General features: G+C 74.9%; 23 protein-coding genes (1 of these 23 running past the window's edge). 18 read left to right on the forward strand and 5 right to left on the reverse strand.

Features of this window, described 5'->3' with window-relative positions; genetic code table 11:
- Positions 1 to 668 precede the first annotated feature (668 nt).
- From ACIQ9P_RS21190 to ACIQ9P_RS21225, 8 genes are all read left to right on the forward strand, one after another.
- Entirely contained in the window at positions 669 to 914 is a 246-nt protein-coding gene (locus ACIQ9P_RS21190) for a phosphopantetheine-binding protein (protein ID WP_402358070.1), read from the forward strand.
- Positions 915 to 948: 34 nt separating this feature from the next.
- Positions 949 to 2,472 carry a tryptophan 7-halogenase gene (locus ACIQ9P_RS21195; protein ID WP_402358073.1) on the forward strand — a complete coding sequence of 508 codons (1,524 nt, stop codon included), beginning with the start codon at positions 949 to 951 and terminating at the stop codon, positions 2,470 to 2,472.
- Positions 2,473 to 2,654: 182 nt separating this feature from the next.
- Complete coding sequence (locus ACIQ9P_RS21200) at positions 2,655 to 4,037, forward strand: cation:proton antiporter (RefSeq protein ID WP_402358076.1); 1,383 nt, start codon at positions 2,655 to 2,657, stop codon at positions 4,035 to 4,037.
- Positions 4,038 to 4,213: 176 nt separating this feature from the next.
- On the forward strand, positions 4,214 to 5,587 hold the full coding sequence (locus ACIQ9P_RS21205; protein WP_402358079.1) for an MFS transporter: 1,374 nt from the start codon (positions 4,214 to 4,216) through the stop codon (positions 5,585 to 5,587).
- 122 nt (positions 5,588 to 5,709) lie between these two features.
- Positions 5,710 to 6,735 carry an ABC transporter substrate-binding protein gene (locus tag ACIQ9P_RS21210; protein WP_402358082.1) on the forward strand — a complete coding sequence of 342 codons (1,026 nt, stop codon included), beginning with the start codon at positions 5,710 to 5,712 and terminating at the stop codon, positions 6,733 to 6,735.
- A 77-nt stretch (positions 6,736 to 6,812) separates the two neighbouring features.
- Positions 6,813 to 21,068: an amino acid adenylation domain-containing protein gene (locus tag ACIQ9P_RS21215; protein WP_402358085.1), complete on the forward strand. Its 14,256-nt coding sequence runs from the start codon at positions 6,813 to 6,815 to the stop codon at positions 21,066 to 21,068.
- The gene (locus tag ACIQ9P_RS21220; protein WP_402358088.1) at positions 21,065 to 28,243 is read left to right on the forward strand and encodes an amino acid adenylation domain-containing protein; all 7,179 of its coding nucleotides are present in this window, start codon (positions 21,065 to 21,067) and stop codon (positions 28,241 to 28,243) included. Before ACIQ9P_RS21215 ends, ACIQ9P_RS21220 begins: the two co-directional genes overlap by 4 nt.
- A gap of 123 nt (positions 28,244 to 28,366) precedes the next feature.
- Positions 28,367 to 29,215, forward strand: coding sequence for a siderophore-interacting protein (locus ACIQ9P_RS21225; protein WP_402358091.1), 849 nt, complete (start codon positions 28,367 to 28,369; stop codon positions 29,213 to 29,215).
- 95 nt (positions 29,216 to 29,310) lie between these two features.
- Here ACIQ9P_RS21225 and ACIQ9P_RS21230 read toward each other — a convergent pair whose 3' ends face one another.
- Positions 29,311 to 30,426 carry a FecCD family ABC transporter permease gene (locus ACIQ9P_RS21230; protein WP_402358094.1) on the reverse strand — a complete coding sequence of 372 codons (1,116 nt, stop codon included), beginning with the start codon at positions 30,424 to 30,426 and terminating at the stop codon, positions 29,311 to 29,313.
- Positions 30,423 to 31,517 carry a FecCD family ABC transporter permease gene (locus ACIQ9P_RS21235; protein ID WP_402358097.1) on the reverse strand — a complete coding sequence of 365 codons (1,095 nt, stop codon included), beginning with the start codon at positions 31,515 to 31,517 and terminating at the stop codon, positions 30,423 to 30,425. The genes ACIQ9P_RS21230 and ACIQ9P_RS21235 overlap by 4 nt, the downstream gene beginning before the upstream one ends.
- 158 nt (positions 31,518 to 31,675) lie before the next feature.
- On the opposite strand from ACIQ9P_RS21235, the gene ACIQ9P_RS21240 reads away from it, so the two are divergent.
- On the forward strand, positions 31,676 to 32,275 hold the full coding sequence (locus tag ACIQ9P_RS21240) for a MarR family winged helix-turn-helix transcriptional regulator (protein WP_402358100.1): 600 nt from the start codon (positions 31,676 to 31,678) through the stop codon (positions 32,273 to 32,275).
- Between the two features lie 104 nt (positions 32,276 to 32,379).
- Here the strand turns inward: ACIQ9P_RS21240 and ACIQ9P_RS21245 are convergent, their stop codons facing one another.
- Positions 32,380 to 33,327 carry a methionyl-tRNA formyltransferase gene (locus tag ACIQ9P_RS21245; RefSeq protein WP_402358103.1) on the reverse strand — a complete coding sequence of 316 codons (948 nt, stop codon included), beginning with the start codon at positions 33,325 to 33,327 and terminating at the stop codon, positions 32,380 to 32,382.
- A gap of 185 nt (positions 33,328 to 33,512) precedes the next feature.
- On the opposite strand from ACIQ9P_RS21245, the gene ACIQ9P_RS21250 reads away from it, so the two are divergent.
- The 8 genes from ACIQ9P_RS21250 to ACIQ9P_RS21285 all read left to right on the forward strand — a co-directional run bounded on the left by ACIQ9P_RS21250 (position 33,513) and on the right by ACIQ9P_RS21285 (position 54,004).
- Positions 33,513 to 34,877: a lysine N(6)-hydroxylase/L-ornithine N(5)-oxygenase family protein gene (locus tag ACIQ9P_RS21250; RefSeq protein ID WP_402358106.1), complete on the forward strand. Its 1,365-nt coding sequence runs from the start codon at positions 33,513 to 33,515 to the stop codon at positions 34,875 to 34,877.
- A 276-nt stretch (positions 34,878 to 35,153) separates the two neighbouring features.
- Positions 35,154 to 36,149, forward strand: coding sequence for a FecCD family ABC transporter permease (locus ACIQ9P_RS21255; RefSeq protein WP_402358861.1), 996 nt, complete (start codon positions 35,154 to 35,156; stop codon positions 36,147 to 36,149).
- Positions 36,146 to 37,207 (forward strand): FecCD family ABC transporter permease, encoded by a 1,062-nt coding sequence (locus ACIQ9P_RS21260; protein WP_402358109.1) that lies wholly within the window; start codon positions 36,146 to 36,148, stop codon positions 37,205 to 37,207. Before ACIQ9P_RS21255 ends, ACIQ9P_RS21260 begins: the two co-directional genes overlap by 4 nt.
- Positions 37,208 to 37,247: 40 nt before the next feature.
- Complete coding sequence (locus ACIQ9P_RS21265; protein WP_402358112.1) at positions 37,248 to 38,180, forward strand: ABC transporter ATP-binding protein; 933 nt, start codon at positions 37,248 to 37,250, stop codon at positions 38,178 to 38,180.
- Positions 38,181 to 38,267: 87 nt separating this feature from the next.
- Complete coding sequence (locus tag ACIQ9P_RS21270; protein WP_402358115.1) at positions 38,268 to 39,320, forward strand: iron-siderophore ABC transporter substrate-binding protein; 1,053 nt, start codon at positions 38,268 to 38,270, stop codon at positions 39,318 to 39,320.
- A 79-nt stretch (positions 39,321 to 39,399) separates the two neighbouring features.
- Complete coding sequence (locus ACIQ9P_RS21275) at positions 39,400 to 41,211, forward strand: ABC transporter ATP-binding protein (protein ID WP_402358118.1); 1,812 nt, start codon at positions 39,400 to 39,402, stop codon at positions 41,209 to 41,211.
- A 39-nt stretch (positions 41,212 to 41,250) separates the two neighbouring features.
- Positions 41,251 to 52,314, forward strand: coding sequence for an amino acid adenylation domain-containing protein (locus ACIQ9P_RS21280; RefSeq protein WP_402358120.1), 11,064 nt, complete (start codon positions 41,251 to 41,253; stop codon positions 52,312 to 52,314).
- A complete protein-coding gene (locus ACIQ9P_RS21285) occupies positions 52,301 to 54,004 on the forward strand; it encodes an ABC transporter ATP-binding protein (protein WP_402358123.1) in 1,704 nt (567 codons plus the stop codon). The genes ACIQ9P_RS21280 and ACIQ9P_RS21285 overlap by 14 nt, the downstream gene beginning before the upstream one ends.
- A gap of 55 nt (positions 54,005 to 54,059) precedes the next feature.
- On the opposite strand, the gene ACIQ9P_RS21290 is transcribed toward ACIQ9P_RS21285, so the two are convergent.
- Positions 54,060 to 55,172 carry an alpha/beta hydrolase-fold protein gene (locus ACIQ9P_RS21290; protein ID WP_402358125.1) on the reverse strand — a complete coding sequence of 371 codons (1,113 nt, stop codon included), beginning with the start codon at positions 55,170 to 55,172 and terminating at the stop codon, positions 54,060 to 54,062.
- A 148-nt stretch (positions 55,173 to 55,320) separates the two neighbouring features.
- On the opposite strand from ACIQ9P_RS21290, the gene ACIQ9P_RS21295 reads away from it, so the two are divergent.
- The gene (locus ACIQ9P_RS21295; RefSeq protein ID WP_402358128.1) at positions 55,321 to 55,542 is read left to right on the forward strand and encodes an MbtH family protein; all 222 of its coding nucleotides are present in this window, start codon (positions 55,321 to 55,323) and stop codon (positions 55,540 to 55,542) included.
- A 60-nt stretch (positions 55,543 to 55,602) separates the two neighbouring features.
- Here ACIQ9P_RS21295 and ACIQ9P_RS21300 read toward each other — a convergent pair whose 3' ends face one another.
- A protein-coding gene (locus ACIQ9P_RS21300) for a polymorphic toxin-type HINT domain-containing protein (RefSeq protein WP_402358131.1) crosses the window boundary here: on the reverse strand, positions 55,603 to 57,671 show its final stretch. Its footprint extends 2,515 nt past the window's final position; the window shows 2,069 of its 4,584 coding nt (coding positions 2,516-4,584); the start codon falls outside the window, past its right edge — the gene reads right to left on this strand; its stop codon occupies positions 55,603 to 55,605.

Raw genomic sequence — 57,671 nt, forward strand, 5'->3', positions numbered from 1 at the left:
CGCCGTGGGGGGACCACCACCCGCAAAGGCACTCCGGGGGGGGCCGCTGGAGGGGCGCCCGGGGGGGGGGGGGGCCGGGCCGGGGGCCGGGGGGGGGCCCCCCCCCCCCCCGCGGGGGGGCCCGGGCCCCGGCCTGCCCCGGGCGTCCTGACCTGTTCCCGCCCGCCGTCCCGCCCGCCGCCGCGTCCTGTGGCCCGGTCGCGGGGGGCGTCGAGAGATCCTGAGAGCCGCCGGGCGCGCGGCGGAGTGACTGCCGCGCGCCCGGCGGCTTCGCCGTGCCCGCCGCCGGGCGGGTCGCGCCGTGCTGCTCGTTCGTGTGTCCGTCCGCGGTCCGCCTGTGGCGTCCGTCACGGATCCGCTCCTCCCGTCGGCCGGGCGCGGCCCGACGGCCCGCGGCCCGCGTGGCCCCTGTCGGGTCGGAATCCCGGCCTTCGCCCCGCTGCCACCACCTTCGGCGGTCACCGCGGACCGAGTTGACGGCCCGTCCGGAGTCGGCCCGGCCTGCCGATTCCCGCCGGGAGGGGGCTTGACGGGAGGGTCGCAAACCAACTTAGGTAAGCCTAACCTTACTGACATCGGGAAAGTCGGGCCGCGCCGGACGTGCCGTGATCACCGGACCGCCGCCGTGCCCCGAAGTCGCTCGCAGACCGAAGAGAGGACGGCTGTCGATGGCCGAGAATCCCGCCCCGAGGCTGAGCCTGGACCGCATACGGCAGGACGTGGCCGATGTCCTGCGGGTCGACCCCGGCGACCTGGAGGACGACGAACTCCTGCTCGAACAGGGCATGGACTCCATCCGGCTGATGACCCTGGTCCAGCAGTGGCGCGACGAGACGGGGACCGAGATCACCTTCGTCGACCTGGCCGGCCGCGCCACCCTCACCCGCTGGTGGGAACTGCTCCGCGACAAGTGACCGCCCCCGTCCCACCGCCCAGAAGGAAACACTCTTGAGTACTGCCGAACAGCCCACGCTGCACGAGGAGTTCGACGTCGTCGTGGTCGGCGGCGGCCCCGGTGGCTCGACCGCCGCCACCCTCGTCGCCAAGCACGGACACCGGGTCCTCCTGCTGGAGAAGGAGACCTTCCCGCGCTACCAGATCGGGGAATCGCTGCTTCCCGCCACGGTGCACGGCATCTGTCGCCTGCTCGACGTCCAGGACGAGATGGAGCGGGCCGGATTCATGGTCAAGCGGGGCGGCAGCTTCCGCTGGGGCACCAACCCCGTGCCGTGGAACTTCCTCTTCGCACTCGCCCCGGAACTCTCCGGGCCCACCTCGTACGCGTACCAGGTCGAGCGGATGAAGTTCGACGACATCCTGCTGCGCAACGCCGCCAAGCACGGCGTCGACGTGCGCGAGAACTGCGCGGTCGGGGAGGTGCTGGAGGACGGGGACCGGGTGAGCGGGGTGCGCTGGACGGGCCCGGACGGCCGCCGCCACGAGGCCACGGCGCGCTATGTCATCGACGCCTCGGGGAACAGGACTCGGATCAGCAGGCACGCCGGAGGGGAGCGGGTCTACTCCGAGTTCTTCAAGAACCTTGCGCTGTTCGGTTACTTCGAGGGAGGCAAGCGACTGCCGGGGGCCGACCGGGGCAACATCCTCTGCGCCGCCTTCGACGAGGGCTGGATCTGGTACATCCCGCTGAGTGACACGCTCACCAGCGTCGGCGCCGTCGTGAGCCGGACGAGGGCCTCCGAGATCCAGGGCACGCAGGAGGAGCAGGAGAAGGCGCTGCTCGGTTTCGTCGATCGCTGCGACATCGTCCGTGACTACCTCTCCGAGGCCACCAGGGTCACCGAGGGCACCTACGGCGAACTGCGGGTCCGCAAGGACTACTCGTACGCCAACACCCGTTTCTGGCGGCCGGGCATGGCCCTGGTCGGCGACGCGGCCTGCTTCATCGACCCGGTCTTCTCCACCGGTGTCCACCTGGCAACCTACGCCGGTCTGCTGGCCGCGCGCTCGATCAACAGCGTGCTGGCGGGCGAGCTGACGGAGCAGCGGGCCTTCGAGGAGTTCGAGGGCCGCTACCGGCGCGAGTACGCGGTGTTCTACGAGTTCCTGAGTGCCTTCTACGACATGCAGGGCAATGAGGAGAACTACTTCTGGAAGGCCAAGAAGGTGACCGCCTTCGACTCCTCGGACCTGGAGGCGTTCGTCACCCTGGTCGGCGGGGTCGCCTCCCGCGAGCGCGCGCTGACCGGTCCGGCCGAGCTGGCCGAACAGTTCGCCTCCTCCTCGAAGTCGCTCGCCGACGCCGTCGCCGCCACCGGCTCCATGCAGACCGAGTCGGGCGAGCGGATGGACCACCTGTTCGGCGCCAAGGTCGTCGGTGACGTCATGCAGGAGATGAACGAGATCCAGCGGCGCGGTGTGCTCGGCACCGGGACCAAGGAGTCCCCGCTGCTGGAAGGCGGTCTGGTGCCCGGCCCGGACGGCCTGTCCTGGGCCGAGCCGGCCACCGGCTGATCGGAGGGCCCGGACCGACTGCACGGCCCGGACGGCCGCGCCACCCCGGCCGATCGCACGGCCCGGCTGCCGGGCGGTTCCGCGCCCGGCAGCCGGACGGCAGCCGGACGGCAGCCCCCAAGGACCCCGCCCCGCAGGCGGGGTCCGCCCCACGAGAACGAGAAAGGCAGGTCGGCGGACCGGTGGGCTTCCCCTCACTCGGCGAACACGCCCAATGGGCGCTGCTGGTGCAGCTGTTGGCCATCACGGCGACGGCGCACGCGGCCGGGGCCGCCGTCCGGCGGCTCGGCCAGCCCGCCGTGATCGGACAACTGCTCGCGGGCGTTCTGCTCGGCCCGTCCGTCCTCGGCCTGCTCTGGTCGGACGCTGCCCGACTGATGATCCCTCAGGAGCGTTTGCTCGGCGCCCCGTTGAACGCGGTCGCCTGGCTCGGGGCGGCGTTCCTGCTGCTGCTCACCGGCCTGGACACCGACCTGAACGCGGTGCGGCGGCTCGGTCGACCCACGCTGCTGATCGGTGCCGGGGCGGTGCTGCTGCCCTTCGCGGCGGGCCTCGCCCTGGCGCTCGCGCTGCCCGCCTCGTTCGCCGGCGCGCGGGCCGGCGACGTGGCCTTCGTCCTGCTGGTCGCCGTCTCGCTGAGCATCTCCTCGATCCCGGTCGTGGCCCGGATCCTCGCCGAACTCGGCTTCACCCAGGCGGACTTCGGCCGGATGATCCTCGCCGTCGCGCTGGCCTCCGACGCGCTGGGCTGGCTGGCGCTGGCCGCTGTCACCGTCGTCTCCGGGCCCTCCGCCGGGATCGGGGCGCTGGTCGCCCCGCTGGCCGGACTGGTCCTGCTGACCGCCGCCGTCCTGCTGGTCGGCCCCCGGCTGGTCGACGCGGTCCTGACCAGGCTGCCGCGCAAGGAGAATCCGGCCGGGGGCGGCGGTACGGGGGCCACAGGTGCCACCGGGCCCGGCGGACACGGCGAGCTGCTCACCGCCGTCGTCCTGGTGCTGCTGCTCGCCGTCGCGGCCCAGGTGGCCGGGTCGGACGGACTGCTCGGCGCCTTCGCCGCCGGACTGCTGATCGGCCGATCGCCCTACCACCGGGAGCGGCTGCGCGCCCAACTGGAGCCGGTCACCCTGACCGTGCTGGCCCCCGTGTTCTTCGCGGTCGCCGGACTCCGGATGGACCTCACCGCGCTCGGCGGCCCGGGCACCCTGCTCTGGGCGGCCGGCTATCTCGCCGTCGCCGTCGGCTGCAAGATCGCCGGCGCGTACGGCGGCGCCCGGCTCGCCGGTCTCCCGTCCCGGCAGGGGCTGGCCGTGGCCGTCGGGCTGAACTGCCGCGGTGCGATCGAGGTGGTCGTCGCCTCGGTGGGCCTCTCGGCGGGTGTGCTGAGCGAGCGCGGCTACACCGTGATCGTGCTGATGGCCCTGATCACCACCGTGATGACCGGGCCGCTGCTGCGGGCCGTCGTGCCGCGCGCCGCCGGTGCGGGCCGCGGCGTCGGGCCCGGCGACAGCGCGGCGGCCCCCGGGGTCGGACCACCGGAGGTGGCGGCCCGTCCGCCGGGCCGGTAGCACCCGGCCCCGCCGTCCGGGGCCGGACCGCCCCGCCCGTTCCCCGTCCCCCGTTCCCTTCCTGCCCCTGTTCCCCACTCGCTTCCCGCCCCCGCTCCCTTCCCGCCCCCGGCCGGGAACGCCCGCCCCGCCCGGCGCACCCGCGACCGGCACCCTTCCTCCCCAGGAGCCTTCGAGTGTCCCTGCGCGATCTGTTGATCGACATCGAGCCGCTGCGCGCGAGCCGCGACTTCCGGGCCGTGTTCATCGCCCGCACCGTCTCCCTGTTCGGGCTCGGCGTCGCGACCGTCGCCCTGGCCTCGCAGGTCTACGACCTCAGCGGTTCGACCCTCACGGTGGCCGCCGTCGGCATGGTGATGAGCGTCAGTGTGCTCATCGGCTCCCTCGTCGGCGGTGTGCTCGCCGACCGGCACGACCGCCGCATACTGATCGTGTCGGCCCGAGCCGCCGCCACGCTCGCCTTCGCGGGTCTCGCCGTCAACGCCTACCAGGACTCCCCGAAGCTCTGGGCGGTCTTCCCCTGGGTGGCCTGGGACGGCCTCGCCTCCGGAGTCAGCATCACCGCCCTGATGGCGGTCGCCCCGACCCTGGTTCGGCGGGACCAACTGCCCGCCGCCGGCGCGCTGCTCTCCCTGACCACCGAGATCGGCTCCGTGGTGGCACCCTTCCTGGGCGGCATGCTGCTCGCCGCGGCCGGGCCGGGTACGGCGTTCGCGGTCACCGCGGCCACCACCGCGGTCACCACCCTGCTGGTCACCCGGCTCCGTCCGCTGCCGCCGGTCTTCGAGGAGGACGACGAGGACGAGCCCGCCGGGGCCGGGAGTGACGGGGCCGGGGCCGACGCGGGCGGGACCGGCGGCCGTCGCCCCGGGCCCGACAACTCCCTGCTGGGAGCCGTCCGGTACGCGCTGCGCCACCGGGTGGTGGGCGGTCTGCTGCTGCTCGGCAGCGCCACCTCGCTGTTCGGGGTCCCGGTGGTGCTGCTTCCCGAACTCGTCGACGTCCGCTACGGCGGTGGCACGGTCATGCTCGGCCTGCTCTACAGCGCCCCGGCCGTGGGCGCGGTGCTGACCTCGGCGACCAGCGGCTGGATCGGCCGCAGCCGGCGGCCCGGCGCGGTGCTGATCGGCGCGGTGCTGGTGTCGGGCCTCGCGATCGTCGGCTTCGGCCTCAGCCCCTCCGTGGTCCCGGCCTTCCTCGCCCTGGCGGTCGCGGGTGCGGCCGGCACGGTGGCGGCCATCCTCGACTACGCGCTGCTCCAGCACCACACCCCGGACCGGCTGCGCGGGCGGATGTCCGGCTTCATGACCGCCCAGGGGACCACCGGGGAGATCGGCGGCGAGGCCGAAGTCGCCCTGCTCGCCCGCTGGTTCAACCCCGGGGGCGCGGCGGTGATCAACGGTGTGGTCTGCGCCCTGGCCGCCGTCGCCGTGGCGCTGACCGTCCCGGGCCTGCGCAACGCCACCCTGCCCGACGACGACGACGAGGACGAGGACGAGGGCGACGGCGAGGACCGGGTCGCCGACGCGGTCGCACCCGCGACCCCCTGATCCCACCCCCGATCTCCCGACCCGGCCGCACCGTCGGCCGTCCGGTCGGGACCCGGGCCGCGGCCCGCCTCCCCGCAGGCCGCGGCCCGTCGAAGAAACCGAAGAACCGAAAGGCACCCCAGGTGACCAGTCACACCACAGCCGCGCAGCGAGGACCGGCCGGCGCCGGAGCACGGACGGGCCGCTCGCGCGGCGCGCTCGCCGCGTTCCTCGCCGCCGCGCTCATCGCCCTCACCGCCGCCTGCTCCACCACCTCCGAGGGCGGCAGCGGCGCCGCGGCCCCGGCCGGGGGCACCGCGGGTACCACGCGCGTGGTGACGACCCCGGACGGCGACATCACCGTGCCGGCCAGTCCGAAGCGGATCGTCGGGCTCTCCTACGCCGCCGCCTGGCTCCTGGACGCGGGCATCCCGATGGTCGGCGTCACCTCGATCGACGACGCGGCGCTCTCCGCCGAGCAGAAAGCCAAGGTCAAGGAGATCCCGCTGGTCGGTGAGGGCAACGAGCTCAACTTCGAGAAGATCGCCTCGCTCCGGCCCGATCTGATCGTCATCTCCGCCCCGAAGCGGGTGCAGTTCCAGATCGACAAGCTCAAGCCGATCGCCCCGGTGGTCTCCTTCGGCATCGGCAACCCGGACGAACTCCTGCCCACCTCGCTGAAGGTCACCGACGCCGCCGGTCACCCGGAGGCCGGACTCGCGGTGAAGAAGCAGTACGAGGACAAGGCCGCCAAGCTGAAGGCGACCTACGCCGAGAAGCTGGCCAGGACCAACTGGGCGATCGTCAACTCCGGCGAGCCCGGCAAGTTCTCCGCCTACGACGGCAAGTCCTGGCTCGGCCTGGTGGTCAAGGACGCGGGCGCCAGGTTCGCCACGCTGCCGGGCGTCACCTTCACCGACGCCTGGGCCGACCTCTCCTTCGAGGAGATCGGCAAGCTGGAGTCCGCCGACGTGATCCTCGTCGACGGCGACGAGGAGGGCGGGAAGCCCTCGGCCGAGACCACCGAACTGATCGGCCAGGCCAACTGGAAGAACCTCAAGGCGGCCAGGAACGGCCAGGTCCACCCGGTCCCGGCGTTCTTCACCAGCCGCTACCCCGAGGCCGTCCGGATCCTCGACCAGCTGGAGCAGGTCCTCGCGTCGCTCTGACCCGGCGCCGGCCCGGCCGCTTCCCCGGCCGGGCCGCCCGCCCCCCGTTCGCACCAGATCCAGGAGAGATCCCCGTCATGAACGACCGTCCGCAGAGCCGCCTGCCGCTGACCGATGCCCAGTCCGGTGTCTGGTACGGCCAGCGACTCGAACCCGGCAGCACCGCCTACAACGTCGGGCAGTACGTCGAGATCAACGGACCGGTCGACCAGGACCTGCTGGAAACGGCGCTGCGGCACGCCGTCGGCGAGACCGAGGCGCTCGGCATGCGGTTCGGCGAGGAGGACGGCACTCCGTACCAGGAGCCCGCGGTCCCGGCCGACTGGGCGCTGCCGCGGACCGACCTGAGTGGCGAACCCGACCCGCTGGCCGCCGCGCTGGCGCTGATGCGCGCCGATCTCGCCCGGCCGGTCGACCCGGCCGCCGACCGGCTCTTCGGCTACGCGCTGTTCACCCTCGGGGAGGACCGCGTCCTGTGGTACCAGCGCGTCCACCACATCGCGCTGGACGCCTACGCGATGACCCTGCTGACGCGCCGTACGGCCGAGCTGTACACGGCGTCGGCCCGGGGCGAGGAGCCGCCCGCCGCACCCGGGGCACGGCTCGCCGACCTGCTCGCCGAGGAGGCGGAGTACCGGGAGTCCGAGCGCTCCGCCGCCGACCGCGACTACTGGGACGGACAGCTGGCCGACTGCCCCGAGCCCGTCCCGGTGGCCGGCGCCGGGCACCCGGCCGCCGCGGACTTCCTGCGCACCGGCGCGTCCCTCACCGAGCCGCAGACCGCCGCTCTCCTCACCCTCGCCCACGAGCTCCGCGCCACCTGGGCGGACGTCGCCATCGCCGCCTTCGCCGGCTACCTCCACCGGACGACCGGCGCGCGCGATGTCCTGCTCGCCGTCCCGGCGATGACCAGGCTTGGTTCGGTGGCCCTCGCCGTGCCCGCCATGAAGGTGAACGTGCTGCCGATGAGGGTGGCCGTCGCTCCCGGTACGGCCTTCGGCGAGCTGGTCGGACGGGTCGTGCACGCGGGCCGCGATCTGCGCCGCCACCAGCGCCGTCGCGCCGAGGAGATCCGGCGCGAGCTCGACCCGTCCGGGCGCCGGCACGCGGTGTTCGGGCCGATGGTGAACATCAAGGCATTCGACTACCACTTCGACTTCGACGGTTCCCCCGGCACTCCGCGCAACCTCGCTGCCGGGCCGGTGGAGGATCTCACGCTCTCCGTGTACCTGGACGGCGGCAGCCGGCTGCGGTTCGAGCTGGACGCCAACCCGCGCGCCTACACGATGGAGCAACTGACCTCCCGTGGTGAGGAGTTCCACACCCTGATGGGCGCCTTGGCGGGCGGCGTCCGGCCGGAGCTGCCGGTCGGGCGGATCCCGCTGCTCACCGCCGGCGCTCTGGTACGGGCCCTCGGTCCGGCCCCCGTTGGGGTGTCTCCGGGCTGGGGTTCGGTGGTGGGTGGGGTGGATCGGTGGGTGGGTGCGGTGCCGGGTGGGGTGGCGGTGTGTTCGGGTGAAGTTGTTCTGTCCTATGGGGAGTTGGGGGTGCGTTCGGGGCGGTTGGCGTCGGTGTTGGTGGGGTTGGGTGCGGGGCCGGGTTGTTGGGTGGGGGTGTTGTTGCCGCGGTCGGTGGATCTGGTGGTGGGGTTGTTGGCGGTGTTGCGGTCGGGGGCGGGGTATGTGCCGTTGGATCCGGGTTTTCCGGTGGAGCGGTTGGGGTTGATGCTTCGGGACGCGGTGCCGGTGTGTGTGGTGGCGGTGGGGGAGACGGCGGGGTTGGTGCCGGAGGGGGTTCCGGTGCTGCTGCTCGACGACCCGGAGGTTGCCGCCGAACTGCGTCGCGCGGAGCCCTTCACCGCTCCCGGCGCCGATCCGGATGCGGCCGCCTATGTGATCCACACGTCGGGGTCGACGGGTCGGCCGAAGGGTGTGGTGGTGTCGCACGGTGCGTTGGGGGCGTTCCTGGCGGTGATGGGTGAGCGGTTGGGGTTGGGGCCGGGGGACGCGTGGGTGGCGGTGACGACGGTGTCGTTCGACATCGCGGGTCTGGAGTTGTTCGGGCCGTTGCTGTCGGGTGCGACGGTGGTGCTGGCGGACCGGGAGACGGTGCGTGATCCGCAGGCGCTGACCGCTCTGGTGGCCCGGACCCGTCCGGCCGTCGTCCAGGCGACGCCGAGCCTGTGGGAGGAACTGCTCGCCGAGCCCGTCAGCGCCCCGGTCTGGTCGGGTGTGCATGCCCTGGTCGGTGGCGAGGCGCTGTCGGGCGGGCTGGCGGAGCGGATGGCGCGGCTCTGCGGGCGGGTGAGCAATGTCTACGGTCCGACCGAGGTGACCATCTGGGCCACCGCCGCCGAACTGCCCGCCGGCCACCGCGGCACGCCCGGCATCGGCGGCCCCCTCCCCGGGGTGCGGGCCCTGGTACTGGACCCCGCGCTGCAGCCCGTGCCCGTCGGCATCGCCGGTGAACTCTACCTTTCGGGCGTCCAGTTGGCGCACGGCTACCTGAACCGCCCCGGTCTGACGGCGGGCCGATTCGTGGCCTCGCCGTTCGACGGACCCGGTGCCCGGATGTACCGGACGGGGGACGTGGTGCGCCGGGCCGCCGACGGCGGTCTGGAGTTCCTGGGTCGGGTGGACGAGCAGGTGAAGCTGCGGGGGTTCCGGATCGAGCTGGGGGAGGTGGAGTCGGCGTTGTCCGCCGTCCCCGGCGTGGGCCGGGCCGTGGCGGTGGTGCTGGCGGATGTGCCCGGTGGCCGGTTGGTGGGCTACGTGGCTCCGGCGGTCGGCCGGGGTCTGCCGGAGGGAGAGGTGGTGCGGCGTGCGGTGGGCGAGGTGCTGCCGGAGTACATGGTGCCGAGTGCGGTGGTGGCTCTGGAGGCGCTGCCGTTGACGGCGAACGGCAAGACGGACCGCCGGGCGCTGCCCGCCCCGGAACGCGTCTCGGCCGGTGGCCGGGGTCCGGAGACGGCGGGGGAGCGGTCGGTGTGCGCGGTGTTCGGGGAGGTGCTGGGCCTGGCGGAGGTGGGGGCCGAGGACGGCTTCTTCGATCTCGGCGGTCACTCCCTGCTCGCCGCCCGCGCCGCCGGACGCCTGCGCGGGCGACTGGGTGTCGACGTGGCCATCCGGGACGTGTTCGAGGCGCCGACGGCGGCCGCACTGGCCGCCCGGCTGGTGGACCGCGCGGTCACCGAGCGGCCCGTGCTGGCCGCGGGCCCGCGCCCCGAACCGCTGCCGCTCTCCGCCAACCAGCGCGGCCTGTGGTTCCAGTACCAGGTCGAGGGACCGGGCGCGACCTACACGATCCCGTTCGTCGCCCGGCTCACCGCCGCTCCCGACACCACCGCGCTGGCCCTGGCCGTCGGTGATGTGATGGCGCGCCACGAGAGCCTGCGCACCGTCTTCGGCTCCGACGAGGGCCTGCCGTACCAGCGGGTGCTGACCCCGGCCGAGGCCGCCGCCGCGGCCCCGCTCGTGGTCCGCGACGTGCCCGCCGAACGGCTGGACGCGGCGGTGGCCGAGGCACTGGCCCACCCCTTCGACGTGACCGCCGAGCCTCCGTTGCTGGTCACCCTGTTGCGCGCCGCCGACGGTGAGCAGGCACTCGTCCTCGCCCTGCACCACATCGCCGGGGACGAGGCGTCCCGTGGGCCGCTGCTCGCCGATCTGCAGTCCTGCTACGCCGCCCGGCTCGTCGGCAGGGACCCGGACCTGGGTGAACTCCCGGTCCAGTACGCCGATTTCGCGCTCTGGCAGGAGCGGCTCGACACCTCGGCCGCGCTGGCGTACTGGCGCGGCGCGCTGGCCGGGCTGCCCGAGGAGATCGCGCTGCCCACCGACCGCCCCCGCCCCGCCGTACCCGGCGGACGCGGCGGCCTGGTGACCCGCCGGCTGCCCGCGGAACTGGCGGCCGGGATGCTCGCGCTGGCCCGCTCCAGCCGCAGCAGCGTCTTCATGGTGGCCCACGCGGCGGTGGCGGCCCTGCTGCACCGGCTGGGCGCGGGCGAGGACGTGCCGCTGGGCACGCCGGTCGCCGGTCGCGGCGGGGAAGCGGCGCTGGACGGACTGGTCGGCTTCTTCGTCAACACCCTGGTGCTGCGCGCCGACCTGTCCGGCGACCCGACGTTCGCCGAGCTGCTGGACCGCGTCCGCGCCACCGACCTGGCGGCCCTCGACCACGCCGACCTTCCCTTCGCGCGGGCCGTCGAGGCCGTCAACCCGGCCCGGGCGCTCGGCCGTCACCCGCTGTTCCAGACCCTCGTGTCGCACAGCACCGTCACCCTCGACACCTCCGAACTCTTCGGTCTCCCGGCCCGGACGGAGCTGGTCGACCCGGGCACCGCCCGCTTCGACCTGGAGTTCACCTTCGCGGACACGGCCCACCGCGACGACCTCGACCTGCGGCTGTTCTTCTCGGCGGACCTGTTCGACCGGAGCACCGCCGAGGCCCTGGCCGACCGGCTGCTGCGGCTGCTGGCGCAGGTGACGGCCGATCCGGCGGCCCGGATCAGGGACCTGGACGTCCTGCTGCCGTCCGACCGTGCCGCGCACGCCGACGAGTCCGCCGTTGGGGTGTCTCCGGGCTGGGGTTCGGTGGTGGGTGGGGTGGATCGGTGGGTGGGTGAGGTGCCGGGTGGGGTGGCGGTGTGTTCGGGTGAAGTTGTTCTGTCCTATGGGGAGTTGGGGGTGCGTTCGGGGCGGTTGGCGTCGGTGTTGGTGGGGTTGGGTGCGGGGCCGGGTTGTTGGGTGGGGGTGTTGTTGCCGCGGTCGGTGGATCTGGTGGTGGGGTTGTTGGCGGTGTTGCGGTCGGGGGCGGGGTATGTGCCGTTGGATCCGGGTTTTCCGGTGGAGCGGTTGGGGTTGATGCTTCGGGACGCGGTGCCGGTGTGTGTGGTGGCGGTGGGGGAGACGGCGGGGTTGGTGCCGGAGGGGGTTCCGGTGCTGCTCCTCGACGACCCGGAGGTTGCCGCCGAACTGCGTCGCGCGGAGCCCTTCACCGCTCCCGGCGCCGATCCGGATGCGGCCGCCTATGTGATCCACACGTCGGGGTCGACGGGTCGGCCGAAGGGTGTGGTGGTGTCGCACGGTGCGTTGGGGGCGTTCCTGGCGGTGATGGGTGAGCGGTTGGCGTTGGGGCCGGGGGACGCGTGGGTGGCGGTGACGACGGTGTCGTTCGACATCGCGGGTCTGGAGTTGTTCGGGCCGTTGCTGTCGGGTGCGACGGTGGTGCTGGCGGACCGGGAGACGGTGCGTGATCCGCAGGCGCTGACTGCTCTGGTGGCCCGGACCCGTCCGGCCGTCGTCCAGGCGACGCCGAGCCTGTGGGAGGAACTGCTCGCCGCCCCCCGGGCCGGTGCGGACACCTGGTCGGGTGTGCATGCCCTGGTCGGTGGCGAGGCGTTGTCGGGCGGGCTGGCGGAGCGGATGGCTCGGTTCTGCGGGCGGGTGAGCAATGTCTACGGTCCGACCGAGGTGACCATCTGGGCCACCGCCGCCGAACTGCCCGCCGGCCACCGCGGCACGCCCTCGATCGGCCGCCCGCTGGCCGGCACCCGTGCACACGTCCTGGACGCCCGGCTGCGGCCGGTCCCGGTCGGCGTCCCCGGTGAACTCCACCTCGCGGGAGTCCAGTTGGCGCACGGGTACCTGAATCGGCCCGAGCTGACCGCCGAGCGCTTCGTCGCCGACCCCTACGGCCCGCCCGGCACCCGGATGTACCGGACGGGGGACGTGGTGCGCCGGGCCGCCGACGGTGAGCTGAGGTTCGTCGGCCGGGTGGACCAGCAGGTGAAGCTGCGGGGGTTCCGGATCGAGCTGGGGGAGGTGGAGTCGGCGTTGTCCGCCGTCCCCGGCGTGGGCCGGGCCGTCGCGGTGGTGCTCACGGACGTGCCGGGCGGTCGGCTGGTCGGCTACGCGACCCCGGCGGTCGGTCAGGAGCTGCCGGACGGGGAGGCGTTGCGGCGTGCGGTGGGCGAGGTGCTGCCGGAGTACATGGTGCCGAGTGCGGTGGTGGTGCTGGAGGCGCTGCCGTTGACGGCGAACGGCAAGACCGACCGTCGGGCGCTGCCCGCCCCGGAACGCGTCTCGGCCGGTGGCCGGGGTCCGGAGACGGCGGGGGAGCGGTCGGTGTGCGCGGTGTTCGGGGAGGTGCTGGGCCTGGCGGAGGTGGGGGCCGAGGACGGCTTCTTCGATCTCGGCGGTCACTCCCTGCTCGCCGCCCGCGCCGCCGGACGCCTGCGGACGGTGCTCGCCGTCGCGGTCACGGTCCGCGACGTGTTCGAGGCGCCGACGGCGGCCGCACTGGCCGCCCGGCTGGTGGACCGCGCGGTCACCGAGCGGCCCGTCCTCGCCGCGGGCCCGCGCCCCGAACCACTGCCGCTCTCCGCCAACCAGCGCAGGCTGTGGTTCCTGGAGCAACTGGAGGGTCCGGGTACCGGCTACCTGCTGCCGTTCGCCCTGCGGGTCCACGCTTCCGCCGGTTCCGTTCCCGGCGGCCGCACCGCGCCTGCGGGCCGCACCGCTCCCGGTGGCCTCGACGCCGACGCGCTCGCGCTCGCCGTACAGGACCTGATGGCGCGGCACGAGAGCCTGCGCACCGTCTTCGGCGAGGCCGGCGGCGTCCCGTACCAGCGGGTGCTGACCCCGGCCGAGGCCGCCGCCGCGACCCCGCTGGTGGTCCGCGACGTGCCCTCGGCGGCGGCCCTCACCGACACCGCCCGCACCGCCGCCGCCCGACCCTTCGACCTCACGGCCGAGCCCCCGCTGCGGGTCACCCTGCTGCGCGCCGCCGACGGTGAGCAGGCACTCGTCCTCGCCCTCCATCACATCGCGGGGGACGAGGCGTCCCGCGCCCCGTTGGTCGCCGACCTCCAGGCCGGCTACGTTGCCCGGCTCGCCGGGAGGGACCCGGACCTGGGTGAACTCCCGGTCCAGTACGCCGATTTCGCGCTCTGGCAGGAGCGGCTCGACACCTCGGCCGCGCTGGCGTACTGGCGCGGCGCGCTGGCCGGCCTGCCCGAGGAGATCGCGCTGCCCACCGACCGTCCCCGCCCCGCCGCCCCCGGCGGACGCGGCGACACCGTCGAGTTCCGGGTGCCCGCGCCCGAGGCCGAGGCGCTGTTCCGGCTCGCCGCCGACCGCGGGGCCACCCCGTTCATGGCCGTGCACGCGGCGGTGGCGGCGCTGTTGCACCGGCTGGGCGCGGGCGAGGACGTGCCGCTGGGCACGCCGGTCGCCGGGCGCGGCGGGGAGGCCGCGTTGGACGGACTGGTCGGCTTCTTCGTCAACACCCTGGTGCTGCGGGCCGACCTGTCCGGCGACCCGAGCTTCGCCGAGCTGCTGGACCGCGTCCGCGCCACCGACCTGGCCGCCCTCGACCACGCCGACCTCCCCTTCGAACGGCTGGTGGAGGAACTCAACCCGGAGCGGCTGCTCGGCCGCCAGCCGCTCTTCCAGACCATGGTCGCCCTGGAGGAGGCGGGCCCCGACACCGGGCGGCTGTTCGGCCTGAGCACCTCCGAACTGCCCGTCGACCCCGGGGCCGCCAAGTTCGACCTCGACGTGGTGCTGCGGCCCGCCCCGGACGGCTCCGGGCTGCTCGGCGGCATCCGCTACGCCACCGACCTGTTCGACCGGGCCACCGTCCGCGGCTTCGCCGACCGGCTGGTGCGGCTGGTCGCCCGGGCGGTCGCCGCCCCCGACCTCCCGGTCGGCGCGCTCGACCTGCTCTCCGCCGCCGAGGCCCGGCAGCTGGAGCGCTCCCACGACACCTCCCGGGTGCGGCCGCCCACCACCGTCACCGAGGAGTTCGCCGCCCGCGTCGCCGCCACCCCCGACGAGTGCGCCGTGGTGGTGGGCGACGAGCGGACCGGCTTCGCCGCCCTGGACGACCGGGCCGACCGGCTTGCCCGGCTGCTGCTCGCCCGCGGCGGCGGCCCCGGGACGATCACCGCGCTGCTGCTGCCCCGGACCGCCGACGCGGTCGCCGCGCTGCTGGCGGTGCTGCGCACCGGTGGCGCCTTCCTGCCGATCGACCTCGACCTGCCGCCCACCCGGATCGCCGCCATGCTGGCCGACGCCCGCCCGGCCGCCGTGCTGTGCACCGCCGCGACCGCCGCCCTGCTGCCGCCGGGCACCGCCGCCGTCGCCCTCGACGCTCCGGACACCGTCCGGGCGATCGCCGCTGACCGTCCCGGCCCGGTCCTGACCGTTCCGGACCCGGCAGCCCCCGCCTATGTCATCCACACCTCCGGTTCCACCGGCGTCCCGAAGGGCGTCGTGCTCACCCACGGCGGGCTCGACAACCTGTTCCACGACCACGACCGCACGCTCCACCGGCCGACCGCCGAACGCCTCGGCCGCCGGATCCGCGCCCTGCACACCGCCTCGTTCTCCTTCGACTCCTCCTGGGAACAGCTGCTCTGGATGGTCGCCGGCCACGAACTGCACCTGCTCGACGAGCACGACCGCCGTGACGCCGACGCCGTGGTGGCGTACTGCTCGGACCACCGGATCGACGCCCTGGACGTCACCCCCTCCTACGCGCTCCAACTGCTGGAGAGCGGCCTGCTCGACGGCGAACGGCAGCCGTCGGTGCTGCTCCTCGGCGGCGAGGCCGTGCCGCCGCCGCTCTGGACCCGGCTGCGCGAGCACTCCGGCGTCCGGGTCGTCAACTACTACGGCCCGACCGAGTTCACCGTGGACGCCCTGGTCGCGGACGTCACCGACGCGTCCTCCCCGGTCATCGGCAGGCCGCTCGACAACACCCGGATCCACGTCCTCGACGCCCGGCTGCGGCCGGTGCCCCCGGGCGTCCCCGGCGAGCTGTACCTCGCGGGCGTCCAGCTGGCCCTCGGCTATCTCGGCCGACCGGGGCTGACGGCCGAGCGCTTCGTGGCCGACCCGTACGGCCCGCCCGGCACCCGGATGTACCGCACCGGCGACCTGGTCCGCCGCCGGGCCGACGGCCTGGTGGAGTACCTCGGCCGCGGCGACCAGCAGGTCAAGCTGCGCGGCTTCCGGATCGAGCCCGGCGAGGTCGAGGCGGCTCTCCTGCGCCGGGACGGGGTCACCGCCGCGGCCGTGCTCGTCCGCGAGGACGCCCCCGGACACCCGCGCCTGGTCGGCTACGTCACCGGGACCGCCGACCCCGGGCAACTGCGCCGCGCGCTCGCCGAGGAGCTGCCCGAGTACCTGGTGCCGTCCGCGCTGGTCGTGCTGCCGGCGCTGCCGACGACGGTCGCCGGCAAGCTCGACCGGGCCGCCCTCCCGGCCCCCGCCGCCCCGGTCTCCGGCGCGGCCGTCCCCCGGGCGCCGCGCGGTACCCGCGAGGACCTGGTCCGCGGTGCCTTCGCCCAGGTCCTCGGCCTCGCCGACGCCGGACCCGACGACGACTTCTTCGCGCTCGGCGGCCACTCGCTGCTCGCGGCGCGACTGGCCGGACGGCTGCGCACCGCGCTGCGCACCGACGCCGCCGTCCGGGACGTCTTCGAGACCCGCACCCCGGCGGCGCTGGCCGCCCGGCTGGCCGACCGGGCCGGGCGCTCCCGCCCCGCCCTGGCGGCCGGGCCCAGGGCCGCGCGGGTGCCGCTCGCGCCGGGCCAGCTCGGTCTGTGGCTCGCCCATAGCGTCCAGGACACCGGCGCCGCCTACCACGTCCCGGTCGCCGTCCGGCTGACCGGCCCCCTGGACCCCGGGGCGCTGGCCGAGGCGCTCGGCGACGTGGTCGACCGGCACGAGAGCCTGCGCACCGTGGTCCGCGAGCACGACGGCGAGCCGTACCAGCACGTCCTGGAGCCCGGCGGACAGCTGGTGCCGCTGGTCGTCCGGCCGGTCGGGCCGGACGGGCTCGACGCGACCCTGCGCGAACTGCTCGCCCCGCCGTTCGACCTGGAGGCCGCGCCGCCGGTGCGGGCCCACCTGGTCCGGATCGCCGAGCACGACCACGTACTGCTGCTGACGCTGCACCACCTGGCCGCGGACGAGGAGTCGGCCGGCCCGCTGCTCGCCGACCTCGACCTCGCCCACACCGCGCGGCGAGCCGGCCGCGTCCCGCGGTTCGATCCGCTGCCCGTCCAGTACGCCGACTTCGCGCGCTGGCAGGGCGAGGTCCTGGCCGGGACGGCGGAGCGGGACCGCGCCTTCTGGGCCGAGCGGCTGGCCGGCCTGCCCGAGGAGTCGGCGCTGCCCGCCGACCGGCCGCGCCCGCCGCGGCCGACCCACCGCGGGGCGGTCGCCCGATTCGAGCTGCCGGCCGAGCTCGCCGCCGGGCTGACCGCGCTCGCCCGCGAGCACGGCGCGACCGTCTTCACGGCCGTGCACGCCCTCCTCGCCGTCCTGCTGCACCGCCACGGCGCGGGCGAGGACATCGTGGTCGGCACCCCGGTCTCGGCCCGCGGCGAGAGCGCCCTGGAGGGACAGGTCGGCCACCACCTCAACACCGTGGTCCTGCGCGCGGACCTGTCCGGCGACCCGGACTTCGCCGCGCTGCTGGAGCGGCTGCGCGACGCCGACCTCGACGCCTTCGACCACGCGGACCTGCCCTTCGAACAGGTGGTGCGCGCCGTCGCCCCGGTCCGCGCGGCCGGACGGCACCCGCTGTTCCAGACCATGCTGACCTTCCACTCGGCCGCCCCGCTGCCGGCCACCCTGTTCGGCGCCGCCGCCCGGGAGGTACTGGTCGACACCGGCGGCGCCAAGTTCGACCTGGAGGTGGCCGTCGGACCGGCCCCGGACGGCGGCGGACGGCTGGAGGGCGGTGTCCGCCACAGCCTGGACCGCTTCGACGGGGACACCGCCCGGGCCCTCGCCGCCCGGCTGGTCCGCCTCGCCGAGCTGGTCGTCGCCGACCCGGCCCGCCCGGTCTCCGGGCTCGACCCGATGGCCGCCGGGGAACGCGCGCTCGCCCTGTACGGACCGCGTCCCACCGACCGGGCCGACGCCCCCGGCGACCCGGCCGACCTGGTCGCGCTGGTGGCCGCCGGAGCCCCCGCCGACCCGGCCGCGGCCACCGCCGTGCTCACCGACGACGCAGCGCTCACCCGGGCCGGGTTCGACGACCGGGCCGACCGGCTGGCCAGGCTGCTGATCGCGCGCGGGGTCGGCCCGGAGAGCGTGGTCGCGGTGGCCCTGCCGCGCTCCGCGGACCTGCTGGTCGCCGTGCACGCGGTGGTCCGGGCCGGCGGCGCCTACCTGCCGCTGGACCTCGACCACCCGGCCGCGCGCCTGCGCCACCTGCTGGACACCGCCCGCCCGGTCTGCGTCCTCACCGAGCCCGGGTCGGCCGGCCGGCTGCCCGACGGGGCGCCCCCGGTACTGCTGCTGGGCACCACCGCGACCGAGGAGGCGCTGCGGGACCGCCCCGCCGGGCCCGTCACCGACGCCGAGCGCACCGCCCCGCTGCACCCCGACCACCCGGCGTACGTCATCTTCACCTCCGGGTCGACCGGGCTGCCCAAGGGCGTCCAGGTCACCCACGCGGCCGTCGTCAACCGACTGCGCTGGATGCAGGACGACTACCCGCTCGGCCCCGGCGACCGGGTGCTGCACAAGACCCCCGCCGGGTTCGACGTCTCGGTCTGGGAGCTCTTCTGGCCCTTCACCGCCGGGGTCCCCGTGGTCGTCGCCCGTCCCGACGGGCACCGGGACCCCGGTTACCTGGCCGAGCTGGTCCGCCGCCACCGGGTGAGCGTGACCCACTTCGTGCCGTCGATGCTGGCCGCCTTCCTGGCCGAGCAGTCGCCCGCCGGACTCCCCTCGCTGCGGCGGGTGTTCTGCAGCGGTGAGGCCCTGGGAGGCGAGCTGGCCGAGCGCTTCCGCACCGCCTGCGGTCCCCGCGAGGTGGCCCTGGAGAACCTCTACGGCCCCACCGAGGCCGCCGTCGACGTCACCGCCGAGCACTACCGGCCCGACGGCACCGGCCCGGAGGGCGTCCCGATCGGCGCGCCGGTGCGCAACACCGGCGTCCGGGTGCTGGACGCCCGGCTGCGGCCGGTCCCGCCCGGTGTCCCCGGCGAGCTCTACCTGACCGGGGTGCAGCTCGCCCGCGGCTACCTGGCCCGCCCCGGCCTGACGGCCGAACGTTTCGTGGCCGACCCGTACGGGCCGCCCGGCACCCGGATGTACCGCACCGGCGACCTCGCCCGGCGCACCGCCGACGGCCGCCTGCACTACCGGGGGCGGGCCGACGACCAGGTCAAGATCCGCGGCCTGCGGATCGAACTCGGCGAGGTGGAGTCGGTACTGGCCTCGCTGCCCGGCGTCGCCGCGGCCGCCGCCGCCGTGCACCGCAGTGCGCACGGCGGCACCCTCCTGGTCGGGTACGCGGTGCCCGAGCCGGGCGCCGCCCCGGACCGGCGGGAACTGCGCCGGCTGGCCGCCGAGCGGTTGCCCGGCTACATGGTGCCGGCGCCGGTCCTGCTGCTGGACGCGCTGCCGCTGTCGGTCAACGGCAAGCTCGACCGGCGCGCCCTGCCCGCCCCGCCGACCCCGGAGGTCCCGGCCGGACCCGCGGCCCGGGACGGTGCGCCCGGCGCCGCCGCCCCGGCCGACGCTCCCGCTGCCGAGGCCCCCGGTGCCGAGGGTCCGGACGCCGAAGCTCCCGCCGCCGACCCCGCCGCCCGGCTGGCCGCCCTGATGGCCGAGGCGCTCGGCCTGCCCGCGGTCGACCCGGGGGCCGACTTCTTCGAACTCGGCGGGGACAGCCTGGTCGCGATCCGGCTGGTCTCGCTGGCCAGGAGGGCCGGGCTCACCCTGACCGCCCGTCAGGTGTTCGAGGCGCCCACCCCCGCCGCGCTGGCCGGAACCGCCGTCCCGGCCCCCGCCGCGGCCGCCGCCCGCCCCGGCCCCGCCGACGACGCCCCCGGCGCCCTCCCGCTCCCGCCGATCGCCCACTGGCTGGCCGCCCGCGGCGGCCCGGTCGACCGGATCGCCCAGACCCGGCTGCTGACCCTGCCGCCGGGCCTGCGGCCCGAGCACCTGACCACCGCCCTCCAGGCCCTGCTGGACCACCACCTGGGGCTGCGTCAGCGCCTGCACCGGCCGGCGCCGGGCGTCTGGGCCGTCGAGGCGCTCGCGCCCGGCGCGATCACCGCCGCCGACCGGCTGCGGACCCTGCCCGTCGACGACCCGGGCGGCGCCGTGCCGCCCGACCTGCTCGCCGCCGAGTCGGCGGCCGCCGTCGGACGGCTGCGCCCCGCCGAGGGCCTGCTCCTGGCGGCCGTCCACTTCGACCCCGGCCCCGGCCGCCCCGGGCGGCTGCTGCTCGCCGTCCACCACCTCGCGGTCGACGAGGTCTCCTGGGGCATCCTGCTCGACGACCTGCGCACCGGGTGCCAGGACGCGGCCGCCGCCCGGCCTCCCCTGCTGCCACCCGTCCCCACCTCGCTGCGGACCTGGACCACGCACCTGCTCGCGGAGGCGCACAGCCCCCGCCGGGTCGCCGAACTCGACCACTGGCTGCTCGCCGGGGACGCGCGCCGCCCCCTCGGGTCCCGGCCGCTGGACGCCGGGTCGGACACCGTCGGCACCGCCCGTTCCTTCACCGTCGCCCTGACCGCGGAACGCACCGCGCCGCTCCTGGACACCGTGCCCGCGGCCGTGCACGGGACGGTCAACGACGTCCTGCTCACCGCCCTCGCCCTGGCCGCCGCGAGCCTCGCGCCGGCCGGCGCGGTCGGCGGGCTGCCGGTCGAGCTGGAGGGGCACGGCCGCGAGGCGGAACTGCTGCCCGGCGCCGACCTCTCCCGCACCGTGGGCTGGCTCACCAGCCTGTACCCGGTCCGCCTCGACCCCGGGACGGTCGACCCGGCCGCGGCCCTGGCCGGCGGCGAGGACGCCGGCCGGGCCCTCAAGGAGGTCAAGGAACAGCTGCGGCGCGTCCCCGGCGGCGGCATCGGCGCCGCACTGCTGCGGCACGCCAACCCCGCCACCGCGCGCCGCTTCGACCCCGCGGCCGCCCCGGAGGTGCTCTGGAACTACCTCGGCCGGCGCACCGTCGCCCCCGGCACCCCGTGGGGCCCCGCCCCCGAGGCCGGCGCGCTGGACGACGGTGCCGACCCGCGCACCCCGCTCTCGCACCCGCTGGAGATCGTCGCCCGGATCGACCCCGGCCCCGACGGCCCGCGGCTCGTCGCCCGGTGGATCACCGCCGCCGGGAGCCTGCCGCCGGAACGCGCCCGCGCCCTCGCCGACGCCTGGACCACCGCCCTCGACGGCCTCGCCACCTGGGCCGCGACCCCCTCGGCCGGCGGCCGCACCCCCTCGGACCTCGACCTGCTCACGCTCGGTCAGGACCAGATCACCCTGCTCGAACAGATGTGGAAGGACCAGCGATGACCGAGGCCCGACTCCAGGACATGCTGCCGCTGTCGCCCCTGCAGGAAGGCATGCTGTTCCTGTCCTCCTACGACGAGCAGGCCCCGGACGTCTACACCGTCCAGCTGACCGTCGCCCTGGACGGGCCGGTCGACCCGGACCGGCTGACCGCCGCCGCCCGGGCCCTGCTGCGCCGTCACGCCAACCTGCGGGCCGGTTTCTGGTACGAGAACATGCCGCAGCCCGTCCAGTTCGTCCCCGCCGAGGTGGACCTGGCCGTCCGCCCGCACGACCTGCGGGCCGCCCACGCCGCCGACCCCACCGGCGCCGCCCTGCGCGGCCTCGAACGGGCCGAGCTGGCCGAGCGGTTCGTGCTGCACCGTCCGCCGCTGCTGCGGCTGGCGCTGGCCCGGCTGACCGACCGCGAGCACCGGCTCGTGGTGACCGTGCACCACATCCTGGTCGACGGCTGGTCGATGCCGCTGCTGGTGCGGGAGCTGCTGGCGCTGTACGACCGGGACGGCGACCCGCGGGGCCTGCCCGACGTCCGCCCCTACCGGGACCACCTGCGCCGGCTGGCCGGCCGGGACCGCGCCGCCGCCGAGGCCGCCTGGCGCACCGCGCTGGCCGGCACCGACGGCCCCACCCTGCTCGCCGCCGCGGACCCGGCCCGCCGGCCGGTGCGCCCGGCCCGGCACGCCGTCCGGCTGGGTGAGGAGGCCACCGCCGCCCTGCACGCCACCGCCCGCCGGCTCGGCACCACCCCCAGCACCGTGCTGCAGTGCGTCTGGGGCCTGCTGCTCGGTTCGCTCACCGGGCGCCGGGACACCGTCTTCGGCCTCACCGTCTCCGGCCGGCCCGAGGACCTGCCCGGCGTGGACACGATGATCGGACTGTTCATCACCACCGTGCCGGTCCGGGTCGACAACCGCCCGGGGGAGTCGTTCGCGCAGTTTGTCCGCCGCTTCCGCGCGGAGCAGAACGGCCTGCTGGCCCACCAGCACCTCGGGCTCCAGGCGATCCAGAAGCAGGCCGGCGGCGGCGAGCTCTTCGACACCCTGCTGGTGATCGAGAACTACCCGGTGGACCCGTCCGACCGGCCCGCCCTGGCCGGCGGCGCAACGGTCACCGGAGTCACCGCCCGCGACGCCACCCACTACCCGCTCACACTCGCCGTGGCGCTGGAGCGCGCCGCCGTGCTGGAACTCGAGTACCGGCCGGACCTGTTCACGGCGGACCGGGTGGAGCTGATCGGCGAACGGCTGGCCGGCCTGCTGGCCCAGGTCACCGCCGACCCCGACCGGCCGGTCGGCGCCCTGCGCACGGTGACCGCCGCCGAGCACGCCCGCGCGGCGGCCCGGGGCCGCGGACCGGCCCCGGCCCCGTACGAGGGCCCGGTCACCGACCGGTTCACGGCCCACGCCGCCGCCGCGCCCGGGGAAACCGCCCTGGTCTGCGGCGGCCGCCGGACCTCCTTCGCCGAACTGGACCGGCGCTCGGCCGCCCTCGCCCGGCGGCTGGCGGCCCGCGGGATCGGACCCGAGGCGGTCGTCGCCCTCGCCCTGCCGCGCACCGAGGCTTCCGTCGTGGCGCTGCTCGGCGTGCTGCGCGCCGGCGCCGCCTATCTGCCGCTGGACCTCGACCACCCCGACGAGCGGCTCGCCGCGATGGTCGAGGACGTCCGGCCCGCCTGCGTGGTCACCACCGCCGCCGCGGCCGCCCGCCTGCCCGCGGACGCGGCCGTCCCGCTGCTGCTGGACCCCTCGGGCGAGGCCGACGTCAGCGTCAGCGGCGGTGACGGTGACGGTGACGGCGCCGCGGACGGACCGGCGGTCCGGCGGCCCGGCCCCGACCACCCCGCCTACGTCATCCACACCTCCGGCTCCACCGGCCGCCCCAAGGGCGTCGTCCTCACCCACCGCGGACTCGCCAATCTCCACGCCCACCACCGCGCCGCCCTGATCGACCCCGCCGTGCGCACCGCCGGACGCCGGATCCGGGCCCTGCACACCGCCTCGTTCTCCTTCGACACCGCCTGGGAGCAGCTGTTCTGGCTGATCGCCGGCCACGAACTGCACCTGCTGGACGAGCACGAGCGCCGCGACCCCGAGTTCACCGTCGACTACGTCCGCCGTCACCGGATCGACACCCTCGACGTCACCCCGACCCAGGCCCGGCAACTGCTGGAGTGGGGCCTGCTCGCCGACGGTGAACACCGCCCCGCGCTGCTGCTCCTCGGCGGCGAGGCGGTGCCGCCCGCCCAGTGGGCCGCCGTCCGGGCCTGCGAGGGCCTGCGCGCCGTCAACCTGTACGGCCCGACCGAGTTCACCGTCGACGCCCTCGCCGCGGACCTCGCCGACAGCGAGGCACCACTGGTCGGCACCCCCCTGTCCGGCACCACCGCGCTGGTGCTCGACCACGCCCTGCGGCCGGCGCCCGACGGGGCGCCCGGCGAGCTGTACCTCGCCGGCACCGGCCTGGCCCGCGGCTACCTGGGCCGCCCCGGCCTCACCGCCGAACGCTTCCTCGCCGACCCCTGCGGCCCGCCCGGCGGCCGGATGTACCGCACCGGGGACCTGGTGCGCCGCCGCCCCGACGGCAGCCTGGAGTACCTCGGCCGCGCCGACGAGCAGGTCAAGATCCGCGGTCACCGGATCGAACCCGGCGAGATCGAGGCCGCGCTCACCGCCCTGCCGGGCGTCGCCACCGCCGCGGTCGTCGTCCGCGAGGACACCCCCGGCGTCCGGCGCCTGGTCGGTTACCTCACCGGCCCCGCCGACCCGGCCGCCACCCGCCGCGCCCTGGCCGCGAAACTGCCCGAGCACCTGGTGCCCGCCGCCCTGGTGACCGTCGACCGGCTGCCGCTCACCGTCAACGGCAAGCTCGACCGGGCCGCGCTGCCCGCGCCCGCGCTGTCCGGCGACGCCCGGTCCGCGCCCCCGCGCACCCCCGCCGAGGACGCGGTCTGCCGGGCCTTCGCCGACCTCCTCGGCCTCACCGCGGCCGGCGTGGACGACGACTTCTTCGCCCTCGGCGGCGACTCCATCACCTCGATCCAGCTGGTCTCCAGGCTCCGCAAGGAGCAGCTCGTCCTCACCCCGCGCGCCGTCTTCGAGCACCGCACCCCCGCCCGGCTCGCGGGCGCCGCCACCGCGCCCGCACCCGAACGGGCCGCCGCCGCGGCCGCCCTGCTGCCCGCGGAGACCCGCCGCCGGGCGGAGGAGCAGTGCCCCGGAGCGGTGGACGTCCTGCCGCTCTCCCCGCTCCAGGAGGGCCTGTACTTCCACGCCGTCTACGACGACCGCGCCCTCGACGTCTACCTGATGCAGAACTTCGTCGAGCTGCTGCACGCGGTGGACGCCGTCGCGCTGCGGGCCGCCGTCGAGGCCCTGCTGCGCCGCCACCCCAACCTGCGCGCCGGGTTCCGGCACGAGGGTCTCGACGAGCCGGTTCAGGTGGTCCCCGGCAGTTGGTCGCTGCCCTGGCACGAGGTCGACCTCGCCCACCTCGACCGGGCCGCCCAGGACCGCGCCCTGGAGGAGTTCTCGCACGCCGACGCCGCCACCCGGTTCGACCTGGCCGACCCGCCGCTGCTGCGGGTCACCCTGTTCCGGTTCGGTCCCGAGCGGTACGTGTTCTGCGTGACGCAGCACCACATCCTCACCGACGGCTGGTCGGAGTCGCTGTTCTTCGAGGAACTGTTCGCGCTCTACCAGCACGGCGGCAACGAGGACGCGCTGCCGCCCGCCACCCCCTACCGGGAGTTCCTCCAGCACCTCGCCGCCACCGACCGCACGGCGTCCGCCGAGGCATGGCGCGACCACCTGGCCGGCCTGCCCGCCGCCACCCTGGTCGCCCCCGAGGACCCGGCCCGGCAGCCGGTGATCGCCCGGGTCCGCCCCGTCCTGCTGGACGAACCGGCCGCCGACGCGCTGCGCGGCTTCGCCCGCTCCTGCGGCGTCACCCTCAACACGGTGCTCAGTGCCGCTTGGGCGCTCACCCTGGCTGGCCTCACCGGATCGGACGACGTGGTCTTCGGCGCCACCGTCTCCGGGCGACCGCCGGAGCTCCCCGCCGCGGACACGATGATCGGGATGTTCATGAACACCCTGCCGTTCCGGGTCACCGTCCGGCCGGGCGAACCGGTCCGCGACTTCCTGGTCCGGACCCAGCGCGAGCACGCCGCGATGCTCCCGCACCACCAGGCCGGACTCGGCGGAGTCCAGCGGCTCAGCGGCTTCGGCCGGCTCTTCGACACCCTCTACGTGTTCCGCAACACCCCGCTCGACGACGCCGCCCGCGAGGCGGCCGTCGCCCGGCACGCCATCGGCTGGACCCACAGCGTCGACGGCACCCACTACCCGCTGACCCTCGCCGTCACCCCCGACCGCGCCATCGAACTCAGTCTCGCCCACCGCCCCGACCTGATCGACGACGCCACCGCCGCGGCCGTCGCCGACCGGCTCGAAGCCCTGGTGCGCGCCCTGCCGGACGCCGCCGCCCGCCCGGTCGGCCGGCTCGCCCTCACCCCGCCGGGAGAACAGGCCCGGCTGCTCGCCCGCGGCGACGACACCGGCCACCCGGTCCCCGACACCACCGTCGACCGGCTGCTCGCCGAGCGGGCCGCCCGCACTCCCGACGCCACCGCCCTGGTCTGCGGCGGCGAGCGGCTGAGCTACGCCGAACTCGACCGCCGGGCCGACCGGCTCGCCCGGGCCCTGCTCGCCCGCGGCGCCGGACCGGAGGCCGTGGTCGCGCTCGCCCTGCCGCGGTCGGCCGACTACGTCGCCGCGCTGTTCGCCGTGCTGCGCAGCGGCGCCGCCTATCTGCCGCTGGACCTCGACCATCCCGACGAGCGGCTCGCCGCGATGGTCGAGGACGTCCGGCCGTGCTGCCTGCTCACCGTCACCGCCGTCGCGGACCGGCTGCCGGACACCCCCGGCACGCACCGGCTGCTGCTGGACGACCCGAGCGGACCGCCCGGCCCGGCCGACCCGGCCCCGGTCACCGCCGCGGACCTGCCCGCGCCCCGGCACCTCGACCACCCGGCCTACGTCATCCACACCTCCGGATCCACCGGCCGTCCCAAGGGCGTCGTCGTCCCGCACCGCGGCCTGACCACGATGCTGGTCAACCACCGGGCCAGGATCTTCGCCCCGACCGAGGAGCGGGCCGGCGACCGGCGGCTGCGCATCGCGCACACCGTCTCCTTCGCCTTCGACATGTCCTGGGAGGAGCTGTTCTGGCTGGTCGACGGGCACGAGGTGCATGTGATCGACGAACACCTGCGGCTCGACCCGCAGGCCCTGGTCGAGCACTACCACCACGAGCGGATCGACGTCCTCAACGTCACGCCCTCCTACGCACAGCAGCTCGTCGAGGCAGGGCTGCTCGCCCCGGGCCGGCACCGCCCCCTGCTGGTGCTGCTCGGCGGCGAGGCCGTTCCCGAGTCGCTCTGGCAGCTGCTGGCGCGGACCGACGGCACCACCGGCTACAACCTCTACGGCCCCACCGAGTACACCATCAACGCGCTCGGCAGCGGCGTGGACGAGAGCCCCACCGCCACCGTCGGCCGCCCGATCATGAACACCCGCGCCCTGGTGCTCGACCACGCCCTGCGCCCGGTGCCGGACGGAACGCCCGGCGAACTGTACCTGTCCGGCGACGGCCTGGCCCGTGGCTACCACGACCGCCCCGGGCCGACCGCCGCGCGCTTCGTCGCCGACCCGTACGGCCCGCCCGGCAGCCGGATGTACCGCACCGGCGACCTGGTGCGCCGCCGCCCGGACGGCCGGACCGACTACCTCGGCCGTACCGACCAGCAGGTGAAGATCCGCGGCTTCCGGGTCGAACCGGGCGAGGTCGAGTCGGCCCTGCTCGCCCTGGACGCGGTGGCCGCCGCCGCCGTCCTCGCCCGGCCCGGACCGGCCGGGCACCGGCTGGTCGCCTACACGGTGCCGGTGCCCGGCCACCCGGCCGGGCCGGCCGAACTGCGCGCCGCGCTCGCCGCCACCCTGCCCGAGTACCTGGTGCCGGCGGCCTTCGTCACCCTTCCCGCGCTGCCGCTCACCGTCAACGGCAAGCTCGACCGGGCGGCGCTGCCCGCCCCGCCGGTCGCCGGCCCGGCCGGACGCCCGCCCGCCGACACCCGCGAGGAACTGCTCTGCCGGCTCTTCGCCGAGGTGCTCGGCCTGCCCGCCGTCGGCGTCGACGACAACTTCTTCGAACTCGGCGGCCACTCCCTGCTCGCGATGCGGCTGGCCGGCCGGATCCGCGCCGAACTCAACACCCCGGTCCAGGTGGCGACCCTGATGACGGCGCCGACCGTGGCCGAGGCCGCCGCCCGGATCGGCACCGACGCCCGCGCCGACGCGCTGCGCACCCTGCTGCCCCTGCGCGAACGGGGTTCGCTGCCACCGCTGTTCTGCGTCCACCCGGCCTCGGGCTTCAGCTGGCAGTACGCCGGGCTGCTGCGCCACCTCGACCCGGAGCGCCCGCTCTACGGTCTCCAGTCGCCCGGCCTGCGGGGCGAACTCCCGGACGTCGACAACGTCCGGGGGCTCGCCGAGCGCTACCTCGCCGAGCTGCGCGCGGTCCGCCCGCACGGCCCGTACCACCTGCTGGGCTACTCCTTCGGCGGTACGGTCGCGCACACCATGGCCGCGCTGCTCCAGCGGGACGGCGAGGAGGTGGCCTTCCTCGGTCTGCTGGACGCCTACCCGCCGGAGACCGAGGACTGGGCCTTCGTCGACGACCCGGCGTTCCGTGAGCGCCTCGCCGAGGAGGAGAGCGGCTTCCTGCTGGGTGTCGCCGGGCTCGCCCCGGCGGACGGGGACGGGGGCGGGGGAGCCGCGGGCACCGTCGACCGGGAGCGGGCGATCGCCGCCGTCCGCGACAGTCGGGGCCTGCTCGCCGGTTTCGACCGCGAGCTGCTGGAGGCCGTCGTCGACACCAACCTCCACTGCGTCCGGCTGCTGTCCCGCAGCCGCACACCGGAGTGGACGGGTGACGCCCTGTTCGTCACCGCGGCCCGCACCACCGCCCCCGGGGACGCCCCGGGCCTGGTGTGGCCCCGCCATCTGCGCGGCCGACTGGTGGAACACGTCCTCGACGTCTCCCACGACGAGCTGATGGATCCTCCGGCCCTGGACCGGATCGGCCCCCTGGTGCAGCGCGCGCTGGCGGAGGGGGTGTGAGCGGCGGGCCGTCCGCCCGGTCCCCGCCGGGTCCCGCGCCGCCGTACCGCCGGACCGGCTGCCGCCGTCCGGCCGCATCCTCCGGGGGACCCCGTGCTTCCCCCGGACCGAAACGAGGACACCATGAGCGACAACGCCCACCGGATCAAGACCGTCTACCACGACCTCGCGCTGCGGACCCTGGAGGTCCTCCGGGTCACCCGGATCACGCCCCGGATGGTCCGGGTCACGCTCGGCGGGCCCGAGCTGGCCGGCTTCATCGACCAGGCGCCCGCCGATCACGTCAAGGCGTTCTTCCCAGCGCCCGGCGAGACCGAGCCGGTGCTGCCCCTGCTGGGGGACGACGACGAGGGCCTGATCTTCCCCGACGCCCCGCCCCACCCGATCTCCCGGGACTACACCACCCGGCGCTTCGATCGCGAGGCCGGCGAGCTCGACCTCGACTTCGTGCTGCACGGCAGCGGTGTCGCCTCCGTCTGGGCCGAGCAGGCCGCCCCGGGGCAGAAGCTCGGTCTGGCCGGGCCACGCGGCTCCGTCCTGGCCGAGCTCGACTTCGACTGGTACCTGCTCGGCTGCGACGAGACCGGGCTGCCCGGCGTCGCCCGGTACCTGGAGATCCTCCCCGAGGGAGCGGTGGCCAAGGTCTTCGTGCTCGTGGACGACGCGGCCGAGGAGCACCACCTGGAGACCCGCGCGAACGCGGACATCGTCTGGCTGCACCGCGACGGCCGCGCCCACGGCGACAGCGACCGCCTGTTCACCGCGATCCGCGACCTGGAGTACCCGCCCGGGGTGCCCTACGTCTGGATCGCGGGCGAGGCGGGCGAGTTGAGGCCGATCCGGCGGCACCTGCGGGCGGCGGGCTTCGATCGCGACATCACCGACGTCGACGGTTACTGGAAGCGCGGGACCGTCAACCTGGACCATCACGAGCCGGACGAGGACGACGAGGAGGGGGCGGCCGCGGGCTGAGCCGTCCGCCGCACGCACGGGGCCCGTCCGGACTCTTCCGGACGGGCTCCGTGCGTGCGCGCCACCCGGGCCGGCCGCCCGGGCCCGGCGCCCCGTCAGCGCCGGCCCGACCGCCATTCGTGCGAGAGCAGCCAGACCAGGTACAGCCCGCCGATCGCCGCCGTCATGATGCCCACCGGGAGCTGGACCGGGGCCAGTACCCGCTGCGCTGCGAGGTCCGCCGCGCACAGCAGCACCGCGCCCATCAGCGCCGAGGGCAGCAGGCTCACCCCCGCCGCGCCGGACAGCCTCCGGGCCAGCTGCGGCGCGGCCAGTGCCACGAAGGAGACCGGCCCGGCGCTGGCGGTGGCGACCGCCGCCAGCAGGACCGCGCACACCACCAGCAGCGCGCGGGAGCGCTCGACCGGGACGCCGAGCGCCTTGGCGCTGTCGTCGCCCGACTCCATCAGCCGAAGATGACGGCCCATCAGCAGTACGGCGGGGAGGAGCAGCCCGACCGCGGCCGCGGCCGGGGCGAACTGCTCCCAGCCCCGGCCGTTCAGCGAGCCGGTCAGCCATACCGCCGCCGCCTGCGCCTCGTCGATCGACGCCTCCGTCATCAGATAGGCGTTCACCGAGCTGAGCAGCGCGCCGGCGGCGATGCCGACCACGATCAGCCGGTAGCCCTGGACCCCGCGCCGGTACGCGAGCAGGTACACGACCAGCGCGGTGGCGAAGCCGCCGCCCACGGCGCCCAGCGCGACCGCGAACGGGCCTCCGCCCAGGACCAGGATCTGGAGCAGGGCGCCGGTCGCGGCGCCGGTCTCGAACCCGATCAGGTCCGGGCTGCCCAGGGGGTTGCGGGCCAGGCTCTGGAACACCGCCCCGCTGAGTCCGAGCGCGGCGCCGACCACGATCCCGAGCGCCAGCCGGGGCAGCCGCAGATCGTTCACCACGTAGTCGGTGGTGCCGCTGCCGTGGCCGGCCAGGGTCCGGAGCACATCGGCGGGGGAGACCTGGAAGTCGCCCGTCCCCAGGGCGGCGACGCCCACCGCGAGCAGGGCCGCGAGCAGGCCGAGACCGGCGGTGAGCGGGCGCCGGGCGACCCGCAGGCGCAGCGGGCCGAGGCGGATCCGCAGACCCGGGACGAGCCCGGCCGGGTCGATCGCGCCCGGTCCGGACAGCGGCGGGAGGGGGAGGGGGACGACGAGGTCCTCCGGACGGGACGTCACAGCTGGGGCACCTTCCGGCGGCGGACCAGGACGACGAGGACGGGCGCACCGAGGGCCGCGGTGACGATGCCGACGGCCAGCTCGTCCGGGCGCACCAGCAGCCGGCCGAGCACGTCGGCGCCCAGGAGGAGCGCGGGGGAGAGCACCAGGCAGTAGCCGAGCAGCCAGCGCTGGTCCGGCCCGGTCACCAGCCGGACGGCGTGCGGGACGATGAGGCCGACGAAGCCGACGGGCCCGACCGCCGCGGTGGCCGCCCCGCAGAGCAGCGCGACCGCGACGGCGACCAGCACCCGGGTGCGGACCGGACGGGCGCCGAGCGCGCTGCCCAGTTCCTCGCCGAGCGCCAGCGCGTTCAGCGGCCCGGCCAGCGCCAGTGCCAGGACCACGCCGATCAGCAGGAACGGCAGTACCTGGACGAGGACGTCGTCGCCGCGGCCGGCGAGGGTGCCGACCGACCAGATCCGCAGCGCGGCGAAGGAGTCCCGGTCCAGGAAGGTCAGGGTGGAGATCCCGGCGATCAGGGAGGCGTTGACGGCGGTTCCGGCGAGGACCAGCCGGATCGGCGAGGGCGCGCCGCGCCCGGCCGTGCCGAGGGTGTGGACGGCGGCCGCGGTGAGCGCGGAGCCCGCCATGGCGAACCAGACGTAGCCGCTCGGGCTGGTGACGTGGAGGAAGCCGATCCCGGCCACCACGGCGGCGGAGGCACCCGACTCGATGCCCAGCAGTCCGGGGTCGGCGAGCGGGTTGCGGGTCAGCGCCTGCATGAGGGCGCCGGCGAGTCCGAGGCCCGCGCCGACGGCGAGTCCGAGCAGGGTGCGGGTCAGCCGGTAGTCCTGGACGATGACCGCGTTCTCGGTGCCGTCCGGCGAGAACAGGCCGCGCAGGACGGTGCCGAAGGGGATCGAGCGCGCGCCCACCGAGACGCTCAGCACCGTGATCAGGAAGAGCAGCAACAGGGCCGCGCAGAGTCCTGCCGCGCGCCACCGGTTCGCGCGGCGCCGGTCGGGCCGCTCCGGTCGGGTCGTGGTGCGGCCGGCCTGGTCGCCCGGCGGGCGGGCGGCAGCTCGGGCCTTCGGTCGGGCGGGTAGCACGCCACAGTCCCCCGGGAGGTCGGGCGGAGTACCGCCTTCACTGTCAAGTTAGGTAAGGCTATCCTAAATCGAAGACGCGATCGGGGGGACACCGACGGTCGGCCACCGGCCGGTGCGGTGCGACGACGCACGATCGTTCGACAGGGGAGGCCCGTACCATGACGAACCGCACACCCGGCGCACAGCGCGCCTCCGGTGCGACCGCGCCCGAGGCGCCCGGAAGCCCGGCCCGATCCCGGGGGGCCGTCGCGCCGCCCGGCTGCGCGCATGTCGAGCGGGAGGGTCCGCCGGGCCTGCTGGCCCGCAGCAGCTTCCTGATGGCACTCGTCGGCCGGGCGGCCCGTCGGCTGCTCGCGGAGGAGGCGGCGGGCCGCGGGCTCAAGCTCTGGCACGTGATGGTGCTCTGCGCCCTGGGGGACACGCCCGGCCTCTCCAGGGCGGAACTGGCCGAGCGGCTCGGTCTGTCCTCCGCCGACGTGGCCCGGGTGGTCGGGGACCTCGTGGCCGCCGGTCATGTCACCTGTGCCCGCGACGAGGCGGACCGCCGCCGGACGCTGACCCGGCTGACCCGCAGGGGCCGCGAGGTCGCGGCCGCCGTCGACGCGGAGCTGGCGGCCGTCGACGACGATGTGCTCGCCCCGCTCTCGACGGCGGACCGGGAGCGGCTCGCGGACATCCTCGCGCTGCTCTCCGAACACCTGGACGCCGAGCGCTTCGGTCTCCGTCCGGTGCGGAGGCGGCCCGCGTCGCGGGCCTGACGCCGGGAGTCCGGCACCGGGAGTCCGGCGCCGGGGCCCGAAGCGGGGCCCGGCCCCGGGTCCCGCGCCGGCTGCGCGGCGCGGGACCCGGGGCCGACCGCCCGTCAGGGCCGGGCGGTGAGGTAGCCGCCCATCGTGGTGAAGTACTCGGTGGCCGCCAGCTCCCGGCCGTCCTCGGTGCGGACCCGGGTGACCGCCAGTCCGTGGTTGCGGCCGGTGCGGGCGTCGGCGCCGGCGACGATCACCACGCCGTCGCCCTCGCGGTAGAAGATCCGGCCGGGGGTGCCGCCGTAGCGGCCCTCGGAGACGACGGCGGCGAGGATCTCCAGACGCCGGCCGCGGTGGAAGGTGAAGGCGGCCGGGTAGGGCGCGGACTGGGCGCGGACCAGGCGTTCCAGCGCGTCGGCGGGCCAGCCCCAGTCGATCCGGATGTCCTCCTCGGCCCGCTTGTGGAAGAAGCTGGCCTGCGAGCGGTCCTGCTTGGTGAAGTCGGTGCGGCCGGCGGCGATGAGGTCGAGGGCGCCGACGGTGACGGGGGCGATCAGGTCGACCGTCTTGTGGAAGAGGTCGGTGGCGGTGTCGGTCGGACCGACGGCGACCGCCTCCTGGCGCACGATGTCGCCGGCGTCGAGCACCTCGTCCATCAGGTGCGCCGTGACGCCGACCTCGGACTCGCCGTTGACGAGGGCCCAGATCAGCGGCGAGAAGCCGGCGTACTTGGGCAGCAGCGAATCGTGGACGTTGAGGGTGCCGTGTTTGGGCAGGGTGTAGATCCGGGGCGGGATCCAGGTCCGCCAGTTGTTGGCGACGATGATGTCCGGAGCGGCCTCCTCCAGACGCCGCAGCAGCTCGTCGTCGTCGGGGCGGTTGCGGATCAGGACCGGGATGCCGTGCTCCTCGGCGAGGTCGGCGACCGAGTCGCTCCAGATCTTCTCGTAGGCGTGCTCGCTCCTGGGGTGCGTCACCACCAGCACGACGTCGTGCTCGGATTCCAGGAGCGCCTTCAGGGTGCGATGGCCCCAGGTCTGATAGCCGAACATGACGACCCGCATCAGCGTTCCTCCTCGGGCTGGCGAACTGACACCGAAAGTAAAGCAAGGCTCACCTAACCTGGCAACGGGCGCCGGTCGCGGTGGAGTTGACCTGGGCGGAGGATTTGACCGTTCGTCCGGTCGACACCCACGATAGATCAGGTTAGCCTTGCCTAAGTTTCAATCGGCGCACGAATGGGAGTGACATGCCTCGGGCCCTTCCCGGCGACGCAGCACTGATCCACGACCTGATCGGTATCGGCTTCGGGCCGTCGAACGTCGCCATGGCGATCGCGCTGAGCGAGCACAACGAGCGCGTCGGGAGGCAGGAGGCCGTCACCGCGCACTTCTTCGAGCAACAGCCCGGCTTCGGCTGGCACCGCGGCATGCTCATCGACGACGCGACGATGCAGGTGTCCTTCCTCAAGGACCTGGTGACGCTCAGGAACCCGGCGAGCGAGTACAGCTTCCTCTGCTACCTGCAGAGCCGAGGACGCCTGATCGACTTCGTCAACCACAAGAACCTCTTCCCGCTCCGGGTCGAGTTCCACGACTACTTCGAGTGGGCCGCGGCCAAGGTCGACGACATGGTCTCCTACGGCCACCGGGTCGTCTCCGTCGAACCCGTCGTGCGCGACGGCGTGGTGGAGTACCTGGACGTCACGGCGAGGTCCGGCGACGAGACCGTGGTCCACCGCGCGCGCAACCTCGTCATCGGCACCGGGCTGCGCCCGGTCATGCCCGAGGGCGTCGAGCGGGGCGAACGGGTCTGGCACAACTCCGACCTGCTGCGGAACATCGGTGCCCTCGACGGCACCGAGCCCGGCCGTTTCGTCGTGGTCGGCGCCGGTCAGAGCGCCGCGGAGGCCGTCGCCTACCTGCACCGCCGGTTCCCGGCGGCGGAGGTCTGCGCGGTCTTCTCCCGCTACGGCTACAGCCCGGCGGACGACAGCAGCTTCGCCAACCGCATCTTCGACCCGCAGGCGGTCGACGCGTACTTCACCGCGCCGGAGGAGGTGAAGCGCCGGCTGATGGACTACCACGGGAACACCAACTACTCCGTGGTGGACATCGACCTCATCGAGGACCTGTACCGGCAGGCGTACCAGGAGAAGGTGCTGGGCACGGAGCGGCTGCGGTTCCTGAACGTCTCGCGCCTCACGGCGGCCGAGGAGATACCCGGGGCGGTCCGCGCGACCGTCGAGAACCTGGTCACCGGTGAGTCGGCCCCGCTGGAGGCCGATGTGGTCGTCTGTGCCACCGGGTACCTGCCGGCCGACGGCCTGGGCGTGCTCGGCGGGGTCGCCGACCGGTGCCACCGCGACGAGCTGGGCCGGGTCCGGGTCGGGCGCGACTACCGGGTGGCGACCGACCCCGGACTGCGCTGCGGCATCTACCTCCAGGGCGGCACGGAACACACCCACGGCATCACCTCCTCCCTGCTGTCCAACACGGCCGTGCGGGTCGGCGAGATCCTGGACTCGATCCTCGACCGCGGCCGGGGGGCCGGATCCGTCGGGACCCCGCCGCCCGTCACCGAGAAGGCGGGGGTCCGCCAGCCGACGCCCTAGGGTGACGCCAGTACCACCGCACCACCGCAGAACAGCACCACCGCAGAACAGCACCACCGCACCCGCCACCGCGCCGCTGCCGTGCCGTCGCACCGCACGGCGCGGCGGCGGCGCGTGAGCACCGCGCAGGAGAGAGGAACACCCGTGCCCCTCGGCACCCGCCGTCGCCCTGACGGCCCGCCCGCCGGCAGACCCGGGACGACCGGCCCGGCCCCGGGCCCGACGGCAGCCGGACGCCCGGCCCCGACCGGGGCCGCGGCGGCCCGCAGGCGGCGGATCACCGGGTTGGCCGCGATCCTCGCCGTGCTCCTGGTCGCCGCGGTGCTCTCGGTCGCCGTCGGCGCGAGGGCGCTGAGCCCGGCCGAGGTGTGGCACGGACTGTTCGCCGGGCCGGACCCGGACCAGCGGGCCACCGAGATCCGGCTCATCGTGCGGACCGTGCGGCTGCCCCGGACGGTGCTCGCGATCCTCGCGGGCATCGCGCTGGGCGTCGGCGGGGCCCTGATCCAGGGTTTCACCCGCAATCCGATCGCGGACACCGGCCTGCTGGGGGTGAACACCGGCGCCTCCTTCGCCGTGGTGTCGGCGATCGCCCTGTTCGGCCTCACCGACCCGTTCCAGTACGTCTGGTTCGCGTTCCTGGGCGCCGGGCTGGCCGGGGCCGTCGTGTTCGGACTGTCGAGCATCGGCCGGGGCGCCGGGAATCCGCTGACGCTCGCCCTGGCGGGCCAGGGGGTCGCGGTGTTCCTCGCGGCGATGACCACCGCGATCGCGCTGTCGGACAAAACGGCCCTGAACGCCCTCCGGTTCTGGAACACCGGCTCGGTGGCCGGCGTCCCGTTCCGGGTCATCTGGCCGGTGACGCCGTTCATCGTGGTCGGTCTGGTGCTGGCCCTGGCCGTGCTGCCCTCCGTCAACCTGCTCAACCTCGGGGACGACGTGGCGCTGGGCCTGGGGGTGAACATCACCCTGATCCGGACCGTCGGCATCGTCGCCATCACCCTGATGGCGGGCGCGGCCACCGCGGCCTGCGGCCCGATCGCGTTCCTCGGCCTGATGGTGGCGCACGTGGCGCGGTACCTGGCCGGACCGGACTACCGCTGGCTGGTGCCCTACGCGGGCCTGCTCGGCGCGGTGGTCCTGCTGGTGTGCGACATCGTGGGGCGCGTGGTGGTCCGGCCGGGCGAACTGGACGCCGGTGTGCTGGTCGCCCTCCTGGGCGCCCCGTTCTTCGCGGTCCTGGTGTGGCGAGGAAAGTTCAGGAGCGCATGAACGTGACAGTGGTGAAGCCGGCCGTGGCACCGGGTGTGCGCTTCGGCGGCATGTCGTTCGTCTGGCGGCCCTGGGTGGTGCTGGTCACGCTGCTGCTGGCGGCGGCGACCTTCCTCGTGTTCTGCCTGTCCATCGCCCTCGGGGACTTCCCCATCGGCCTGCCCCAGGTGGTCGTCACCCTCTTCGGCGGGGGCGAGCGGGTCGACCGGTTCGTGATCATGGACCTGCGGCTGCCGCGGGCGCTGGCCGGTCTGGTGGTGGGGGTCGCCCTCGGGGTGTCCGGGGCGCTGACCCAGTCCATCGCCCGCAACCCCCTGGCCAGCCCGGACATCCTGGGGATCACCGGGGGAGCGAGCGCGGTCTCGGTCTTCCTGGTGACGGTGTCGGGCGGGTCGGCCGCCGCGGTCGTCAGTTCGGTGGGCCTCTCCGGGGCGGCGCTGCTGGGCGGTCTCCTCACGGGCCTGCTGGTGTACTTCCTGGCCTGGCGGCGCGGGGTCGACGGCTTCCGGCTCATCCTGATCGGCATCTCGGTCAGCGCGGTGATGCAGGCGGTTACGACCTGGCTGCTGGCCACCGCCGACATCAGGGACGTGGCCAGGGCGCAGGCGTGGCTGGTCGGTTCGCTGGACAACCGCTCCTGGGACGAGGTCGGGGTGGCGCTCTGGGGCACGCTGGCGGTCCTGGCCGTCGTGACCGGCGCCGCCTTCCAGTTCAAGCCGATGCAGTTCGGCGACGACGTCGCCGCGGGCCTGGGCGTCCGGCACACCCGGGTGCGGGCGGTACTGCTGCTCTGCGCGGTGCTGCTGGCCGGGTTCGCGGTGAGCGCGGCGGGCCCGGTCCCCTTCGTCGCCATGGTGGCGCCGCAGGTGGCGATGCGTCTGACCAGGCACCCGACACCGCCGCTGGTGGCATCCGCCGGGGTCGGGGCGCTGCTGCTGATCGGATCGGACCTGGTGGCCCGGACGGTGCTGCCGGTGTCCCTGCCGGTCGGTGTGGTCACCGCCGCGATCGGCGGTCCCTTCCTGGTCCACCTCCTGGTTCGGGCGAACCGCCGTTAGGTGATAAGAAAGTAAGGTAAGCCTAAACTGAGGGGGAGCCATGGTCGCCGACTCCATCACCGGGAGCCACCCCGGAAGAACGACCCAAGCCGGAACCGAGCCCGGAGCCGAAGCCGGAGGCAGCCCCGGGAACGGGTCCGGAGCCGTCAAGGCCCCGCGGCTGGCAGCCCGGGGCGTCACCGTCGGGTACGGCGAGCGGACCGTCATCGACACCCTGGACGTCACCATCCCCACCGGGGTGGTGACCACCATCATCGGCCCGAACGGCTGCGGCAAGTCCACCCTGCTGCGCACCCTGTCACGGCTGCTCAGGCCGAGCCGGGGATCGGTGGTGCTGGACGGCGAGGACATCGCCACGCTCCGGACCAGGGACGTGGCGAAGAAGCTCGGCCTGCTGCCGCAGTCGCCGGTCGCGCCGGAGGGCCTGACGGTGGCCGACCTGGTCGCCAGGGGCCGGCACCCGCACCAGAGCTGGCTGCGGCAGTGGTCCTCCGACGACGCCTCGGTGGTGGAGGACGCCCTGGCCATGACCGGGGTGTCCGATCTGGCCGACCGTCCGGTGGACTCGCTCTCGGGGGGCCAGCGGCAGCGGGTCTGGATCTCGATGACCCTCGCCCAGGGCACCGATCTGCTGCTGCTCGACGAGCCCACCACCTATCTGGACCTGGCGCACGCGATCGACGTGCTCGACCTGGTGGACGATCTGCACGAGTCCGGGTGCACCGTCGTCATGGTGCTGCACGACCTCAATCTGGCGGCCCGTTACAGCGACAACCTGATCGTCATGAAGGCCGGCGCGGTGCTGGCGCAGGGTCACCCGCGTGACGTGGTGACCCCCGGGCTGCTGCACGAGGCGTTCGGCCTGCGGGCCGAGGTGATCGACGATCCGGTGGGGGACCGGCCGCTCATCGTGCCGATCGGCCGGACGCATGTCCGGAGCGGGACGAACCGGGGCGCCGACAGCGCGACTTAGGCTAGGCTTACCTCACAAACTCAGGATAGCGTTTGCCTCCCCCGGTGCGGGGGATTCGGCTGACGGCACGACAGCAAGGGATTCCGAATGCTCCTCGATCGAACCACGCGTACGAAGCGCCGGCAGCGGCTGGCGGCGACGGTGGCCGCCGCGGCGCTCGGTGTGGGCCTCCTCGCGGGGTGCGGGTCCGACGCGTCGGGCAAGGCCACCAACGACACCGCCGCCGGGCCCTCGGCGGGCTCGTTCCCGGTGACGGTGGAGCACGCGTTCGGGTCCACCAAGGTCGACAAGGCCCCCAAGCGGGTCGTCACCGTCGGCTACACGGACGACCAGGCCGTGCTGGCGTTCGGCATCAAGCCGGTCGGCATGGTCGACCAGTACCCGAACCCGGCGGGCCAGAGCCCCGACATCAACACCCAGTGGCCCTGGGTGAAGGCGCAGTGGGGCGACGCCAAGCCCGAGGTCGTCCTCAACAACGGTGACGCCGGTCCCAACTTCGAGAAGATTGCCGCCCTGCGGCCCGACCTGATCGTCGCGGTCTACTCCGAGATCGACCAGGCCGCCTACGACAAGCTGTCGAAGATCGCCCCGACGGTCGGCCGCACCAAGGCCGAGAAGGAGCCGTTCAGCGCTCCGTGGCAGGACAACGCCCTGCACATCGCCAACGCGCTGGGCCGGGCCGACGAGGGCAAGAAGCTGGTCCAGGGCATCCAGGACAAGCTCGCCGCCGTGAAGACGGCGCACCCGGAGTTCGCCAACCAGACCGCCGTGTCGCTGTCGTGGTACAAGGACTCGGTGACCCCCTTCACCACCACCGACGTGCGGGGCCAGTTGCTGTCCGGCATGGGCTTCAAGGGCCAGACCGAGATCGACAGGATCGCGGGCAAGGACTTCTCCACCCAGCTCTCCCCGGAGCGGATGGACCTCATCGACGTCGACCGCGTCTTCGTCATCAACGACAAGGCCGACACCGACGCGCTGAAGAAGTTCGACCTCTTCGCCAACCTCAAGGTGACCAAGGCCGGCAAGGTGTCCTACCTCCTGGACAGCGAGGGCCCGGCGGTCGGTGCCGCGATGTCCCAGGCCACCCTGCTCTCCCTGCCCTACGCCATCGACGAGCTCGTCAAGTCGGTCGGCTAGGGCCCGTCTTCCGGGTCGCGCCCCAGGGCGTGACCCGCCCTGGGCCGGCCGGCCCACTGTCCGGAGGAAGGACCCGGGTGTGACCACCACGGAGGAGCGGGCCACTCCGGCCGCCGCCACCACGCTGCACACCACGAGCGGCCGGGAGGCGGCCCGGTGGGTCCTCTCCCGCTGCCGCGAGATGCCGTGGCTGACGGCGGCCACCGTGCTCAGCACGGTGGCCGGGGCCGCGCTCCAGATGCTCCCGGTCCTCCTGCTCGGCCGGGTGGTCGACGGGGTGGTCGGGGGCGAGCCGCGCTCGGCCCTGGTGGGCACCGGCGCCGTGATGGTGGTGTCCGCGCTGCTCGGCGCGGCGGCCACCGCGGCCTCGACCTACCTGATCGGGCGGCTCGGCGCGGAGCTGCTCGCGCAGCTGCGCGAGGGCGCCGTCCGGGCCGTGCTGGGCATGCCGGTCGGCCGGGTGGAGCAGGTGGGCCGGGGTGACGTCCTGTCCCGGGTGGGCGACGACGTCGCCGTCCTGTCCAGGGGCATCCGGTCGGCCATCCCCACCGTGTTCTCCGCCGGTGTGCTGGTGGCCGTCGCCACGATCGGCATGTTCGGGCTGGACTGGCGGCTCGGCCTGGCCGGCGCGTGCGCGCTGCCGGCGTACGGGCTGGCGCTGCGCTGGTACCTGCCCCGCTCCGCCCCGCTCTACCGTGAGCAGCGGGTCGCCCAGGCCGACCGCGCCCAGGCGCTGATCAGCGGTCTGAACGGCATCGGCACGGTGCGGGCGTACCGGCTGGAGGAGGCGTTCCGGGAGAAGGTCGCCACCGACTCGCGGCGGGTGCGGGACCACGGGATCGAGGTGTTCCGGCTGTTCGGCCGGTTCGTCGGCCGGGAGAACCGGGCCGAGTTCATCGGGCTGGTCCTGATCCTCCTGGTGGGCTACGTCCTGCTGGAGACCGGCTCGGCCGGTCTCGGTGCCGTGTCGGCCGCCCCGTTGGTGTTCCACCGTCTGTTCACGCCGCTGGGCGCCATCATGTTCACCTTCGACGAGGCGCAGAAGTCCGGCGCGAGCCTGACCCGGCTGGTCGGGGTGCTGACGGAGTCCGAGGCGGAGCGGCTGGTGGGCCACCCGGACGCGGCGCCGCGGGCCGTCGTCCCGTGCCCGGTGGTGGTGGAGGGGCTGACCTTCCGTTATCCCGGAGCGGAGGAACCGGTCCTGCGGGACGTCGCGCTGACGATCCCGGCGGGGGGTTCGCTGGCGCTGGTGGGGGCGACGGGCGCGGGCAAGTCGACGCTGGCCGCCCTCGTCGCCGGGATCGAGACCCCGCAGGCCGGATCGGTGCGGGTCGGGTCGAGCGATCTCGCCGATCTGGACGAGGTCGGGGCGCGGGCGCTGGTGAGCGTCCTGACCCAGGAGACCCATGTGTTCTCCGGCCCGCTGGCCGAGGACCTGCGGCTGGCGGCGCCGGCGGCCACCGACGCCGAACTGGCCGAGGCGCTGCGCACGGTGGGCGCCGCCGAGTGGGTCGAGGCCCTGCCCGAGGGGCTGGCCACGCCGGTGGGGGAGGGCGGCGAGCGGCTGGACGGCACCAGGGTCGCCCAGGTCGCCCTGGCCCGTCTGGTGCTGGGCCGGGCGCCGGTGGTGGTGCTGGACGAGTCGACGGCGGAGGCCGGCAGCGAGGGCGCCGCCGAGCTGGAACGGGCCGTCCGGGCCGCCTGCGCGGGGCGGACCACGCTGTTCGTGGCCCACCGGCTGACCCAGGCGATGGCGGCCGACCGGATCGCGGTGCTGGACGCGGGGCGGGTCGTGGAGCAGGGCACCCACGAGGAACTGGTGGCCCTCGGCGGTGGTTACGCGCAGCTCTGGCGGGCCTGGAGGGGAGACAGCCGAACGAGGCTGGGTTAGGTTAGGCTGACCTAAGTTTCTGGGGAGGGTGAGTCGTTGATGACGGAACCGAGTGCTCGTCCCGTACTGTTCTCTCCCGCTCGCCTGGCCGGCCTGCGCCGGCGCTCCGGCGACTGGTCCGACCGGACCATGGCCGAGGCGGCCGCCGTCGGACTGTCCTACTGGGCGACCGGCCGCAGCCCCGACGGCCTCGACCTCGACCCCGGCACCCGGTTCGCGGACGTCCTCGGCTGGGTCGCCGACGGCGGCGGCGCGCCCCGCGGATGGTCCGTCGGCGAGGCCGCCCCGGACGGCATCCGGATCACCCTGCCCGAAGGCGTGCCGGCGCACGAGGCGCAGCGCGCGCTCGACGACCTGGCGGACTTCCCCGACCGGCCCGTCGGCACCATCGGCCCGTCCGGTCCGGCCGAGCGGCTCCGGGCCCTGGCCGCGTGGAACGACACCGCGGCGGACCGGGTCCGGCCGACCGTGGTGGAACTCTTCCTCGACCAGGCCCGGCTCCGGCCGGACGCCGTCGCCCTCGTCGACGGGCAACGGTCGCTGACCTACCGGCGGGCGGCCGAGCTGTCCGCCCAGCTCGCCCACCACCTGCTCGCCCGCGGCCTGACGGCCGAGCAGACCGTCGGCATCTCGCTCGACCGCTCCGCCGAGATGGTGATCGGCCTGCTCGCCGTGCTCCGGGCCGGGTGCGCGTTCGTCCCCCTCGACCCGCGGTGGCCCGCCGCCCGCCGCGCCGCCGTCGTCGCCGACGCCCGGATCGCCGTCCAGCTCGACCGCGCCGGGCGGCCCGCCCCCGCGGCCCCGGACGCTCCCGCCGAGCCCGATGCTCCCGCCGCCCCGGACACCCCTGCCCCCCCGGCCGCTCCCGCCGAGCCGGACGCCCTCGCCGTGGACCTCGACGACTGGCGCTACGGTGCCCACCCCGTCCAGGACCCGGGGGTCACCGTCCGCGGCGACTCGCTGGCCTACGTGATCTTCACCTCCGGCTCGACCGGCCGGCCCAAGGGCGCGATGATCCGGCACGCGGCGATCAGCGAACGCCTGCTGTGGCAGGTCCACGAGATCCTGGGCTTCGGCCACGACGACGCCTCCCTCTTCAAGGCACCGCTCAGCTTCGACATCTCCGTCAACGAGATCTTCCTGCCCCTGGTGTGCGGCGCCCGCCTGGTGGTCCTGAAGCCGGGCGGCGAGCGCGACCCGCACCACATGCTGGACGTGATCGCCGAACAGCGCGTCACCTTCACCTACCTGGTGTCGTCGATGCTGGACGTCCTGCTGGAGATCGCCGGCGACACCGCGCGCCTCGACAGCCTGCGCCACGTGTGGTGCGGCGGGGAGGTGCTCACCCCCGAGCTGTACGAGCGGTTCCGCACCCGGCTCGGGATCCCCATGTACCACGGCTACGGACCGGCCGAGACCACCATCGGCGTCTCCCACGTGGTCTACCGGGGCGAGGCGGAACGCCTGTCGACCTCCATCGGCCGGGCCAACCCCAACACCCAGCTGTACGTCCTGGACGACGAATTGCGCCCGGTCCCGGTCGGGGTCGGCGGTGAACTCTACGTCGGCGGGTTCCTGCTGGGCCGCGGGTACGTCGGCGCGCCCGGTCTCACCGCCGCCCGGTTCGTCGCCAACCCCTTCGCCGACGACGGGTCACGGCTCTACCGGACCGGCGACCTCGCGCGGTTCGCCCCGGACGGCTCGCTGGACTTCCTCGGCCGGGCCGACAACCAGGTCAAGGTCCGCGGCATGCGGCTCGAACTGGAGGACGTCGAGGCCGGGCTCGCCGAACACCCCGGAGTGCGGCACACCTGCGTCGTCGCGAAGAAGAACAGCGCCGGCGGCACCTACCTGGTCGGGTACGTGATCCCGGCGGCCGGCCACGCGGACCTGCGGGCCGAGGACGTCCAGGAGTGGGCCACCGGGCACCTGGTGGAGTACATGGTGCCCGCCCACGTCCTCGTCCTGCCGGAGTTCCCGCTGACCGCCAACGGCAAGCTGGACCGGCGCGCCCTGCCCGAGCCCGACCTCGGCCCGGCCTCCGCGGCCCGGCCCGTCACCGACGACGAGCGGGCCGTCTGCGCGGCCGTCGCGGAGGTGCTGCGGCTGGAGCGGGTCGGGGTCGACCAGGACTTCTTCCGGCTCGGCGGGGACAGCATCCTGGCGATCTCGCTGCTGACCGCGCTGCGCCGGGCGGGCCTCCACGTGACCGCGCGCCAGCTCTTCGCCAACGGCGTCGTGGGCGCCCTGGCGGCGGTGGCGAGCCGCGAGGACACGACCCGGGCGGACCACGAGGACGTCGCCACCGGTGCCGTCACGGGCTCGCCCGTCCTGCGGTGGCTCGGCGGGACCACCGACGCGGTCGACGGCTTCGTCCAGTCGATCGTGCTGACCACCCCGGCCGAGCTGACCGCCGAGGCCCTCGACGCCGTCCTCACCGCCGTCGTGGCCCGGCACGACATGCTGCGCGCCTGGCTCGTCCGGGGGGAGCCGTGGACCTTCGACGTCGCGAAGGCGGGAGCGGAGGCCGTCGCGACGGCGGTCGGGTGGGAGGAGAGCGACCTGCCCCTGGACGCGTGCGCGGCCCTCGCCACCGCGCGGCTGGACCCGGACGGCGGCGTGATGCTGCGGGCCGTCTGGCGCCGGGCGGCCCGCCAACTCGTCCTCGTCGTCCACCACGTGGTGATCGACGGGGTGTCCTGGCACATCCTGCGGGAGGACCTGGCCACGGCCTGGCGCCACCACGCCGCGGGCGAGCCGGTCGAACTGCCCGCGGTGGGCACCTCGTTCCGGCGCTGGACGCAACTGCTGGAGCGCGCGGACTTCGACCCGGACCGCGCGTACTTCGAACGCCCCCTGCCCGGACCGGACGCGCCGCTGGGCCGGCGGCCGCTGTCCGGGGCGGACACGGTCGCCCGGGAACGCCGGCGGACCTTCACCGTCGGCCCCGGGCTGACCGGTCCGCTGCTGGGCGAGATCCCGGCGCGCTTCCACGCGGGCGTCAACGACGTCCTGCTGACCGCGCTCGCCGTCGCCCTGGCCCGCTGGCGCCGCGACCGGGGCCAGGAGCAGACCTTCGCGCACATCGAGCTGGAGGGCCACGGGCGCGAGGGGCGCCATGTGGCGGGCGCCACCGGGGCGGAACCTGACCTCTCCCGGACCGTCGGCTGGTTCACCACGCTGTTCCCGGTGATCGTGGACCCCGGCCCGGCGGAGGACTTCACCTCGCCCGGCTACCTCGCCGCGGCCCTCAAGGCGGTCAAGGAGGACCTGGCCCGGGTCCCGGGCCACGGCCTGTCGTACGGCGCGCTGCGGTACCTGCACGGCGCCGCCTTCGAGGCCCCCGCGCCGCAGGTCCTGTTCAACTACCTCGGCCGCTTCGACGCGGGCGCCCCCGGTGACTGGCAGCTCGCGGGCCCGACCGGTCAGCTGGGGGAGCGGCGCGACCCGGGGATGCGGCTGCCCCGCGCCCTGGAGTTCAACGCGATCGCCGAACCCGCCGAATCCGGCGGGTACCGGCTGGTCACCACCGTCTCCTGGCCCGAGGGCATGTTCGCCGACGAGGAGGTGGAGGCGCTCGGCGGCTGCTTCCGGACCGCCCTCGCCGGGATCGCCGCCCTCGACCGGGGCGGCCACTCACCGAGCGACTTCCCGCTGGTGCGGCTGACCCAGGCCGACGTCGACGCCCTGGACGGCCCCGCCCTGGACGACGTCCTGCCGCTGACCCCGCTCCAGGAGGGGCTGTACTTCCACTCGGTCTTCGACGACGACTCCGCGGGCAGCTACGTCGAGCAGCAACTGCTCACCCTGGAGGGCGAACTCGACGCCGACCGGCTCGCGGCCGCGGCGACCCGCCTGCTCGTGCTGTACCCGAACCTGGCCGCGCGCTTCAGCGCCCTCGCCGACGGGCGGGTGGTCTCCGTCCTGGAGAGCGGCGTGGCGGTGCCGTTCACCACGTTCGACCGGCCCGGCATCACCGACGAGGAGCTCCGCTCCCACGCCGAGCGGGACCGCCGGGCCGGCTTCGACCTGGCCGCCGGCCCGCTGATGCGGTACACGCTGTTCCGTGACCGGGAGCCCGGCCGGCACGTCCTGGTGCAGACCGTGCACCACATCCTGGCCGACGGCTGGTCGGTGCCGCCGATGCTCCGCGCGCTGCTCGCCGAGTACCACGCCCCGGGGGCGGCCTACCCGGTCGGCGGATTCCCCGACTGGGTGGCCCGGCTCGCCGGACTCGACGGCGCGGAGAGCGACCGGGTGTGGTCCGCCGAGCTGGCCGGACTGCCCGGCCCCTCGCTGGTGGCCGAGGGGCACACCTCCTCCGGCCGGTTCGCCGACACCTCCGTGGCGGCGGACGACCTCGACGCGGCCGCCCGGTCCGCCGGGGTGACGCCGAGCGCGGCCGTGCACAGCGCCTGGGCGCTGACCCTGGGTGGCGTCCTGCACGCCGAGGACGTGGTCCTCGGCTCCACCGTCTCCGGCCGCGACGCCGAGGTGCCGGGCATCGGCGAGATGGTCGGCCTGTTCATCAACACCGTCCCCGTACGGGCCCGGTGGACCGCGGACACGACCGCCCGCGAACTCCTCGCCTCGGTGCACGCGCACCAGGGCGCCGTCCTCCCGCACCAGCACGTCTCGCTGGCCCGGACCGCCCGGCTGGCCGGTCACGGCTCCCTCTTCGACACCCTGGTGGTGTTCGACGTGGCGACCGACACCGCCGCGCTGCGTCGGCCCGGGGACACCCTGGTCCTCACCGACGTGGTCAACGAAGGGGCCCCGCACTACCCGCTGACGCTGGTGGTCGAGCGTTCGCCCGACGGACGCACGCGCTTCACGCTGATCCACGACCGCGAGGTGCTGCGGGAGGCCGGCGCCCGGGACCTCCTGCACCGGTTCACCCGAACCCTGACCGGCCTGCTGACCGGCCCGGACACCCCGGTCGGCGCGCTGGTGCCGACCGGGGAGCGGCGCCCGGCACCCGTCCCCCCGGCCACCCTCGGCGGCCTGTTCGACGCCGCGGCGGGCCGGGATCCGGGCGCCACCGCCGTCACCCAGTGCGCGCTCGACGGTGCCACCCGGTCGCTGACCTACGGCGAACTGGCCGCGGCCAAGGACGAACTGGCCGACGGCCTGCGCGCGGCCGGGGTCCGGCCCGGCCGGCTGGTGGCGGTCGCCCTCCCGCGCTCGGTGGAACAGGTCGTCGCCCTGGTCGCGATCGTCGCCGCGGGCGGCGCCTACGTACCGCTGGACACCGCCTACCCGGACGACCGGCTGGTGCACGTCCTGGCGGACACCGCTCCGCGGGTCGTGCTCGTCGACCCGGAGCAGCGGGAGCGTTTCACGGCCCTGCTGGAGCGCGCCGGCGTCCCGGCCCTGGTCCTGGTCCGGGGCGAGGAGCCGCCGGCGGGCCCGGAGGAGGACGCCGCCGAGGCCGCCGCGCCCGGCCCGCACGATCCCGCGTACGTCATCCACACCTCCGGCTCCACCGGCCGGCCCAAGGGCGTCGTCGTGCCGCACTCCGCCGTGCTGGCGCTGCTCGCCAACACCCGGCCCGCGATGGGCTTCGGGCCGGAGGACGTCTGGGTGCAGTTCCACTCCTACTCCTTCGACTTCGCGGTCTGGGAGCTGTGGGGCGCGCTGCTGCACGGCGCCGAACTGCTGGTGCCCGACTACGCGCTGACCCGCTCCCCGGTGGACTTCCACCGGCTGGTCCGCGAGCGCGGGGTGACGGTGCTCAACCAGACCCCCTCGGCCTTCCACCGGTTCGTCGAGGCCGACCGGCACTCCGGCGCGCCCCTGCCCGCCCTGCGCCTGGTCGTCCTCGGCGGCGAGGCGGTGGACCTGGGGCGGCTGCGCGGCTGGGTCGAGCGGCACGGCACCGCCGCGCCCGAGCTGGTCAACATGTACGGCATCACCGAGACCACCGTCCATGTCACCCACCGGGTGCTGACCGACGAGGACTTCGGCCCCGACGGCCCGGTCAGCCCCATCGGCGGCCCGATCCCCGGCCTGGTCACCCATCTGCTGGACGAGCGGCTGCGGCCGGTGCCGCCGGGCCGTACGGGCGCCGTCTACGTGGCCGGCGACCAGGTGTCCCTCGGCTACCTGGGACGACCGGGTCTCACCGCCGGCCGGTTCGTGGCGGACCCGTTCACCGGCGACGGCTCCCGGATGTACCACACCGGCGACCTCGCCCGCCGAGGGCTCGACGGCGAGCTGGAGTTCGTCGGCCGCGCCGACGACCAGGTCCAGCTGAAGGGGTTCCGGATCGAGCCCGGCGAGGTGGAGGCGGCGCTCCGCGACCTCGACGGGGTGGTCGACGCCGCCGTGACCGTGGCGGCCACCGGCGACCACCTGGTCGCCCATCTCGTCGGCCGGGAGCCCGCCGACCTGGCCGCGCGACTCGCGGCGAAGCTGCCCGCGCACATGGTGCCGGGCCGGGTCCTGACGGTCGGGGCACTGCCGCTGACCGTCAACGGCAAGCTGGACCGCGCGGCCCTCGCGGCCCGCGCCGCGCTGGACGACGCCCCTGACGACACCCCGGACGGCATCGCGGACGGCGTCCCCCGCGACAGCGCGGGCGGCGGCCCGGCCGGCACCGGCTCCGCGCTGTCCGCGCTCGTCGGCGTCTTCGCCGACACCCTGAAGCACCCCGACGCGGACGCCGACACCGACTTCTTCCGGGCCGGCGGCGACAGCATCGTCGCGATCACCCTGGTCAACCGGGCCCGGGCACTGGGCCTGCGGATCGCGCCCCGCGACATCTTCCTGCACCGGACGCCGCGCGCCCTCGCCGGGCTCCCGGGCACCGGCGCCCCGCCCGCCCACGCGTCCGGACCGGTGTCCGACGGGGTCGGGCCCGTGCCGCCCACGCCGATCGTCCTGCGACGGCGCGAACTCGGCGGCTCCCTCGCCCGCTTCGCCCAGGCCCGGGTGCTGCGGACACCCGACGGCAGCACCCTCGCCGACCTCGAACGCGCCGCGACCGCGGTGCTGGCCGCCCACCCCGTGCTGCGGCTGCGGCTGGACACCGGCCACGGGGTGTGGACCCTGCGGACCGGCCCGGCCCGCCCGGCCACCGTCGTCACCGCGGCCACGGACGACCCCGCGGCCGCCGCCGACGCGGCCGCCGACCGGCTCGACCCCGAAGCGGGCGAGGTGATCGCGTTCACCCGGCTCGCCCCGACCGGGGCGCTGGTGGTCACGGTCCACCACCTCGCGGTCGACGCGGTGTCCTGGCTGATCCTGCTGGACGACCTCGCCGCCGCCCTGCGCGGGGAGGCCCTGGCCCCGGCCACCACCTCCTACGCCGAGTACGCCGAGGCGCTGACCCTGCGGGCCGCCGCCGACACCGGCGACCTCGGCCACTGGGCCGACACCCTCCAGGCACCCCCGCTGCTGCCGCTGCCGCCCGCGCCCGGCCGGACGCGCGACCTCACGGTGGCGCTCCCGCCCGACCTCGCCGACCGGGTGACCCGCGGCGCGCCCGCCGCGCTCGGCCTCGGACTCACCGAGCTGCTGTGCGGCGCCCTGCGCGTCGCGCTGACCGGGATCCGGACCGAGCCCACCGAACTCGCGATCGACCTGGAGCGGCACGGCCGGGTCCCGGTCCTGGAACACCACGACTACTCCCGCACGGTCGGCTGGTTCACCGCCGTCGCACCCGTGCGGCTCGGCCCGCACACCGATCCCGTCGCCGCCGCCCGCGAGCTGACCGAACGGCAGCCCGACGAGGCCGGCCACCTCGCCTACGGCCGGCTGCGCTACCTCAACCCGCAGACCGCGCCCCTGCTGACCGCACGTCCGCAGGTCCTCTTCAACTACCTCGGCCGGGGCGCCGAGTCGCAGGCCCCGACCGTCACCGGCGACGACGGCGCCAGTCCCTACGCGGTCGAGGTCAACGCCTGGACCGACGCCGACACCGGCAGCCTGCACGCCGTCTTCACCCTCGCCGAGGAGATCCCCGACGCGATCACCGGCCACTGGCTGCGCGCCCTGGAGACCCTCGCGGACGCGGTGGGGACGGCCGGGCGCACGGCCCCGGTCACCCCGCTCCAGCGGGGCCTGTACTTCCAGGCCCAACTGGCCGGCCCGGCCGGACACTACGTCGCCCAGAGCTGGTTCCGCTTCGACCGGCGCCTGGACCCCGACGCCCTCGCCGAGGCCGTGGCCGCCGTGACCGCCCGCCACCCCGTCGTCGGCGCCGGCTTCACCACCGACGAGGACAGCCACCCGGTCCAGCTGCTCGGGACCGGTGGACGGGTCGGCGTGCGCACCGTCGAACTGTCCACCGAGGCGGAGGTCGACGACCTGCGGACCCGGGACCGCGGCACCGGCTTCGACCCGGCCGAACCGCCGCTGGTCCGGCTCACCGTGGTCCGGCTGCCCGACGGCCGCGACGGACTGCTCCTCAGCTACCACCTGCTGCTGTGGGACGGCTGGTCCCGCGAGATCGTGCTGCGCGACCTGTTCGCCGCCTACGAGGCCGTGCTCGCCGGGGAACGGCCGGACACCCGCCCCGCCGAGCCCGCCTTCGAGGACTGCGCCCGGGCGATCGCCGGCCGGGACCGGGCCGCCGCGGAACGCTTCTGGGCGGAGCACCTCCAGGACCTCCCCGGCCCCACCCTGCTCGCCGGACCGGCGCCCGCCCTCACCGACGGACTGCCGCCCGTGCTCCTGCGCACCCTGTCCACCGAACGGTCGGACCTGCTGCGGACGGCCGCCAAGGACCACGGCGTCACCCTGAACACCGTCCTCACCGCGGCCTTCGGCCTCCTCCTCGGCACCCGCACCGGCCGGGCCGACGCCGTCTTCGGCGTCACCGTCTCCGGCCGCGAGGGCGAGGACCTGGCCGAGGTCGTCGGCGTGCTGCTCAACACCGTGCCCATGTGGACCAGGGCCCGGCCCGCCGACACCGTCGGGGCGTACCTGTCCGCCGTCCAGGCGGCCCGGGTCGAGGCGATGGAGCACGAGCACCTCGGGCTCGGCGAGATCCAGCGCGCCGGCGGTCACGACACCCTGTTCGACAACCTGTTCGTGCTGCAGAACTTCCTGGACCCGGACGCCTTCACCGAGATGAACGCCCGCCACGGCATCACCGAGGTCAAGGCCGACGACTCCACCCACTACCCGTTCACCTGGGTCGTCACCCCCGGCGACCGGCTCACCGTCAAACTGGAGCACCGCCACGGCGACACCGCCGAGGCGAACCGCCTCCTCGACGACTACCTGCGGGTGCTCGCCGACCTCGCCGCCGCGACCGGACCGGTGGGCGCCCTGCCCGGGTTCGGACCGGTGCCCGTACCCGGCGCCCGCACCGACATCGGCACCGACACCGTGGTCGACCGGTTCGACCTCGCGGCCGACCGTGCCCCGGAGCGCACGGCCCTCGTCTCGCACGGCGCGAGCACGACCTTCGCCGAACTCAGGGACCGCAGCCGGGCCCTGGCGGGCGTCCTGGCCGAACGCGGGATCCGCCCCGGACGGACGGTCGGGCTCGCGCTCCCGCGCTCCCTGGACTCGATCGTCGCCCTGTTCGCCGTGCTGCGCACCGGAGCCGCCTACGTGCCGCTGGAGCTGGACCACCCGGACGAACGGATCGCCGCGATCGTCGCGGACGCCCGCCCCGACGTGGTCCTCACCGTGAGCGCCGTGACGCCCCGGCTGCCCGGCGGGCGCGCCGAGCTGCTCGAACTGGACCGCCCGCTGCCGCCCGCCGCACCCGTCACGACCTTCGCACCGGACGACCCGCAGCGCCTGCGGCACCCCGCCTACACCATCTACACCTCCGGCTCGACCGGGAAGCCCAAGGGCGTGGTGACGGAGTACGCCGGCCTCACCAACATGCTGATCAACCACCAGCGCCGGATCTTCGCCCCGGTCCTGGCCGAGCACGGCCACCGGACCTTCCGGATCGCCCACACCGTGTCGTTCGCCTTCGACATGTCGTGGGAGGAGCTCTTGTGGCTCGCCGACGGCCACGAGGTGCACATCTGCGACGAGGAACTCCGCCGGGACGCCCCCGCCCTGGTCGAGTACTGCCGCGAACACGCGATCGACGTGGTGAACGTGACCCCCACCTACGCGCAGCAACTGCTGGCGGAGGGCCTCCTGGACCACCCGGAGCGGCGCCCGGCGCTGGTCCTGCTCGGCGGCGAGGCCGTCACCCCGACGCTGTGGCGGCGGCTCGCCGCGACCCCGGGGACGGTCGGCTACAACCTCTACGGGCCCACCGAGTACACCATCAACACCCTGGGCGTCGGCACCTTCGACTGCCAGGACCCGGTGGTGGGCGTGGCCATCGACAACACCGACGTGTACGTCCTCGACCCGTGGCTGCGGCCGGTGCCCGACGGCGTGCCCGGGGAGCTCCACGTCTCCGGCGTCGGCATCGCCCGGGGCTACCTGGGCCTGCCGGGCCAGACCGCGGACCGCTTCGTCGCCTGCCCGTTCGGCGCGCCCGGCGAGCGGATGTACCGCACCGGCGACCTCGTGCTGCGGCGGCCCGACGGCAATCTGACGTACCTCGGCCGCACCGACCAGCAGGTCAAGATCCGCGGCCACCGGGTGGAGCCGGGCGAGGTGGAGGCCGCCTTCGCGGCGCACCCGGCGGTCCGGTTCGCCGCCGCCGTCGCCCAGCCCGATCCGACCGTCGACGGCGCCCACCGGCTCGCCGCGTACCTGGTGCTGGACGGCGCCGACCTGGCGGCCGTCGCCGCAGAGGTGGGCGCCGCGCTGCCGGACTTCCTGCGCCCGACGCACTACGCCCGGGTGGACCGCATCCCGCTCACCGTCAACGGCAAGGCCGACACCAGGGCCCTGCCCGAACCCCGGCCGCTGGGGGCGCTGACCACGGCGGGCGAGCGGGGCCCGCGGACCGCGACCGAGACCGCGGTCTGCGGGTACTTCGCGGAGACCCTCGACCTGGACGACGACGAGGTCAGCGCGGTGGGCGATTTCCTCTCCCTCGGGGGACACTCCATGCTGGCCGTACGCCTGGCCGGACTCCTGCGCCGGGAGTTCGGCCCCGTGATCACCATCCGTGATCTCTTCACCCTGCGAACCCCGGAAGCGATTGCGCGCCACATCGATGACAACTCCTGACAGCCGGCGGTCCCGCCGTCCCGGATCCCCGATCCTGTGGACGGCGGTCCGCCGCAACACCCGTGCCATGGTGCTCGGCACCCTCCTCATGGGCCTCTACCAGGCCGGTGAGACGGCCTTCCCGATCGCGCTCGGCCTGATCGTCGAGCACACCCTGCGGGACCGCTCCCCGGGGTCGCTCGCCCTGGCGGTCGCGGCGCTGGCGGTGATCATCACGACGGTGTCCCTGTCGTGGCGCTTCGGCATGCGCATCCTGCAGAAGGCCAACACCACCGAGGCCCACCGGTGGCGGGTGCGGGTGGCCGCCTGCGGCCTCCAGCCGGTGGCCCGGGACACCGGCCTCAAGTCCGGCGAGGTGCTCACCATCGCCACCGAGGACGCCGACCAGACCGCCGACATCGTCGAGGTGGTGCCGATGCTGATCAGCTCCATGGTCGCGGTGCTGATCGCGGCGGTGGCGCTGGGCACGGCGAACCCGTGGCTCGGCCTGCTGGTCGTGGTGGGGACCGTCGCCATCCTCTCGGCCCTGAGCGTGATGTCCCGGCGGATCGGCAGCAGCACCAAGGAACAGCAGGCCCGGGTGGCCCGGGCGGGGGCGAAGGTCGCGGACCTGATCACCGGCCTCCGCCCGCTGCACGGCTTCGGCGGCAACCACGCGGCGTTCGGTTCCTACCGGAGGGTCAGCACGGAGGCGAAGGAGCAGGCGGTCACGGTGGCCCGGGTGAACGGCGTCTACGCCGGCACCGCCCTGGGCCTGAACGCCGTCCTCGCGGTCTCGGTGACCCTGACGGCCGGCTGGCTGGCCTTCGACGGGCAGATCGACATCGGGGAACTGGTGATGGCGGTCGGCCTGGCGCAGTTCATCATGGAGCCGCTGCGGCTGTTCTCGGACATGCCGAAGTACGTGATGATGGCGCGGGCCTCGGCGGAGCGGATGGCCCTGGTGCTGTCGGCCCCGCCGGTGGCGGTGCCGGGGGAGGAACGTCCGGAGCCGGACGGCGGCCTGGAGATCGACTGCGTCCGCTACGGCGCCCTGCAAGGGGTGAAGTTCCACGTCCCGCCCGGCGAGTTCACGGCGATCACGGCCTACCAGCCGCGCGCGGCGGCCGACCTCGCCGCGGTCCTGGCCCTGGCCGTCCCGCCGGAGTCCTACGAGGGGGAGGTGCGGGTCGGCGGCCGGGCGTTCGCGGAGCTGTCGGTCGAGTCGCTCCGCGCGCACCTCCTGGTCAACCCCTACGACGGGGAGATCTTCGCGGGCACCCTCCGTTCGAACATCGACCCGTCCGGGACGAGCACGACGGTGCCCGAGGCGGTCGAGGCGTCGATGCTGACCGATGTGGTGGCCCTGCACCGGCAGGGGCTCGACTACGAGGTCCGCGACCGGGGCTCGAACCTCTCCGGGGGCCAGCGCCAACGGCTCTCCCTGGCCCGGGCGCTGGCCGCCGACACCGAGGTGCTCGTACTGCGGGACCCGACCACGGCCGTGGACGCCGTCACCGAGCAGCTCGTCGCCCGCAGGCTCGCGAAGCTGCGGCGGGGCCGGACCACGGTGGTGATCACCAGCAGTCCGGCGCTGCTGGACGCCGCCGACCGGGTCCTGGTCCTGGACGGCGGCGTGGTCAAGGCGGAGGGCACGCACCGGCTGCTGCTGGACACCGACCCGGCGTACTGCCTCGCGGTGACGCGCTGACGGGCTGACGCGCTGACGGGCTGCTCGACGACAGCTCGGGCCCTGGCCCTTCTCCTCAGGCCAGGGCCCAGGCCACGTCCCTGAGCAGGGCCTGCCGCCAGCCCGCCCGGTCGTGCTCGGCGGCCGACCGCGACACCCGCACCGTCGCACCGGCCCGCCGGACCAGGTCCTCCACCTGCTCGCAGTGGGGCCGCATCCGGGTCTCGTGCTCGCCCAGGTCGAAGGCGATCCGCAGCCCGGCCGGGGCGGGGCGCTCCCGCAGCCGCGCGGCGACGGCTCCGCCGACCGGGCCGCCCAGCGGGTCCGCGAGGCCCGCGGCCTCCGGCGTCCACCAGAACGACCCCGACTGGCAGGCGACCCGGGCCACCAGGTCCGGGAACTCCAGCGCCGCGTACACCGCGCTCAGCCCGCCGAGGCTCTGCCCGGCGACCACCAGCCGGTCCGGGTCCCCGGGCACCCCGCAGTCGGCCACCCGGGGGAGCAGCTCGTCCCGCACCGCCTCCCACAGCTCCGGCCGGCACCCGTACTCGGCGAGCCGGTCCGCGGCCGGCAGGAAGACCAGGGTGACCGGGGGCAGTTCACCGGCCGCCGCCGCCGCGTCGAAGGCGGTCACGGCCGGGTGCAGGTACAGCCAGTCGTCCCCGTCGAGCAGCAGCACCACCGGTCCGCCACCGGCCACCGGGTGGACCCGGACGGTGCGCCGCCCGCCGAGCCGTTCGCTCGCCCACCGGATCCGGGCGGGCGGCAGCGGCAGCACGTCGTCGGCGCCGACGGCCGGCCAGTGCGGCTGCGGCGGGGCGTCCGGGGTCGCGGCGATGGACCGCTCGCCACCGGCCCCGACCGGGTTGAGCGGATCGGCGTACCAATCGTCACCCACCCGGAACCGGTAGGTCACCCGGAGCCGCGCGGGCATCCGCACCTCCGCGTACCAGCAGTCCGTGTCGCGCCAGCGCCGCAGCGGAACCGGCGCCGACCAGCTCTCGAACTCGACCGCCGCCCCGTCGCCGCCGCGCCACCGGAACAGGGTGGTCCACCCGCCGTCGGGCGCCGCCGCGGACAGCGGGCCAGGTGCGCTCCAGAACTCCTCGCCGCCGGGCGGGCCGGGCAGCCCGTACGCGGCGAAGGGGTGCTCGGGGTCGGCCGGGGGGCCGGGAAGGCGATCGGTCATGCCCGGGCTCCTTGTGAGGGAGGGGAGAGGACGTTAGGCTCGAAACCCAGGTTAGCCTAACCTAAGTCGCCTCGCCCGAGTCGGCCGACCCACTGTGCTGACCAGAGGTCAACACCCCACTCCCGTTGCCCACATGGAGGACCCGGACATGAGCACCAACCCCTTCGACGACACCGACGGCCGGTTCCTGGTCCTGGTGAACCACGAGGGCCAGCACTCCCTCTGGCCGTCCTTCGCCGAGGTCCCCGGCGGCTGGACCACCGCCCTGACCGAGACCACCCGCGACGCCGCCCTGGAGTACGTCGAGTCCCACTGGACCGACCTCCGCCCCCGCTCCCTCGCGACGGCCGACACCGCCGACACCCCCTGACCGGAAGCACCGTCCCACGCCGTGCCGCCGGCCGGCGGCCTCCTCGCGTTGCCGATCCGGTCACACCGGGAAGATCGATGAGACGTACCAGTTCGGTCGTCCGGGATGGCTGTGGTCCGTGACCACGCGCACCTCGACTCTCAGGCCGGCCTCGACGGCATCCACCGTTGTTCCGTCGGCCCGCACGGTGTAGACCTTGCCGAGCGAGGTGACCTTCTTCCCTTCGACCTCAAGGTCCTTGAGCGTGATCCGGAACCTGTCGCGCATTCCGGTGCGCTGCGCGAGTCGTGCCAGCCAACTGCTCTTCGTCTGGATGGCCTGTCGCAGGGCCGCTTCGGCGACGGCGAGGTCCGAGAAGACACCGTTGCTGCCGTCGGCGATCGCCTTGAGCTCCGCGTCCCTGACGGTGATGCCCAGAGGTCCGTTCGGGCCCTCGACGCCGTAGGCGACGTGGTGCTCGATGGTGTGTGCGTCTCTGAACTGCAACTCGTCCTTCAGGAGGTTGTAGCAGTTGTGGGCGAGGACCTCGGGGCCGCTGTCCTGGCGTCCTCGGACGTAGAAGGTGTGCGGCCCGTCGACCGTGAGGTCGTAGACCTTCTCGGGCACGATCCCGGCGCGGTCGTCGAGGCCGGTGACGGGGTGCCGAGTGCCGTCCCGGCCGACGAGGACGTCGCCGATGCGGAGGGTGGAGACCTCGCGCCAACCGGCGCCGTCGACGTAGAGGAGGTGACCGGCCGTACTGGTGATCCGTCCGACCTGTTGGATTTCCAGGTCGACCAGGCGGGTGGTGTCGTGGTCGAAGGTGTCCGTGACGGTCTGCGGACCGGTGACCCCGGTGGTGGGGTCGGCGCCCAGCAGCCGGTCGCCGATCCTGAGGTTCTCGATCGGGCGACGGCTGCCGTCGGCCATCACGACGGACGTGCCGGCCGGGAAGCTGTTGGTGTTGCACATGGTCCGGACGTCCGCCGACACCTGGGCCTCGGCCTCCAGCTGCCGGACCACGACACGGTCGACGGCGGCGTTCGCCCGGATGGCGAACAGCGCCTCTTCGGTGCCTACGCCGCCCACCAGGGTGGCGCGGAACCCGGCGATGCTGTCGGCCAGCGCGTCGAGGGCGTCGACCGCCGCCCGGCTGTAGCCGTTGAGGGTCGCCTGGAGGGCGAGCTTGGCCTCGTCGACGCCGATGCCGACGATGATGGCGTACCGGTACGCGATGGTGCCCTTGGCGGCCCTGGTCAGGGTGCCGATGGGCATCACGGTCGCCAGCGCGAAGCCGCAGGCTTTGTTGAAGCCGGGGTTGTTGAAGCACTTGACGAAGTCGCCGGTGAGCAGGTGCCAGAGCAGGCGGCCCGCGAGCACCTGCGGGTCGTACTTCAGCTTGTAGTCCCGGTAGGTCATCTCCACCGTGGACTCGTACGGGACGCCGTTCAGCTGCTCGGTGCCGAGCACCATGGTGTCCCATGCCTGGTACCGGCCCTTGCAGGCTTCGACGGTGAGGCCGACGTCGGGGCAGGTCCGCAGGAGGTTGTCGACCGTGCCGGAGACCTTCGCGGTGACCTTGACCTTGCAGACCGTCTCTCCGGCGTCGTTCTTGTACCAGGTGTGGTTCGCGCCGAAGAGGGCCTTGAGCGCGCCGTACGCCTTCGCCGGGTCGTCGGTGACGCACTTGGACATGTCCTGTTTGACCTTGTCCGGCTTCAGGTCGTCCCGGGGCATCCGCTCGACGTAGTACGCCTGGCCGTCGCCGTCGGAGCCGGTTCCGTCGCTGCCCTCGTTCCCGGCCGTCGCGGCCGCGACCTCGGCGGCGACCGCCTCGTCCTCCTGCTTCCGCCAGACGGCCACCTTGGCGTCGTCGGCCGCGGTCTGCGCCTCCTCCTTGCTCTTCTGCGCGGCGACGGCCGAGGCGTGCGCCTGATCGGCGGCGGTCTTGGCGTCCGCCGCGTACCGGTGGGCCTGGGCGGCGTTGTCGGTGGCCACGGCCGCCGACGCGCCCGCGCGGCCGGCCGCCTCGCCGGCCGAGGCGGCGGAGGCCCGGGCCTGCTGGGCGGAGGCGGCGGCCTGGGCCGCCGAGGTCCGGGCGGCCCGGGCCGACTGCGCGGCCTTCGCGGCCCAGTCGGCGGCCTGGGCGG

Source organism: Kitasatospora sp. NPDC094019, from assembly GCF_044764505.1.
Classification (GTDB): domain Bacteria; phylum Actinomycetota; class Actinomycetes; order Streptomycetales; family Streptomycetaceae; genus Kitasatospora.

Coding starts and splice junctions, on each gene's coding strand:
- ACIQ9P_RS21190 (WP_402358070.1), top strand. CDS start 669: ATGGCCGAGAATCCCGCCCCGAGGCTGAGCCTGGACCGCATACGGCAG.
- ACIQ9P_RS21215 (WP_402358085.1), top strand. CDS start 6,813: ATGAACGACCGTCCGCAGAGCCGCCTGCCGCTGACCGATGCCCAGTCC.
- ACIQ9P_RS21220 (WP_402358088.1), top strand. CDS start 21,065: ATGACCGAGGCCCGACTCCAGGACATGCTGCCGCTGTCGCCCCTGCAG.
- ACIQ9P_RS21225 (WP_402358091.1), top strand. CDS start 28,367: ATGAGCGACAACGCCCACCGGATCAAGACCGTCTACCACGACCTCGCG.
- ACIQ9P_RS21240 (WP_402358100.1), top strand. CDS start 31,676: ATGACGAACCGCACACCCGGCGCACAGCGCGCCTCCGGTGCGACCGCG.
- ACIQ9P_RS21245 (WP_402358103.1), bottom strand. CDS start 33,327: ATGCGGGTCGTCATGTTCGGCTATCAGACCTGGGGCCATCGCACCCTG.
- ACIQ9P_RS21250 (WP_402358106.1), top strand. CDS start 33,513: ATGCCTCGGGCCCTTCCCGGCGACGCAGCACTGATCCACGACCTGATC.
- ACIQ9P_RS21260 (WP_402358109.1), top strand. CDS start 36,146: ATGAACGTGACAGTGGTGAAGCCGGCCGTGGCACCGGGTGTGCGCTTC.
- ACIQ9P_RS21265 (WP_402358112.1), top strand. CDS start 37,248: ATGGTCGCCGACTCCATCACCGGGAGCCACCCCGGAAGAACGACCCAA.
- ACIQ9P_RS21270 (WP_402358115.1), top strand. CDS start 38,268: ATGCTCCTCGATCGAACCACGCGTACGAAGCGCCGGCAGCGGCTGGCG.
- ACIQ9P_RS21280 (WP_402358120.1), top strand. CDS start 41,251: ATGACGGAACCGAGTGCTCGTCCCGTACTGTTCTCTCCCGCTCGCCTG.
- ACIQ9P_RS21285 (WP_402358123.1), top strand. CDS start 52,301: ATGACAACTCCTGACAGCCGGCGGTCCCGCCGTCCCGGATCCCCGATC.
- ACIQ9P_RS21290 (WP_402358125.1), bottom strand. CDS start 55,172: ATGACCGATCGCCTTCCCGGCCCCCCGGCCGACCCCGAGCACCCCTTC.
- ACIQ9P_RS21295 (WP_402358128.1), top strand. CDS start 55,321: ATGAGCACCAACCCCTTCGACGACACCGACGGCCGGTTCCTGGTCCTG.